Origin of the sequence: Chitinophaga filiformis (assembly GCF_900102545.1) — a bacterium.
In the GTDB taxonomy this organism is placed as follows: Bacteria; Bacteroidota; Bacteroidia; order Chitinophagales; family Chitinophagaceae; genus Chitinophaga; species Chitinophaga filiformis.
Genome location: NZ_FNBN01000001.1, coordinates 841,491 through 898,801 on the forward strand (window position 1 = coordinate 841,491; position 57,311 = coordinate 898,801).

Annotated in this window: 57 protein-coding genes and 1 tRNA gene (2 of these 58 cut by a window edge); 29 read left to right on the forward strand and 29 right to left on the reverse strand. The window is 44.1% G+C overall.

The annotated features are described in order from the left end of the window. From serS to BLR32_RS03465, 3 genes are all read right to left on the reverse strand, one after another. Positions 1–942, reverse strand: the 5' portion of a protein-coding gene (gene serS / locus BLR32_RS03455; RefSeq protein WP_089828836.1) for a serine--tRNA ligase. The gene continues 333 nt to the left of window position 1, outside the view; the window shows 942 of its 1,275 coding nt (coding positions 1–942); the start codon lies at positions 940–942; its stop codon lies beyond the left edge, outside the window. 121 nt (positions 943–1,063) lie between these two features. Beyond that, positions 1,064–2,728 (reverse strand): NAD+ synthase, encoded by a 1,665-nt coding sequence (locus BLR32_RS03460; RefSeq protein ID WP_089828837.1) that lies wholly within the window; start codon positions 2,726–2,728, stop codon positions 1,064–1,066. Between the two features lie 13 nt (positions 2,729–2,741). Beyond that, positions 2,742–3,422: a porin family protein gene (locus BLR32_RS03465; protein WP_089828838.1), complete on the reverse strand. Its 681-nt coding sequence runs from the start codon at positions 3,420–3,422 to the stop codon at positions 2,742–2,744. Between the two features lie 67 nt (positions 3,423–3,489). On the opposite strand from BLR32_RS03465, the gene gldB reads away from it, so the two are divergent. Next, a complete protein-coding gene (gene gldB, locus BLR32_RS03470; protein ID WP_449384797.1) occupies positions 3,490–4,539 on the forward strand; it encodes a gliding motility lipoprotein GldB in 1,050 nt (349 codons plus the stop codon). A 3-nt stretch (positions 4,540–4,542) separates the two neighbouring features. Here gldB and BLR32_RS03475 read toward each other — a convergent pair whose 3' ends face one another. The 8 genes from BLR32_RS03475 to BLR32_RS03510 form a co-directional block, all read right to left on the reverse strand. Continuing rightward, positions 4,543–5,001, reverse strand: coding sequence for a hypothetical protein (locus BLR32_RS03475; RefSeq protein WP_218124146.1), 459 nt, complete (start codon positions 4,999–5,001; stop codon positions 4,543–4,545). Positions 5,002–5,015: 14 nt separating this feature from the next. Then, positions 5,016–5,798, reverse strand: a complete 783-nt coding sequence (locus tag BLR32_RS03480) for a hypothetical protein (RefSeq protein ID WP_089828840.1) — start codon at positions 5,796–5,798, stop codon at positions 5,016–5,018. 42 nt (positions 5,799–5,840) lie between these two features. After that, positions 5,841–6,719: an MBL fold metallo-hydrolase gene (locus BLR32_RS03485; protein WP_089828841.1), complete on the reverse strand. Its 879-nt coding sequence runs from the start codon at positions 6,717–6,719 to the stop codon at positions 5,841–5,843. A gap of 166 nt (positions 6,720–6,885) precedes the next feature. After that, on the reverse strand, positions 6,886–7,272 hold the full coding sequence (gene apaG / locus BLR32_RS03490) for a Co2+/Mg2+ efflux protein ApaG (RefSeq protein WP_089828842.1): 387 nt from the start codon (positions 7,270–7,272) through the stop codon (positions 6,886–6,888). Between the two features lie 142 nt (positions 7,273–7,414). Next, positions 7,415–7,741 (reverse strand): DUF4157 domain-containing protein, encoded by a 327-nt coding sequence (locus BLR32_RS03495; protein ID WP_089828843.1) that lies wholly within the window; start codon positions 7,739–7,741, stop codon positions 7,415–7,417. 85 nt (positions 7,742–7,826) lie between these two features. After that, the gene (locus BLR32_RS03500; RefSeq protein WP_089828844.1) at positions 7,827–8,750 is read right to left on the reverse strand and encodes a DUF5777 family beta-barrel protein; all 924 of its coding nucleotides are present in this window, start codon (positions 8,748–8,750) and stop codon (positions 7,827–7,829) included. A 24-nt stretch (positions 8,751–8,774) separates the two neighbouring features. Continuing rightward, positions 8,775–9,320 (reverse strand): YceI family protein, encoded by a 546-nt coding sequence (locus tag BLR32_RS03505; RefSeq protein WP_089828845.1) that lies wholly within the window; start codon positions 9,318–9,320, stop codon positions 8,775–8,777. A 27-nt stretch (positions 9,321–9,347) separates the two neighbouring features. Further along, the gene (locus BLR32_RS03510; RefSeq protein WP_089828846.1) at positions 9,348–9,725 is read right to left on the reverse strand and encodes a hypothetical protein; all 378 of its coding nucleotides are present in this window, start codon (positions 9,723–9,725) and stop codon (positions 9,348–9,350) included. Positions 9,726–9,931: 206 nt separating this feature from the next. Between BLR32_RS03510 and BLR32_RS03515 the strand changes: the two genes are divergently transcribed. Beyond that, positions 9,932–11,212 carry a UDP-N-acetylmuramoyl-tripeptide--D-alanyl-D-alanine ligase gene (locus BLR32_RS03515; RefSeq protein WP_245705343.1) on the forward strand — a complete coding sequence of 427 codons (1,281 nt, stop codon included), beginning with the start codon at positions 9,932–9,934 and terminating at the stop codon, positions 11,210–11,212. 443 nt (positions 11,213–11,655) lie between these two features. On the opposite strand, the gene mce is transcribed toward BLR32_RS03515, so the two are convergent. After that, positions 11,656–12,054: a methylmalonyl-CoA epimerase gene (gene mce, locus BLR32_RS03520; RefSeq protein ID WP_089828847.1), complete on the reverse strand. Its 399-nt coding sequence runs from the start codon at positions 12,052–12,054 to the stop codon at positions 11,656–11,658. A 144-nt stretch (positions 12,055–12,198) separates the two neighbouring features. Between mce and BLR32_RS03525 the strand changes: the two genes are divergently transcribed. The 8 genes from BLR32_RS03525 to BLR32_RS03560 all read left to right on the forward strand — a co-directional run bounded on the left by BLR32_RS03525 (position 12,199) and on the right by BLR32_RS03560 (position 24,466). Next, the gene (locus BLR32_RS03525) at positions 12,199–13,416 is read left to right on the forward strand and encodes an IscS subfamily cysteine desulfurase (RefSeq protein WP_089828848.1); all 1,218 of its coding nucleotides are present in this window, start codon (positions 12,199–12,201) and stop codon (positions 13,414–13,416) included. 49 nt (positions 13,417–13,465) lie between these two features. Beyond that, positions 13,466–13,927, forward strand: a complete 462-nt coding sequence (locus BLR32_RS03530) for an iron-sulfur cluster assembly scaffold protein (protein ID WP_089829915.1) — start codon at positions 13,466–13,468, stop codon at positions 13,925–13,927. 113 nt (positions 13,928–14,040) lie between these two features. Then, entirely contained in the window at positions 14,041–14,775 is a 735-nt protein-coding gene (gene gldF / locus BLR32_RS03535) for a gliding motility-associated ABC transporter permease subunit GldF (RefSeq protein WP_089828849.1), read from the forward strand. Positions 14,776–14,791: 16 nt separating this feature from the next. Then, positions 14,792–16,492, forward strand: a complete 1,701-nt coding sequence (gene gldG, locus BLR32_RS03540) for a gliding motility-associated ABC transporter substrate-binding protein GldG (RefSeq protein ID WP_176842151.1) — start codon at positions 14,792–14,794, stop codon at positions 16,490–16,492. Between the two features lie 385 nt (positions 16,493–16,877). Next, on the forward strand, positions 16,878–19,382 hold the full coding sequence (locus BLR32_RS03545) for a bifunctional UDP-N-acetylmuramoyl-tripeptide:D-alanyl-D-alanine ligase/alanine racemase (protein WP_089828851.1): 2,505 nt from the start codon (positions 16,878–16,880) through the stop codon (positions 19,380–19,382). Between the two features lie 53 nt (positions 19,383–19,435). Next, on the forward strand, positions 19,436–20,086 hold the full coding sequence (locus BLR32_RS03550; RefSeq protein ID WP_089828852.1) for a lipoprotein signal peptidase: 651 nt from the start codon (positions 19,436–19,438) through the stop codon (positions 20,084–20,086). 287 nt (positions 20,087–20,373) lie between these two features. Beyond that, positions 20,374–23,247 carry a TonB-dependent receptor gene (locus BLR32_RS03555; RefSeq protein ID WP_089828853.1) on the forward strand — a complete coding sequence of 958 codons (2,874 nt, stop codon included), beginning with the start codon at positions 20,374–20,376 and terminating at the stop codon, positions 23,245–23,247. 211 nt (positions 23,248–23,458) lie between these two features. Next, entirely contained in the window at positions 23,459–24,466 is a 1,008-nt protein-coding gene (locus tag BLR32_RS03560; protein WP_089828854.1) for a sulfite exporter TauE/SafE family protein, read from the forward strand. Between the two features lie 82 nt (positions 24,467–24,548). On the opposite strand, the gene fumC is transcribed toward BLR32_RS03560, so the two are convergent. The 4 genes from fumC to BLR32_RS03580 all read right to left on the reverse strand — a co-directional run bounded on the left by fumC (position 24,549) and on the right by BLR32_RS03580 (position 28,604). Continuing rightward, positions 24,549–25,949, reverse strand: a complete 1,401-nt coding sequence (fumC, locus tag BLR32_RS03565; protein WP_089828855.1) for a class II fumarate hydratase — start codon at positions 25,947–25,949, stop codon at positions 24,549–24,551. Between the two features lie 159 nt (positions 25,950–26,108). Then, positions 26,109–26,885, reverse strand: coding sequence for an enoyl-CoA hydratase/isomerase family protein (locus BLR32_RS03570; RefSeq protein ID WP_089828856.1), 777 nt, complete (start codon positions 26,883–26,885; stop codon positions 26,109–26,111). Between the two features lie 412 nt (positions 26,886–27,297). Further along, complete coding sequence (locus BLR32_RS03575; RefSeq protein WP_089828857.1) at positions 27,298–28,098, reverse strand: outer membrane beta-barrel protein; 801 nt, start codon at positions 28,096–28,098, stop codon at positions 27,298–27,300. A gap of 86 nt (positions 28,099–28,184) precedes the next feature. Then, positions 28,185–28,604: a cobalamin B12-binding domain-containing protein gene (locus BLR32_RS03580; RefSeq protein ID WP_089828858.1), complete on the reverse strand. Its 420-nt coding sequence runs from the start codon at positions 28,602–28,604 to the stop codon at positions 28,185–28,187. Positions 28,605–28,732: 128 nt separating this feature from the next. Here BLR32_RS03580 and BLR32_RS03585 point away from each other — a divergent pair, with 128 nt between their 5' ends. Further along, entirely contained in the window at positions 28,733–30,400 is a 1,668-nt protein-coding gene (locus BLR32_RS03585; protein ID WP_089828859.1) for a glutamine--tRNA ligase/YqeY domain fusion protein, read from the forward strand. 76 nt (positions 30,401–30,476) lie between these two features. Here the strand turns inward: BLR32_RS03585 and gltX are convergent, their stop codons facing one another. Beyond that, complete coding sequence (gltX, locus tag BLR32_RS03590; RefSeq protein ID WP_089828860.1) at positions 30,477–32,009, reverse strand: glutamate--tRNA ligase; 1,533 nt, start codon at positions 32,007–32,009, stop codon at positions 30,477–30,479. Positions 32,010–32,063: 54 nt separating this feature from the next. Here gltX and BLR32_RS03595 point away from each other — a divergent pair, with 54 nt between their 5' ends. Beyond that, positions 32,064–32,690 carry a polysaccharide deacetylase family protein gene (locus BLR32_RS03595; RefSeq protein ID WP_089828861.1) on the forward strand — a complete coding sequence of 209 codons (627 nt, stop codon included), beginning with the start codon at positions 32,064–32,066 and terminating at the stop codon, positions 32,688–32,690. Between the two features lie 64 nt (positions 32,691–32,754). Here the strand turns inward: BLR32_RS03595 and BLR32_RS03600 are convergent, their stop codons facing one another. Then, complete coding sequence (locus BLR32_RS03600) at positions 32,755–33,645, reverse strand: hypothetical protein (protein WP_143011349.1); 891 nt, start codon at positions 33,643–33,645, stop codon at positions 32,755–32,757. A 122-nt stretch (positions 33,646–33,767) separates the two neighbouring features. On the opposite strand from BLR32_RS03600, the gene BLR32_RS03605 reads away from it, so the two are divergent. From BLR32_RS03605 to BLR32_RS03615, 3 genes are all read left to right on the forward strand, one after another. After that, positions 33,768–34,538 carry a TatD family hydrolase gene (locus BLR32_RS03605; protein ID WP_089828863.1) on the forward strand — a complete coding sequence of 257 codons (771 nt, stop codon included), beginning with the start codon at positions 33,768–33,770 and terminating at the stop codon, positions 34,536–34,538. 45 nt (positions 34,539–34,583) lie between these two features. Further along, positions 34,584–35,627: an asparaginase gene (locus tag BLR32_RS03610; protein WP_089828864.1), complete on the forward strand. Its 1,044-nt coding sequence runs from the start codon at positions 34,584–34,586 to the stop codon at positions 35,625–35,627. A gap of 66 nt (positions 35,628–35,693) precedes the next feature. After that, positions 35,694–35,780 (forward strand) — tRNA-Ser (locus BLR32_RS03615). 103 nt (positions 35,781–35,883) lie between these two features. On the opposite strand, the gene BLR32_RS03620 is transcribed toward BLR32_RS03615, so the two are convergent. Beyond that, positions 35,884–36,306, reverse strand: coding sequence for a winged helix-turn-helix transcriptional regulator (locus tag BLR32_RS03620; RefSeq protein ID WP_089828865.1), 423 nt, complete (start codon positions 36,304–36,306; stop codon positions 35,884–35,886). A gap of 130 nt (positions 36,307–36,436) precedes the next feature. On the opposite strand from BLR32_RS03620, the gene BLR32_RS03625 reads away from it, so the two are divergent. Beyond that, positions 36,437–37,567, forward strand: coding sequence for an alkene reductase (locus BLR32_RS03625; RefSeq protein WP_089828866.1), 1,131 nt, complete (start codon positions 36,437–36,439; stop codon positions 37,565–37,567). A gap of 195 nt (positions 37,568–37,762) precedes the next feature. Here BLR32_RS03625 and BLR32_RS03630 read toward each other — a convergent pair whose 3' ends face one another. Together BLR32_RS03630 and BLR32_RS03635 are read right to left on the reverse strand one after the other, a co-directional pair. After that, the gene (locus tag BLR32_RS03630; protein WP_245705345.1) at positions 37,763–38,464 is read right to left on the reverse strand and encodes a response regulator transcription factor; all 702 of its coding nucleotides are present in this window, start codon (positions 38,462–38,464) and stop codon (positions 37,763–37,765) included. Beyond that, positions 38,448–39,800, reverse strand: a complete 1,353-nt coding sequence (locus BLR32_RS03635) for a sensor histidine kinase (RefSeq protein WP_176842152.1) — start codon at positions 39,798–39,800, stop codon at positions 38,448–38,450. Before BLR32_RS03635 ends, BLR32_RS03630 begins: the two co-directional genes overlap by 17 nt. Positions 39,801–39,896: 96 nt before the next feature. Between BLR32_RS03635 and BLR32_RS03640 the strand changes: the two genes are divergently transcribed. Continuing rightward, positions 39,897–40,448: a TlpA family protein disulfide reductase gene (locus tag BLR32_RS03640; RefSeq protein WP_089828868.1), complete on the forward strand. Its 552-nt coding sequence runs from the start codon at positions 39,897–39,899 to the stop codon at positions 40,446–40,448. A gap of 111 nt (positions 40,449–40,559) precedes the next feature. Here the strand turns inward: BLR32_RS03640 and BLR32_RS03645 are convergent, their stop codons facing one another. The 6 genes from BLR32_RS03645 to BLR32_RS03670 all read right to left on the reverse strand — a co-directional run bounded on the left by BLR32_RS03645 (position 40,560) and on the right by BLR32_RS03670 (position 44,096). Then, a complete protein-coding gene (locus BLR32_RS03645; RefSeq protein WP_089828869.1) occupies positions 40,560–41,432 on the reverse strand; it encodes an alpha/beta fold hydrolase in 873 nt (290 codons plus the stop codon). A gap of 11 nt (positions 41,433–41,443) precedes the next feature. Further along, positions 41,444–41,584: a hypothetical protein gene (locus BLR32_RS33930; RefSeq protein ID WP_176842153.1), complete on the reverse strand. Its 141-nt coding sequence runs from the start codon at positions 41,582–41,584 to the stop codon at positions 41,444–41,446. Between the two features lie 283 nt (positions 41,585–41,867). After that, a complete protein-coding gene (locus BLR32_RS03655) occupies positions 41,868–42,311 on the reverse strand; it encodes a DMT family transporter (protein WP_089828870.1) in 444 nt (147 codons plus the stop codon). A 34-nt stretch (positions 42,312–42,345) separates the two neighbouring features. Beyond that, positions 42,346–43,215, reverse strand: a complete 870-nt coding sequence (locus tag BLR32_RS03660) for an AraC family transcriptional regulator (RefSeq protein WP_089828871.1) — start codon at positions 43,213–43,215, stop codon at positions 42,346–42,348. A gap of 18 nt (positions 43,216–43,233) precedes the next feature. Next, on the reverse strand, positions 43,234–43,851 hold the full coding sequence (locus tag BLR32_RS03665; protein WP_089828872.1) for a pyridoxamine 5'-phosphate oxidase family protein: 618 nt from the start codon (positions 43,849–43,851) through the stop codon (positions 43,234–43,236). Between the two features lie 2 nt (positions 43,852–43,853). Then, positions 43,854–44,096 (reverse strand): hypothetical protein, encoded by a 243-nt coding sequence (locus BLR32_RS03670; protein WP_089828873.1) that lies wholly within the window; start codon positions 44,094–44,096, stop codon positions 43,854–43,856. A gap of 407 nt (positions 44,097–44,503) precedes the next feature. Here BLR32_RS03670 and BLR32_RS03675 point away from each other — a divergent pair, with 407 nt between their 5' ends. After that, a complete protein-coding gene (locus tag BLR32_RS03675; RefSeq protein ID WP_089828874.1) occupies positions 44,504–45,400 on the forward strand; it encodes a LysR family transcriptional regulator in 897 nt (298 codons plus the stop codon). Positions 45,401–45,545: 145 nt separating this feature from the next. Here BLR32_RS03675 and BLR32_RS03680 read toward each other — a convergent pair whose 3' ends face one another. After that, entirely contained in the window at positions 45,546–46,628 is a 1,083-nt protein-coding gene (locus tag BLR32_RS03680) for a hypothetical protein (protein ID WP_143011350.1), read from the reverse strand. 706 nt (positions 46,629–47,334) lie between these two features. On the opposite strand from BLR32_RS03680, the gene BLR32_RS03685 reads away from it, so the two are divergent. The 11 genes from BLR32_RS03685 to BLR32_RS03735 all read left to right on the forward strand — a co-directional run bounded on the left by BLR32_RS03685 (position 47,335) and on the right by BLR32_RS03735 (position 56,914). Continuing rightward, positions 47,335–48,087: an RNA polymerase sigma factor gene (locus BLR32_RS03685; RefSeq protein WP_089828876.1), complete on the forward strand. Its 753-nt coding sequence runs from the start codon at positions 47,335–47,337 to the stop codon at positions 48,085–48,087. Continuing rightward, positions 48,026–48,874, forward strand: coding sequence for a zf-HC2 domain-containing protein (locus tag BLR32_RS03690; protein WP_089828877.1), 849 nt, complete (start codon positions 48,026–48,028; stop codon positions 48,872–48,874). Before BLR32_RS03685 ends, BLR32_RS03690 begins: the two co-directional genes overlap by 62 nt. Before the next feature lie 245 nt (positions 48,875–49,119). Beyond that, on the forward strand, positions 49,120–49,671 hold the full coding sequence (locus BLR32_RS03695; RefSeq protein ID WP_176842154.1) for a Crp/Fnr family transcriptional regulator: 552 nt from the start codon (positions 49,120–49,122) through the stop codon (positions 49,669–49,671). A gap of 62 nt (positions 49,672–49,733) precedes the next feature. After that, a complete protein-coding gene (locus BLR32_RS03700; protein WP_089828879.1) occupies positions 49,734–50,309 on the forward strand; it encodes a hypothetical protein in 576 nt (191 codons plus the stop codon). A gap of 308 nt (positions 50,310–50,617) precedes the next feature. Continuing rightward, positions 50,618–51,109, forward strand: coding sequence for a c-type cytochrome (locus tag BLR32_RS03705; protein WP_089828880.1), 492 nt, complete (start codon positions 50,618–50,620; stop codon positions 51,107–51,109). 96 nt (positions 51,110–51,205) lie between these two features. Beyond that, on the forward strand, positions 51,206–53,122 hold the full coding sequence (gene nosZ, locus BLR32_RS03710) for a Sec-dependent nitrous-oxide reductase (RefSeq protein ID WP_245705346.1): 1,917 nt from the start codon (positions 51,206–51,208) through the stop codon (positions 53,120–53,122). 58 nt (positions 53,123–53,180) lie between these two features. Next, a complete protein-coding gene (locus BLR32_RS03715; RefSeq protein ID WP_089828882.1) occupies positions 53,181–53,753 on the forward strand; it encodes a hypothetical protein in 573 nt (190 codons plus the stop codon). A 2-nt stretch (positions 53,754–53,755) separates the two neighbouring features. Next, entirely contained in the window at positions 53,756–54,184 is a 429-nt protein-coding gene (locus BLR32_RS03720; protein ID WP_176842155.1) for a nitrous oxide reductase accessory protein NosL, read from the forward strand. Between the two features lie 5 nt (positions 54,185–54,189). Continuing rightward, entirely contained in the window at positions 54,190–55,422 is a 1,233-nt protein-coding gene (gene nosD / locus BLR32_RS03725) for a nitrous oxide reductase family maturation protein NosD (RefSeq protein ID WP_089828884.1), read from the forward strand. Next, on the forward strand, positions 55,419–56,147 hold the full coding sequence (locus BLR32_RS03730; protein WP_089828885.1) for an ABC transporter ATP-binding protein: 729 nt from the start codon (positions 55,419–55,421) through the stop codon (positions 56,145–56,147). The genes nosD and BLR32_RS03730 overlap by 4 nt, the downstream gene beginning before the upstream one ends. Further along, positions 56,147–56,914: an ABC transporter permease subunit gene (locus BLR32_RS03735; protein ID WP_089828886.1), complete on the forward strand. Its 768-nt coding sequence runs from the start codon at positions 56,147–56,149 to the stop codon at positions 56,912–56,914. Before BLR32_RS03730 ends, BLR32_RS03735 begins: the two co-directional genes overlap by 1 nt. Here BLR32_RS03735 and BLR32_RS03740 read toward each other — a convergent pair. Continuing rightward, a protein-coding gene (locus tag BLR32_RS03740) for a hypothetical protein (RefSeq protein ID WP_143011351.1) crosses the window boundary here: on the reverse strand, positions 56,882–57,311 show its 3' end. It continues 944 nt past the right edge of the window; only the last 430 of its 1,374 coding nucleotides appear in the window; its start codon lies beyond the right edge, outside the window — the gene reads right to left on this strand; it ends in the stop codon at positions 56,882–56,884. The genes BLR32_RS03735 and BLR32_RS03740 overlap by 33 nt on opposite strands.

Here is a 57,311-nt window from a genome sequence, read left to right on the forward strand (position 1 = left end):
CGCCTTTACCAGTTCTTCTACATGTGCTACCATTTCATCCAGCACTTCATAAGATTTTTCCGGATGCACTACCTGTACTATTTCTACCTTATCGAACTGGTGTAAACGGTTCAGACCACGTACGTCCTTACCATAAGAACCCGCCTCGCGACGGAAACAAGGTGTATAACCGGTTAGTTTTACAGGCAGTTCGCTATCTTTCAGGATCTCGTCTCTGAATAAGTTGGTCAGCGGTACTTCTGCAGTAGGGATGAGGTATAACTCATCTTCACCTACAAAATACATCTGGCCTTCCTTATCCGGCAGCTGTCCGGTACCATAACCGGAAGCCTCATTTACCAGGTGTGGCACCTGAAATTCCGTGTATCCTTTGCTGGTATTATAGTTCAGGAAATACTGGATCATAGCGCGCTGTAAACGCGCACCACGGTTCTTATACACCGGGAAACCGGCGCCTGAGATCTTATTTCCCAGTTCAAAATCGATCAGATCATATTTCTTTGCCAGGTCCCAGTGAGGCACTGCTCCTTCATATAATGCAGGGATCTCACCACCCTTGCGCACTTCCACATTATCCTCAGGTGTTTTACCCGGAGGTACCAGTGGAGATGGCAGGTTAGGCAGTTTTACAAGTGTATCGTGTAAAAGCTTTTCAGCTGCTGCCAGTTCTTCATTGATGGGATGCAGCTTTTCATTCAGCGATGTTACTTCCGATTTACGTGATTCCGCTTCTTCTTTCTGTCCCTGGGCCATCAGCTTACCTATCTCCTTTGACAGCGAATTTGCTTTGGCCTTTGTCTCATCATACTCAAGGGTTAATTTCTTGCGCTTGTCGTCCAGCTCCAATACCTGATCCACCAGTTCCAGCTCCCTGAAATTTTTCAAAGTGAGCCGTTCCAGCACCAGGTCTTTGTTTTGACGAATGAACGGAACTTGTAACATTTTAAGATTTATTAAATTTCAGCAAATATAACAGTCAATCAGGAATTGTGAATTAAGAATTAGGGAATGAGGCGCTCCCATCCCGATCCTTCATTCACGATTCCTGATTGGTAAGTACGATTTATGAAAGGTATTTTCCTACGATCGGCACTCTTCTTCCTACGCCGAAAGCCTTGGACGAGACGCGGATAATAGGGCAGAACTGGTTGCGCTTGTACTCATTGGTGTTTACCATTTTGAGCGTACGGGCCACCAGGGCGGCATCAAATCCCTGGGCGATGATCTCTTTAGGGCTCTGCCGGCGTTCGATGTATTGGTACAGTATTCTGTCCAGCACAGCATAATCGGGCAGGCTGTCGCTGTCTTTCTGGTTAGGGCGCAGCTCAGCAGATGGTGCTTTATCTATGATATTCACCGGGATGATCTCTTTATTCCTGTTGATATACCGGGCCAGGGCGTAGACCTGCATTTTATATACATCTCCCAGTACTGCCAGTCCTCCGGCCATATCACCATAGAGCGTACCATAACCGGTAGACAATTCACTCTTGTTGGAAGTATTCAGCAGGATATACCCGAACTTGTTGGCTAAGCCCATCAGCAGGTTCCCACGGATGCGGGATTGTGTGTTTTCTTCTGCTACATTAAAAGGCCTGCCCTCAAAATAGGGATTGAGGGTTTCCAGGAAACTCTCATAAATATCATTGATGCGAATAACGTCGTAAGGATTATCGAGGTTCTTTGACAAGGCCACGGCATCGTCCACAGAATGTTCAGTGGAGTAGGGAGATGGCATCAGGATAGCCCTGACATTTTCCTTTCCAAGCGCTTCTACTGCCAATGCCAGTGTTACTGCGCTGTCAATACCACCGGAAGATCCCAGGATGGCTTTTGTGAAGCCCATTTTCTGGAAATAATCCTTTATACCCAGTATAATAGCCTGGTAAATACGGTCGATGTTATATTCAGGCAGCAATTCCATCACCGGTGTATACTCGGTATTTACCACCGGCTGTTTGGACTGCAGCAGTACATCCAGGTCATATCCGTCTATCGCCTCTTCAAAGTAAGGCAGTTCCTTTACGACATTGCCCTGTGCATCAAAGATGACTGAGCCGCCGTCAAAGACGATCTCTGTCTGAGAACCAACAGCATTGCAATAGTACATGGGGATACCGTACTTACGCACATTGGAACGGACAATTTCCTTGCGGTTCTGTGCATGGTCATAGTCGAACGGAGAGGCTGACAGGTTGATCATGACATCCGGCTGCTGGTCTATCATTTGGTCCATCGGGCAGACCCTGTATAAGGGATTATCACCCAGGTTCCAGATATCTTCACAGATGGTCACTGCCAGTTTCTTTCCTTTGAAAGGCACTACATTCCAGGCATAGCTGGGTTCGAAGTAGCGGTATTCATCAAATACATCGTAGGTAGGCAGTAATGTTTTATGAATAACTTGTTTTACTTCTCCTTCGTGCAGGAACCAGGCTGCGTTAAAGAGATCCTTTCCTTCCGGCTGTGGATTCCGGCAGGGACCACCTACGAGCACTGCGATATTAGCGGTGTGGGCCTTGATCTTGTCAATGGCAGCATATGATTGCTGGATAAAATCTTCAAACTCCAGGAAGTCCCTGGGTGGGTAACCACATACACACAGCTCAGAGAATACTACCAGGTCAGCTCCTTGGGCCTCGGCTGCTTTAATTCCTTCCAGGATCTTCTGTGTATTTAATTCGAAATTGCCGATATGATAGTTCTGTTGAGCAAGTATAATTTTCATCTACAAACGTCTTTTAAAAGAATAATCCCAGATTTAATGCAAAGCTATTCATATTTACTTTGCCATCCTCCCATTTTCCATTGCGGGTCACATCAATGAACCCATTACGGTAGCTCAGCCCCGCCATACCCGTCAGCCTGTCGCCCAATGGATATTCAATACCGGCACCGATCAGCAGGCCCATATTGATGGGGGTAATGGTACGCAGCACATTCACTTTGTCGTCATTTGCCTGCAGACTAACAACATCTGCCCTGCCACGTACCGGAAAGCCCAGATATGTACCGAACTGTCCCCAGAGGCCCAGCCCATTGTCTGTATCCGTCTTTAGTTTCAGCGCAAACGGGATCTCTACATAAGTGAGTTTCAGTTTATATTCTGCCGGGATCTGTTTATAGTCATCCAGTCCCTTATTGGCTTCATACTTCAATGTACTTCCTGTAGTAGAGACCTGTAACCCGGAAGCGATGGCATAACGCCCCGTTTCGTCCAGCAGAAAGTCTGCCATAATGCCAAAGCTGACGCCGGCGCGGGAGGCATTACGGTCAACACCCGATTCCTGGGGTTGCAGCCAGAAAACTGTGGGGTCCAGTTTAAAGCCCAGGCGCACCCTGTTCTCCTGTATAAAGTTGCGCTGAGCCTTCGTTGCGGCTGCATTTAATAACAAAAACATGATGAATATTCCTTTCCTCATATAATTTTATCTTTTTTTTAATACAAGCTATATAATATTTTTACCTATTCGTAGTTAGATATTAAGTATGCGAAATTACATTAATAAATTAGCTGGTAACACTCAGGGCCTATTGTCCGCACTCATCCTTATTTGCTGTGTCTCTGCCTGTAAGCACAAAAACGTGCCAGATGTGAGCCATATTGCTGTCAATGTACAAATTGACCGTTTTGATCAGGCCTTGTTCAAGCTGGATACTAATAATATTCAGCCGGGATTGCAGCAGCTGGCAAAAACGTATCCTGCCTTTTTGCCTGCCTACATTGAGCATATCATGAATTTCGGCCCTTATGCTGACACCAGCAAAATGATACTGTTGCAGACCCGTATGCTTGTCGGTAACAGCGATTACCGGATGTTACAGGATTCCATCAATGCACACTTCCCTAAAATGGATGCACTGGAAAAAGACCTGGCGCAGAGTTTCCGCTATATCAAATACTACATCCCTTCATTCCCTCTTCCACAGAGAATAGTCACCTTCAGTTCTGTAATCAGTAATTACGGCGCTGTTACTGTTGACTCTGTGCTGGGTATAGGGCTGGATATGTACCTGGGAAAGGATTTCCCGATATATCCCATGCTGCCTGACTACCCGATGTACATGACCCGTAAATTCTCTCCTGAATATATTACGACCAACTGTATCCAGGTACTGGCACAACAGAAATACCCGGGTGCTGATGCAGGCGAACAACTGGTTAATCAACTGGTAAGCGCCGGCAAACAGCAGTATTTCCTGGAACAGGTATTACCGGAAACCGAAGATAGCATCCGGCTGGGATATACGAAGGCACAGATGGAGTGGTGTAATGACAACGAAATAATGATCTGGCAGTTTTTTGTGCAACAGAACCTCTTGTATAAATCTGACTGGCAGAGCAATATGCATTTCATGAATGATGGGCCATCTACGCAGGGTATGCCGGAAGGGGCGCCAGGCAGGATCGGATCATTTGTAGGTTGGAAGATTGTGCAGGAGTATATGAAGAATCATCCAGAGGTAACGCTGCAGCAGTTGATGGAGAACAGGAATGCGATGCAGATATTTTCGCAGTCGAAGTATAGGCCGAAGTAAGCCTCAAAAATCCAACAATCCAAATACGCTGTTATGTTTGTCATACAGGTTGATTAGCTGGAATTTCGGCATATCTTTTTCCTTTAAAAGCTTAAATATTTTGATACTCTCGACGTCCGAGGTCAAATAATAAACAATAGCTGATTCTGCGTCAGCTTGAGCGAATAATTTAGTGTCGTTAGGAATTATTTTCCTATCCGGCAAACTAAGGATGCCTTTATTTTCGAAGATAACCTTCGCAAATTCACCTGCTTTTTTTGCGTGTTGTATATTAAAGGGGACTATCTGCAAATGCCTCATTGGCAACTCTTCTATAGTGCCTTTAACACAATATTCTGCAATGGATATTGTGGAAATGAGCATTGGCATTCCCTGCTCAAGAAAGTATTTAAAATACCCTGTCGCATTCGCTGATAAGGAATCGTCAGTCTTCAACAAGCGAAGGAAGAAGCTGGTGTCCAATAAATAAAACAGATTTATGCATCGTGCCCTCCTCTTATTTCTCTCAACCAATCATCTGCATTGATATCTTTAAGCCAGTTACTTTGTGCTTTTGCCCTTAATGTATTCAGATAGTCTTCATCATACTTAGCCTGATAGTCGATCAATTCTACAAACTGAAGAGTCGACCTGTCCAGTTCACCAGTTTCTACGTGTTGTTTCCCAATCGCCCTAATTCCATATGTGCGATAGAGTATATTATTCTCGAGAGTTGTTAGATAGTCTCTATTTGTATGAATATTTAGAATACCGAAATCATCTGTCACTAAATGAATACTGGACTTCTCTTTTCCTCCTATGCTAGTCACCTTACCATAGAAATAAAATTCCGCTTCAGCCCAGATGGCTTCTGTCCTGAAGAACTTAGTACCCTGATCAATTTTGACTATATTGGAATTTTCAATTGATGTCCTGATCTCGAATGTATAATGCTTTCTTATGGCAATGTGCTGGAAAGCTTCGAAAGCTTTTGCTGTAGGCAGATCAAGAAAATCTACAGATTGCCCATTACTTACCTGCCCTACTATCGCGTTAAAACCAATAACATACTGCATGGATGTTTTGAAAATGTGCCTTACAGAGCCTTCTTCCAACTGATAGCTGATTGGCAACCTTTCTTTCTTATCACCCGGCACAATCAAACTTTCGGCCTGTTCCAACACTTCCCTTACTTCCCGGATATCATAATTATCCCGAGCCAGGTCATCGTTCCCCTTTGTGCCTGTAATTCTGATTTCTATGTATCCTATCTTCTCCATAAAACAAATTTAACGAAGCCTTTTAAAATCCATTCGTTCATTTTATCCATTCACCGGCGTCCCAGCCAACACATCCACCACTGTCTCTCCCGGCAATATCCTGAACACAGGAATATTCAACGTATATCTTTCACACAACTGCCTGATCGCACTATCAATCTGCTCCGCATTATACCGTGAAGAAAAATGCCCCAATATCAGTTTCTCTATATTGCTTCCACTTACCATTTCTATCACCTCATCCAGCCTGCTATGCTTATTCTTGTGCGCATATACCTTGATCTCCTCTTCCTTTTCAAGGAAGGTGGCCTCATGTATCAGTATCTGTGAGTCATTCCACTGCGTAAGATCTTCTACCGGCGTATCACCGGAATAGCTGAGTATATTTGTCCGGACCTCCATAGTAGTGCTTTCTTTCCCTTTTTCAATTCCTATTTGACGGATCTCTTCTCCTGATAAACCAACCAGCTCGGGTCTAAGCTTACGCTTCGTTTGAAAAACCTTAAAACTCAGGCTCCTGATGATCTCTGGCGCTACAGGCACATGCCCGTTACGTAGAGGTATCACTAAAATATCATCCTTCACACGAATCTCATCGCCTGGTGATACAGGTTGCCATACCGTCCCCACGGAATAAGGATCAAACTGCTGAAAGAAGGCCTCCATATATGGGAAAGAACGGGAGTCTTTCGGATAGTGAATAACAGGATATCCTTCCCTGGCATTTAGTTGATTGAACTGCAGCAGGCCTGTAAGATGGTCTCTGTCTGCATGTGAGATAAACGCATGGTTGATCTTCCTGCTTTTCTGCAACAAGGCAGACATCATGCCATCTCCTGCATCCAGCAAAAGCCCCAGCTCTTCAATGAAATACCAGGTTGAAAATAAAGCGGTAGAATAACCTGTTATCGTTAGCTTCATTAAAACATGCTTCAAAATCAATAGAAAACCTTGCTCACCTGCTATTTATCAAGGCCGATGAATCTGTTACAGCAGACAATGCGAGCATAGTTATTTCATCTTCCAAAACAGCTTTCCTGCACCCCGAAAGGCGCTCTGCTTCAAAAATAAATTGGTAAACCCTAAATCAATTTAGCTTAAAAGGGACAATCATCTGAAATTCGGGGATTTTGACCTCAAACAGCTTTTTGTTGAGCTGGTTTTCCATCTGGTAGGTACCGTACATTTTGCCGATCTCCGTACGCAGATTGGAACCTGAGACATATTGATAACTTTCAGATGGAGCGAGCAGTGGTTGTACACCGACTACGCCTTCTCCTTCCACTTCACGGTGAGTACCGTTGGAGTCTATAATGTACCAGTGACGGCGGAGGAGTTTAATAGGGAAAGTGTTGTTATTCTCAATGGTGATACGGTAGGCGAACATAAACTCACTACCAATCGGATTTGAATAGTCCGGTTGATAGAATGTCTCCACACTGATGGTAATTCCGTCTGTTACTTTTTTTACCATAAAACACCTCCGTTTAACGTAAAAATAAGCAAAATATATCCAGTAGTACTAAAAATTATATGACGGAGTAGACTTTAACTTTTCGTTTAGAAGTAGCATAGACGGGCATCGGGGCAAACCTAACCTACTGATTGAAAGCTATTTAAACTATCCTGACATGCTCCATAATGGCAGCATCCCGCTCTGCTGCCCTGGCCGCTACTTCAAAACGGTTGGCATAATACCCCACTCTGACACATTCCCAGAAGTACTTCCATAGAAAAGGCACCAGCCCCAGTTCCCGGTATTGCATTACATGACATATTTCATGCCGGACCCACCATGTATGCCGCAGGAAGTTCTCCCTGCTGGTGCCATGCAGATGAATCGTCCTTCCTATGACCATTGCGATCTGATTTCCACCCATATAACGTGCCGCCAGACGTGCCAGAAAGGATCTTTCTTTTATGTAACAGGTTACAGGTTCCATGACGTATGTAAAAATACAATTTAGGAATTAGTATTAAGAATTAAGAACGCACAACGTAATAATTCTTAATACTAATTCCTAATTATCACAGGGAGAATCTCCTGGAGATATTGAATCCCCACCTGAACTGTCCCTGTAACCAGGAAGTAGTGGTTTCAGGAATAAACTGGTTTTCCAGGATGGCTGTTGAATTGGTAAAGTTCACATGAAATACGTGTCCTCCTGTTTCAATTTCCAGTCCTACCGCCAGTGGATTATACAGCTTCCGGCCCTGCTCTTTAAAATAGTCCTTGCTTTCCTGGCTGCGGAAAGGATAGAAATACTCTACCAGCAACCCGATACGCCTGGAAAACTTAAGCCGGCCACCAGCTCCCAGTGCGAAAATGTCATTTTCATCCAGGTATCCTACCCTGTTGCGATGTACGAGCGTTGGTAGCAAGGTCAGGGAAAGATTACGGTTAAATTTCCGGGCGATGATCACCTGGCCGGTATAAGAAAGACGATCAGTGAATTTACCGAAGTAACTGGCATCGGAAACAGTTTCACTGGAAGTCATAGCACTCACTACCGAATTACCAAACAGGGTGATGGTCAAAGGCATATGATCGTCTGTAGTCTGTTGCAGCAGTTTATATTTTGCCAGCCCTTCGTACAGCTGGGTAAGGCTTCCGGAACCTTTGGTACGGCCAATGCCCACCATCAGACGGTCGGTAATACCATACTCGAATGCAATACGGACATCGGCAGAGTTGTCCATTCCGAAGAAGGTCTTACTGCCGCCAAATTCGCCACCCAGATCCCCGAAGTGGTGCGCCACCCTGAAGTCCAGCTCGCGCTTTTTCAATGTTTCAGGAGAATGCCCCTGTATAATACGGGTAGACTTGTAAGTTGCAATCACTGGCTCATGCGTCTTCACTTCGTCTTTCGCTACCAGGGCTTCGAGGCTTTCCTGGGCAAAGGTGTTCAATCCCAGGCAACAGCCCAGGAATAGCAGAGAGATATGTTTCATAGGTTCTGACAGATTTAAAGGATTTTAGGTTGCGGCAGTATAAGCAGCTTTCACAGTTACTTCCACTACTTCCGCGATGTTTTTGATAACCAGGGTAGGTATTTTAATGTGATGGTCGGCCAGCTTCACATTGAATTTGGCATTGGCCGATGGTTTCCCGTCTTTGACTGTAATAGTCGCCTTTTCATGGTAAGGTTTATCCACCCCATGAAGCGACAGAGTGCCATCTACTACCACCTCGTAGGTACCATCTTTATGCAGGTCAGGAGGTGATACGAGTTTACCTTTAAAAACAGCATGAGGATATTTATCACTCTCCAGGTAATTCTCATTGAAATGCTCTTCCATGAGCTGTTTCTTAAACTTAAATGAGTTAACAGCCACTTTAAAATATACATCGCCCGTTTTCAGGTTGATAGCAGAGACGCCCTTATCTGAAGTAGCGTCAATATCTTCTACGGGGGTGGCTGAAAAAAAGGATAGTGCAGTGTTCCGGCAGGTAAAAACATCCTGTGCAAAGCCGGCGTGGGCAAGGAACAATCCTGCCAGCATGGTAATGATCTGTTTCATTGTAAACTGTTTAAGGTTAATGGGTCATCAATCTGGCATACCATGGGAAAGCCAGCAATTAATAGAGTCACGTGTTCCCTCGCTTAGCTTCCCACGGGGAGGCATATCGGCATTAGCGCTTGTAACCCGCTCACGGAATATCGATTCATTCGCATTGAGATAGGTTTTCAATTTTTCCAGCGTTGAGAAATCCGACACAACAAAATTTCCCGTTCCCTTATGGCAAGCACCATTGGTGCATTTACTGGAAATGGTTGTCATAATGTAGGCGGATGTGATCACTGCGGTGTCACAGGCAGTGGGCTCAATTCCTGGATCTGGTGCGGGAGCCTGTTCGGCGGTACAACTGTACACAAGCAGCATAAGCACTAATGGAAACAGTGCGGGTTTCATAGGTTTTTTCATTTCACTTTGAGTTTATGGCGGGCAGGCCCGGGTCTTTTATGGTTATTGCGTTATAACGCGTAAGGCAAAAATATATTATATAATTGATAGTCTATAGCGGTCAGATAACTCATCTTTATAATTTTTGAAAATTTCAAACCAGAAGTTTATTACCATCTATGGTGATGCATATGGACTATCAAATGAATTTTAATACATTTGTTTCTATGAACATTGATCAGCTTTACGATATATACAGGCAATATCCATCTATACAGACAGATACCAGACAGCTCAAGGCAGGAGATATATTCTTTGCATTGAAAGGTCCAAACTTCAATGGCAACACTTATGCTGCAGCAGCACTTGAAAAAGGGGCTGCATTTGCTGTAATAGATGAGGAAGCTTATTATACCCAGCCGGAAAAAATGATGCTGACATCAGATGTGCTGGAAACATTGCAACAACTGGCCCTACGTCACAGGCAGAGCTTTAACATTCCTTTCCTGGCCATCACGGGTACTAACGGTAAAACAACTACGAAAGAGCTGGTCAGTACGGTATTGTCATCTGCATTGAAAACCACCGCAACCATTGGTAATCTGAATAATCACATAGGCGTACCGTTAACCATACTCCGCATCCCATCTGATGCAGCCATTGCCGTTATTGAAATGGGTGCTAATCATGAGCATGAGATTGAAAGCTATTGTAAGATAGCCAGGCCAACACATGGTATTATTACCAACATCGGAAAAGCACACCTGGAAGGCTTTGGCAGTGAAGAAGGCGTACGCAGGGCGAAGGGAGAGCTGTATGATTTCCTGCGTAAGAATAACGGGACAGTGTTTGTGTGCAATGAATATTCATATCTCATGGAAATGAGTAAAGGTATTCCGACAGTTATTACTTACGGACAACAGTCTGCTGATTATACCGGCCTGCCGCTGGCAGACAGTGCATTATTGAGCGTAAAGGTTACCAGTCATGAAGGCATCGGACAGATCGATAGTCAGCTGGTAGGTGCGTACAATTTCCCGAATGTGATGGCCGCTGTGGCAGTTGGACTGCACTTCAACGTGCCCGCTGAAAAGATCAAATCGGCTATTGCTGCCTATAGTCCTTCGAACAACCGTTCCCAGGTAATCAAACAGGGCAGCAACACCATCATCATGGATGCTTATAATGCGAACCCTTCCAGTATGAAAGCAGCGATTGAAAACTTCGCCGGTATTACTGCTGAGAAGAAAGTATTGTTGCTGGGCGCGATGATGGAAATGGGTGCAGACAGTGTAAAAGAACACCAGGCATTGGTTGATCTGCTGCAACGCACGCACTGGCATGCTGTAGTGCTGGTAGGAGGCGATTTCATTAAAACCAATCATCCGTATATATTCCTTGAAAATGCAGCAGCGGCAGCTTCCTGGCTGCAGCAACAACAATTTACAGATACGTACCTGCTGATTAAAGGCTCCAGAAGTATAGGCATGGAAAAAGTAATTCTATAAAAAAAAGAGACCTGCAAGCTGGAAAGCCCGCAGGTGTTCATAACCTATGCCAACTTTAGAGTAATATATAATGAGTTTATTATTTACGTTGTATATGTAAAAATGTAATGCTGGAATTTGAATTAAGTGATGAATTAGTTTTTATAAGGCATATGAGACCATTAGCTGCAATTTGTTTCTTATGAGGCATAACTATTATGAGGTTACGGGCAATTGTTCAGGGTCAAAGTGCTAAGTAATAAGATAACGTAGATTATACATATTCGCTGCTAATGCACCTATGAACACTTCCGCGCTCTCCAAAACAACAATTTGTGCGTCTGATTGTTTAAATCCTTAAATTTTTCCTGATTGAATGTCTTTCTTTTAACGTGTCTGCTACATGTGTCTGGATATATCTACGAACATTTTAATTTCCCGGATTTCATTATTTAAAAAAAATCTCAAATTTCCTGGCAAAGCTCGATCAGTACGCCATTTGTGTCTTTTGGATGCAGGAAACAAACTAGCTTATTATCCGCTCCCTTTTTAGGCTCAGTCTGCAATAAAGTGAAACCTTCACCTTTCAGCCGTTCCATCTCCGCATAAATATCTGTTACCTCAAAAGCGATATGATGCATCCCCTCACCCTTTTTGTCCACAAATTTTGCAATAGTACTGCCGGGGTTGGTCGCTTCAAGGAGCTCTATTTTAGTCTCTCCCTTACGGAAAAAAGCTGTTTGCACAGCTTCGCTTTCCACTGTTTCCTTTTTGTAGCATTCACTGTTCAGCAGCCGCTGAAACAGGGGGATCGAAGTCTCTAATGACCTGACGGCTATTCCTATATGTTCTACTTTCAGCATGCGGCAATTTAACATTTTAAAGTAGAAATAGGCGCGCTCTATAACTGCATCAGTTCTTACAATGATCGTGGGAGGTTAGGAGACATAATTAAGCATTAAATTTGTAGTAGAGGAATCAATACAGACAATTAAAGACCGACAGATATGCTTAAGTTGCCAATTTACCTGGATAACAATGCTACCACACCCTGCGACCCGCGGGTAGTTGAAGCGATGCTTCCTTATTTTTCGGAAACATTCGGTAATGCATCCAGCCGTAATCACTCTTTTGGGTGGGCAGCAGAAGCAGCAGTCGATCTCGCCCGTGAACAGGTAGCTGCCCTGATAGGTGCAGATCCCAAAGAGATCATCTTCACTTCCGGCGCTACCGAGGCAGACAACCTGGCCCTGAAAGGGGTATTTGAGATGTATGCCGACAAGGGGAACCACATCATTACTACTGAAATAGAACACAAAGCGGTACTGGACGCATGTAAACACCTGGAAAAGCTGGGTGCTGAGATTACCTACCTGAAGGTGAACAATGAAGGACTACCTGATCTAAAAGAACTGGAAGCGGCTATTACGGCCAAAACTATCCTGGTGTCCGTCATGTATGCCAACAATGAGATAGGCGTGATCAACCCTATCAAAGAGATCAGCGCCATTGCTAAAAAACATGGCGTATTGATGATGAGTGATATTTCCCAGGCGGCCGGTAAGGTACCTGTGGATGTGAATCGCGATGGCATTGACCTGGCGGCATTCAGTGCTCATAAGCTTTACGGTCCGAAAGGAGTAGGAGCCCTCTATGTACGTCGTAAATCCCCCAGGGTAAAAGTTACTGCCCAGATGGATGGTGGCGGACATGAAAGAGGAATGCGTTCAGGCACACTAAATGTGCCCGGTATCGTGGCCTTCGGAAAAGCCTGTGAACTATGCCAGCAGGAAATGGAAGCAGAAAGCAAAAGACTGGCAGCACTGCGTGATAAACTGGAGAATGCACTGCTGCAACTGGAGCAAACCTTCGTTAACGGATCAAAAACCAACCGTTTACCGCATGCCACCAACATTTCCTTCCGTTATGTGGAAGGAGAAGCCCTGATGATGGGTTTCAACAAAAATCTTGCGCTATCATCCGGTTCTGCCTGTACCTCAGCCTCACCGGAACCCAGTTACGTACTGAAGGGCCTTGGTCTTGGAGACGACCTCGCTCATTCCTCTATCCGATTTGGACTGGGACGCTTCACTACTGAAGAAGAGATTGACTATGCCATTCAAACCGTTACAGAAACGGTGAATAAATTGAGAGAAATAAGTCCGCTGTGGGAAATGTTTAAAGAAGGTGCGGACATGAACACGATAGAGTGGTCCCGTCTTTGAGGACAATTGAACATGGGGGACAATTACTGACAGCTTTATACTTATGCTTATGTCTTACGCTGAAAGAGTTCTTGATTATTATGACAACCCCAGGAATGTGGGAACGCTGGATAAAACCAGCGAGAGAGTGGGAACAGGGTTGATACACGTGCCGGAGTACATTGAAGTGATAAGAATACAGATTGAAGTGAGCCCGGCCAGACATGTTATTACGGATGCCTGCTTTAAAACCTTCGGGTGTGGAGCCGCTATCGCAGCCACTTCTATCACTACCGAATGGCTCAAGGGTAAAACTATCGAAGAAGCCGCCCAACTCGATCATATGGACATCGTGGAAGTACTGAACCTTCCTCCTGCCAAAATTCATTGCACTATCCTCATAGAAGATGCCGTAAAAGCAGCTATTAACGATTACCGCCACAAGAATGGAATGGAACCGCTAAAAGAGGAGGCAGAAGAAGAGGAAGAAGAGGCTGAGCGCGACTACGAACTGGAAGAAGAACATAACTAAAATATAATTAAGTGATCAATTGAGCGTTAAGAGTTGAATGACTGCACAGTATTCAACTTCTAATTGCTAATTGATCATTTTTAATTATATATATTTGTGCTTTCAGTATCACTATGCTAGCAATCTTTAAAAAGGAAATACATCAGTTTTTCAGCAGCATTACCGGATATGTGGCCATCATCCTGTTCTTACTGGCCAATGGCCTGTTGCTGTTCGTTTTTCCCGATACCAGCCTGCTGGACTACGGATATGCCAATCTTGATCCGCTCTTTGAACTGGCTCCCCTGATCTACCTGCTGCTTATTCCGGCCATTACTATGCGTAGCTTCGCAGACGAGTTCAAAACCGGCACTATGGAACTGCTGAGCACCAAACCCTTAGGCTGGTGGCAGATCGTTACCGGAAAATTCCTTGCCGGCCTGCTGGTAGTACTGATCTCTCTCATTCCAACCCTTGTTTATTATATTGCTGTCAGGCAGCTGAGTGCTGATCCGTCCAACCTTGACAACGGTGGCATGACCGGATCATATACCGGTTTGTTCCTGCTGGGAGCAGTATTCACCGCTATTGGCGTCTGGTCTTCTTCCCTGACCACCAACTCCGTAGTAGCCTTCCTTATCGCTATTTTTACCTGTTACATATTTTACAATGGCTTTGACGCGTTAAGCAAAGTGCCTGCCTTTACCGGCGGCGCCGATTATTATCTGCAGATGGCTGGTATCAAGTTCCACTATACCTCTATCAGCCGTGGTGTGATAGACAGCCGGGATATTGTATACTTCCTGAGCGTGATCGGTCTGATGCTTTACCTGACAAGATTATCATTACAACGCAGGATCTGGGATTAATTTAAAACACTCATTTGTGGCTATCAACAGAAGGAAAAAATACTTGCAGAGGGCTATTGTCGTAGTGGGTGTACTTGTGGGGGTTAATATACTGGCAGCTTATTTTCATACCCGCTGGGATCTTACAGCGGAAAAAAGATATACACTTACTCCGGGTACTAAAAACCTGCTCCGCGGGCTGGATAGTACCGTTACCATAGAGATCTTTTTGAAAGGCGATTATCCCGCCAGTTTCCGTCAGCTGGCGCAGTCCAGTCAGGAGTTGCTGGAAGAGTTCCGGGAATATGCCGGCCAGCGTATACAATTCTCTTTTCAGAGTCCCGGCCAGGGCTTATCGGATTCTGCCCGTCTGGCCTTCCAGCAAACGCTTGTAGAAAAAGGTATCGTTCCCTTTAATATGCAGGTACAGGAAGACGCTAACCAGGGATATTCTGAAAAGCTGATCTTTCCTGGCGCCCTGCTGCACTATGGTTCCAAAACCGTTGGTATCAATCTTCTGAAAAACCAGGGAGGACTCAATCCAGAAGCTACCATGAACAGCTCAGAGTCCCTGCTGGAATACCAGTTCGCCAATGCTATCTATCAGTTGCAGCAGAAACAGCCACCATTGGTGGGTTATATGCTGGGCAACGGAGAACTGCTGGGCGCTGAAGTATATGATGCACTCACCTCCATGCAAAGCAGCTACCTGCTGGATACCATCACGCTGCAATATATTTCCCACATCCCGCAGGAGTTTAACGCGATTGTGTTTGCGAAACCACAGACAAAGTTTACCGATGAGGATAAACTGAAGATAGACCAGTACGTGATGAATGGAGGCAAAGTGCTCTGGTTCATTGACGAGCTGAATGCTTCCATAGACAGTCTGCAACAGCAGGAAAGTTTTGTTGCATTTGACAAAGGACTGAACCTGGAAGATATCCTGTTCCGCTATGGAGTGCGTATTAACCAGGACCTGGTGCAGGACATGCAGTGTGATTTTGTTCCACAGGTAGTAGACCGCACCGGCCAGATGCAGCCACTAGGTTTCCCTTATTTCCCCTTGCTGACACCTACCGGCGCCCATCCTATTGTAAAGAACCTGGACCTGGTACTGAGTCATTTCGCCAGCTCAATAGATACCGTTAAAGGCGGTAATATTAAGAAAACAGTACTGCTCACCACTTCCGCCAACAGCCGTAGCGTAAGTGCACCGGTAGAAATCAGCTGGAACAGTCTGCGTGTAAGGCCTAACCGCCGGGAGTTTACCAAACAGCACCTGCCTGTGGCGGTATTGCTGGAAGGACAGTTTACTTCCCTCTTCCGCAACCGCCTGGACGAGAATGCCCACCAGGCCATACAACGAGCTTCGGGCCGACCTTTTAAGAACAACAGCGACTCTATCAATAAAATGATCGTAGCAAGTGACGCAGACCTCATCACTAATGCCTTCTCTCAGAAAAGCGGTCCTCTGCAAATGGGCGTGAACCTGTACGATCAATCTATGGTATACGCCAACCGTGATTTTCTCCTTAATTCCCTGGGATACCTGACCCACAACACCGGTATCATGGATGCCCGCAACAAGGAATTAACATTAAGACTGCTGAATCCGGAGAAAGTCAAACAGGAGAAAAGCAAATGGCAGGCTATTTGTTTCATCGTCCCCATCGGTCTGGTGCTGCTGTTCGCCGCCATTTTCCAATTTATCAGGCAGAGAAAATTTGAAGTATAACTGACAGCAACAACTGAAGTTTTGTTATGAGAGGTATGCCTGAAACGTGCCGGCCGACTTTTAATTGTCTGTAAATAATTGATTTACAAACAATAGACCAGCAATTCCCGGCGTTGAAGGAGGATGATACTATCTTATAACGATCACGGCTTTAGGCTATCACAAATAGTCAGCAGATGTGCCTTCAACGGACACAACTCTGGATTCAGGACAATGACTATGGAGTATTCCCCATATATTTGCCCAGCGATAAATTTAAAAGCGGCTACTTGAACCCCTGAAACGAAAGAGTCAACTTTTAAAAAATTTAATACCCGGCCTACCGGGAACTATTAAGGGAAGTCGTGAAATGCAGGACGCTTTTCACATCAAAAATTAACCACACGTGTACAACGCAGAAAGCATCAGCAAAGTGCTGAAAGGTGAACTATTGCAGCAGACGGGTAACCCGGAGATTGAACACATTTTGCTGGACAGCCGGAAACTCAGCTTTCCTGAAACATCTCTTTTCATACCATTGGTCAGCAATAGACGTAATGCGCACCAATACATTCAGGAACTATATGACAAAGGAGTTTCCAATTTCGTTGTAAGTGAACCTTTGCCTCCTGGTAAATATCCTAACGCCAACATTATTCTTGTAAAAGACACCATGCATGCACTGCATACACTGGTGGCCTATCATCGTCAACAGTTCCATATTCCGGTTATTGGTATTACCGGCAGCAATGGTAAGACCATTGTAAAAGAATGGTTGTATCAGCTGCTGGAGAAAGATTACAATATCGTTCGCAGCCCTAAAAGCTACAACTCACAGATAGGTGTTCCTTTGTCTGTATGGCAGATGAAACCCGAACACCAACTGGCTATTTTCGAGGCTGGCATTTCCCAGCCCGGAGAGATGGAACACCTGGAAAAGATCATCCGCCCTACCATTGGCATCTTCACCAATATTGGTGAAGCCCACAATGAAGGGTTCCTGAATATCAGGCAAAAGATCAATGAGAAGCTGGTATTATTCTCTAAAAGCGAACTGCTGATCTATTGCAAAGACTATCTCGCCCTCAACGAATGTGTGCTCAACTTTCATAACCTGGTGGGCAAGAAAGACAGCCATGAGGGCGGTTTACAGCTATTCTCCTGGTCGCGCAAAACAGAAGCCGACCTGCGTATCACAAGCGTAACTAAAAGCGAGAACAGTTCCCGTATAGATGCGCTGCATCATAATGAGGCCCTGTACATTACCATCCCTTTTGTGGATGAAGGTTCCGTAGAGAACGCCATTCACTGCTGGGCACTGATGATGCATCTGGGCATGAGCCAGGAGGTTATTCAACAGCGGATGGATCAACTGGGCAATATTGCTATGCGCCTGGAACTCAAACAGGGCATCAACAACTGCTCTGTCATCAATGACAGCTATAACTCCGACCTCGGCTCATTAGCGATTGCACTGGAGTTCCTGCAGCAACAGCAACAACATCCCACCCGTACCGTCATCCTTAGTGATATACTGCAGAGCGGTAAAAGCGATGCATCCCTTTATGAAGAAGTAGCCAATCTGCTGCAGCAGAAGGGTATCAATAAGGTGATAGGTATCGGTAAAAATATTTGCAGAGAGAAAAAGAGTTTTCAGCAGATCCCCGGTCTGAAAAGCAGTTTCTTTCTGACAACGGAAGAATTTATCCAGCAGTTCAATCAGCAGGATTTCCAGCATGAGACCATTCTGCTGAAAGGCGCCCGTGTGTTTGAATTTGAAAGGATCGGTAAGCTGCTTGAACAGAAGGTGCATCAGACCATCCTGGAAATTAATTTAAGCGCGGTAGTACACAATGTTAAACAATATCAATCCCGCCTGAAACCCAGCACCAAACTGATGGCGATGGTGAAGGCCTTCTCTTATGGCAGCGGAAGTTTTGAGATTGCAAATCTATTGCAGTTCCATGGCGTAGATTACCTCGCCGTTGCTTATGCTGACGAAGGTGTTGAATTAAGAAGGACCGGTATTACCATGCCGATCATGGTAATGAACCCAGAACCCGCCTCTTTCGACGCCATCCTTCAATGGAACCTGGAACCCGAAATATATTCCCTCCACCTGTTAAAACAGTTTGAAGAAGAAGTACAGCTGGCCGGTAAAAATGGCTTCCCTGTGCATATTAAGCTGGACACAGGCATGCACAGGCTCGGTTTTGAGAAGAAAGACATTCCCGAACTGGCAAGATTGCTTAATGACAATATATACCTCAAAGTAAGTTCTGTATTCAGTCATCTGGCAGCCAGCGAAGATCCGGCAATGGACGAATTCACCAAACAGCAGGGCCGCTTATTCTTTGAAATGAGCCACGAACTGCAAAAAGCCCTGGGATATGCCGTAATCAGGCATATATCCAACAGTGCCGCCATTGAAAGGCATCCTGATCTGCAGCTGGATATGGTGAGACTTGGTATCGGGATGTACGGGATCGACAGTGCAACGGCTATCCAGGAGCAGCTACGCCCGGTTAGTACATTAAAAACGACGGTGGCGCAGGTAAAACACCTGGCGGCCGGAGATTCGGTAGGATATGGCGCTAAATGGGTGGCGAAAGGCCCTTCGGTGACTGCCACGGTACGCATCGGTTATGCGGATGGCTATCCCCGCCGCCTGAGCAATGGTAAGGGGAAAATGCTGGTACGCGGCCAATTGGCCCCGGTAGCAGGCATTGTGGCCATGGATATGCTGATGCTGGATGTTACCCACATTCCGGAGGTAACGGAAGGCGACGAAGTGATTGTATTCGGCAGCGAATTGCCCGTTCAGCAGGTAGCAGCATGGGCAGAAACCATTCCTTACGAAATATTAACAGGAATTTCGCAGCGAGTGAAGCGTGTATATTTCGAGGAATGACCGGAAATTCCGATTTTGCACATTATTATTATTTTTGATAAAATTTTTACCCTTTGAAATATCGTCACGTAATTTGGATTGTTGTCTTAGTGCTGGTGGTGGATCAGGCGCTGAAGTTCTGGATAAAGACACACATGAACTTTAGCCAGGAGTTTATCATTTTCCCCAACTGGTTCCGCATTCACTTCACTGAGAACCCTGGTATGGCCTATGGGCTGGAACTGGGAGGAGAGTGGGGTAAAGTGTTACTGACGCTTTTCCGCCTGGCAGCCGTAGTAATAGGTTTTAAATATATGAAGACGCTGGTAAAACAGCAGCATCATACCGGTTTATTGATCTGTGGCGCCCTCATTCTCGCTGGCGCTGCCGGCAACCTGATAGACAGTATGTTCTATGGATTGATCTTCTCAGAGACCAATTTCTACGATGTGGCCACCTTCCTGCCAAAAGGCGGTGGTTATGCCAGCTTCCTCCATGGAAAAGTGGTAGATATGCTTTATTTCCCGGTTTACCGTGGCTATCTTCCTACCTGGATCCCATTCAAGGGAGGCGACTATTTCGTGTTCTTCAACCCGATTTTCAATATTGCAGATGCTGCGATCTCTGTAGGCGTGATTACAATCCTGGTATTCCAGAAACGTTTTTTTCACAAGCACAACGAGAAGCAATCGACTGAAAAAGAACCAGTTGCAGTAACAAAATAAGCTTTACAGATACTTTTTAGAGCGGTTTCGTCCAGGACGAGACCGCTTTTTTTTGCCTATTCCTTTGAAAAGTTGAATTGCCGTATTACATTTGTCCACAAATCCGATAGACTAATAGATATAATGAAGGAGGAAACTAATATTCACCACCAATTTAATACGCAATGAACACTTCTTTACGATGTTGCTGAGCACTGAAAACAGCTTTTCCCCGACAAACCTGTAATGGCTTCTGCCAAAATCAATTTCATTAATACGACCAATTTATTTATCAATAAACTATAGTTATGTCCGCAAAAAGACACACTATTTATACAGCATCTTTTTGGCTGCTGGCTTTATTACTGCCTGTACTGGCCCAGGCTCAGCTGAACGGCTCTTATATTCTCAGCGGCAGGATCACCGGCGATAAAGGTGAAGCGCTGGTTGGTGCCACTGTCCAGATCAAAGGAACTTCTTTCGGCGCAACGACAGACACTACCGGCCGGTTTGAGATCACCACAAATACCAAATTCCCTTTAAAACTGCAGGTACGCCTGCTGGGATATCAAACGCAGGAATTTGACGTCAGGAACAGCAACAGCCGCTTACAATTCCAACTGGTGACACAGTCACTGCTGGTAAATGAAGTGGTGGTATCAGCCTCCCGTCAGCAGGAAAAGCTGATGAAATCACCGGTAGCCATCGAAAAACTGGACGTAAAAGCGCTGAAAGAAACACCAGCGGCTTCCTTTTATGATGCCATCGGTAACCTGAAAGGTGTTCAGATGACCACTGCGGGGCTGACCTTCAAAGTTTTCAATACACGTGGTTTCAACGTGCCTAATAACTTCCGCTTCATGCAGCTGATAGACGGTGTGGACAACCAGGCCGCTACACTGGGTGTGCCACTGGGAAATGCCATCGGGCCCACTGAGCTGGATATCCTGAGTATTGAGGTAACACCCGGCGCTTCTTCCGCGCTGTATGGTATGAACGCCCTGAACGGGATGTCCAACCTCATTACCAAAAACCCTTTCCAATACCAGGGCATCAGTGTATACCAGAAAGTTGCCTTCAACCACTTTGATGGTAATGGCAGCTCTCCAAAACCAATCTCTGAAACATCCGTACGTTATGCACAGGCACTCAGTAAAAAGCTGGCGTTCAAAGTGAACTTCTCCTATATGCAGGGTACTGACTGGTATGCAGACAGCCACAATGACTTCAATCCTGGCAGCAAGGCGAATCCTGACTTCCCGCAGCTGACCGGGGCCAACAACCCGGCGTATGATGCCTGGAATAAATATGCAGATCAGAGTACATTCCCTATTACTGACAAATTCGGTAAATCTTACAACGTGTCCCGTACCGGCTATTGGGAGAAAGACCTGGTAGGTGACTACACTGTTAAGAACCTGAAATTTGATGGAGCCCTGCACTATAAAATCAGTCCCAAAGTAGAAGCCTCTTATACTTACCGTGTAGGTAAAATGGATGGCTTCTTCCAGCGTGGTAACCGTATCGGGCTGAAAAATGTAGTCGTGCAGAATCATAAGATAGAAGTAGTAGGACAGGACTTTACCCTGCGCTCTTATGTTTCCCTGGAAAACACGGGCGACTCTTACAATATGAACCCGCTGGCAGATAACCTGGAAAAGTCTTTCAAAACAGATAAACAGTGGCAGGCAGATTATACTGCGGCGCTGAATAACGCCCTGGATGCTTCCGGCAGCAATATAGCAGAAGCTCACAAGGCTGCACGTGCAGCCGCTGATAAAGGTCGCTGGACACCCGGTACTGCTGCTTTTGATGCACAGGTAGCCAAGATCAAAAGCATTAACGACTGGGATATTTACCCTGTTTCCAAAGACAGCACCAACAAAAGTGGTGGCGCTGCGCTGCTCCAGATGAGCCATTTCTATCATGCAGAAGGTACCTGGAACCTGCGTAAATACATTCACTTCATGGATGTACTGGTAGGCGCTGATTACCGCACTTACGAGATCATTCCCGATGGTAACAACTTCGTGGATCTGACCAAACCACTGGACAAGCGTAATACTCCTGGTGGCAAGAACATCTGGTATGGCAAAGTCGGTGGTTTCGTACAGGGCAGCAAATTATTCCTGCATGATCAGCTGAAAGTGACGGCTTCCCTGCGTTTTGATAAAAGCCAGGAGTTTTCAGGCAAATTCAATCCCCGTGTAGCTGCAGTATATACTACACCAAATCAACGTCACAACTTCAGAGCTTCCTGGCAGAACGGTTTCCGTTTCCCATCTCTGTTTGAGGCTTATTCCTTTGTGAACAACGGTGGCGTAAGACGTGTAGGTGGTTTGGCATTTATAGAAGAAGGATTAGGCTACTTTAAGAACTCTTACCTGACTTCCAGCGCTACTGCATTTACTACTGCGGTAAACAAGGCTACCAATGCCGACCCTACCCTGAGCAGGAACGACGCGGAACAACAGAATGCAAACGTGCTGAAAGTGGCTAACCTGGACGCTATCAAACCTGAGCAGATCCAGTCATTTGAAGCAGGTTACAAGAGCGTACTGTTTGACAATAAAGTATTCATCGACGTCGACGGTTATTACAACACTTACAAAAACTTCATTGGTCAGGTGGAAGTAGCAGTACCAAAAACCGGTAATGTGAATAACCCTACCCAGGAAGTGCTGAACCAGATGTATGATAAACAGTACCAGAACCGTTACCGGGTATGGACCAACAGTAAATCCACGGTACAGAACTACGGTTTTGCATTAGGTGTTACATATAATTTCCTGAAAACATTCACCATCAGTGGTAATGCCAACTACAATGCCCTGGCGCAGGATAAGACCAAAGATGACGCTCTGATCCCTGGTTTTAATACGCCTAAATGGTTTACCAATGTAAGCTTTGGTAACAGAAGGGTATTGCCTAACCTGGGCTTCAATGTGGTATGGCACTGGCAGGAAACCTTCTACTGGCAGAACCTCTTCGGTAATGGAGATGTACCTGCTTACAGCACGGTAGATGCACAGGTAACTTATAGCTTGCCTAAACTGCATACTTCTGTAAAAGTGGGTGGATCAAATATCCTCAATACCTCCTACTTTCAGTATGTAGGTGGTCCGACCATCAAGGGCTTGTATTACGTTGCATTCACATATGACCTGCCTTTCAAGAAGTAAGGCATCAACATAATTAAGCAACCCGCCGGCAGCAGATCATTTGCCCGGCGGGTTTTCTTTTTTATCCCCCAGGGATGATTTATCCCGGTTACATCGGTTTCCCCTCTTTAACAGAATATTCAGCACATTTTAATCTTCCGTATTTGGATATCCCATGATTTCACCCTACCTTAGTCTATAACATCTATAGACTATATAACTGAAGTAATACATGCCGCACAACGAGGAGATAGACCAACTTGAAAAAAAGTACGCCACAGTAGAACGTCAGGAGATTCTGATTGACCTGGTCAATGAGGAGAACCAGCGTAAACCTGCTTTGTGGCTGCTGATCGGCATTATTGCCGCATTAGTACTGGCAGGGATAGGGATCTTATCCTACTACAATACATCCGAGGCCACCCATACACGGGTTTTCGAGTTCACACAGACTCTTTTTACAAAAGAGCTGTTATTCTATATACTGGTAGGTCTGGCGGCACAAACTGTAGATGGAGCGCTGGGCATGGCCTATGGTGCTACTTCTTCTTCTCTCTTACTAGGATTAGGCATTCCCCCTTCTATTGCCAGCGCCAGTGTGCATGTTGCAGAAGTGTTCACCACCGGTGCATCTGGTATTTCCCACTTCCGTTTTGGCAATGTGAATAAGAAATTGTTCCTGTATCTGTTGGTACCAGGTATGATAGGTGCTGTCAGTGGTTCGTTCCTACTTTCGAAAATGAACGCTATCTCCGAAGCAATTCCGTGGTTATCTTACTTTAAGGAAGACAATATCAAACCTTTCATCAGCGCTTATCTGCTGATACTGGGCGCCATTGTGCTGCGTAAAGCATTCCTTCCTAAGAAAGCAAAAAGTAAAACCAAACGTCTGGGTTCCCTGGCGTTCTTTGGTGGTTTTATGGATTCTTTTGGTGGTGGAGGCTGGGGACCGATCGTAACGTCTACCTTGCTGAGTAAAGGCCGTACGGCACATTATACTATCGGTTCTGTAAATGCTGCAGAATTCTTCATTTCTCTTTCCAGTGCAGGAACCTTCCTCATTTTCGGCGCTATTGCCGGCTGGCCTGTTATCATAGGACTGATCATCGGTGGAGTGATCGCTTCTCCTTTTGCTGCGATCCTTGTGAGAAGACTTAAACGTAAGCCGCTAATGATCATGGTAGGCTCGCTCATCATACTATTAAGCCTGCGCACAATTATCCTGACGCTTCTTCATTAATATAAACCGGCTTCCGGTTAAATATAAACGGGTATCTGTGTTGAACAGATACCCGTTTTTTATTTAAGGCTTTAGCTATTCCTTATTTGATCTCACCCACCATATCCAGCGGATTTACCCAGGCGTCAAATTCTTCTGGTTTCACATAACCCAGTTTCACCGCCATTTCTTTCAGGGTAGTACCTTCTTTATGAGCTGTCTGTGCTATCTCCGCAGCTTTATAGTAACCGATCTTTGTATTCAGTGCAGTTACCAGCATCAGAGAGTTATCTACGTGCTTTTTAATGTTTGCTTCTATCGGTTCAATACCTACAGCACATTTATCATTAAAGCTTACACAACCATCGCCGATCAGACGTGCAGAGTGCAGGAAGTTATAGATCATTACAGGTTTGAACACGTTTAGTTCGAAATGACCAGTTGCTCCACCGATGTTGATAGCCACATCATTACCTAATACCTGTGCAGCGATCATCGTCAGCGCTTCACACTGGGTAGGATTTACTTTACCTGGCATGATAGAAGAACCTGGCTCATTGTCCGGAATATGGATCTCACCGATACCGGAACGTGGGCCGGAGCTCAGCATACGGATATCATTTGCGATCTTCATCAGGCTTACTGCTACAGTTTTCAGTGCGCCGTGAGCTTCCACGATAGCATCATGTGCAGCCAGTGCTTCAAATTTATTCTCAGCAGTGATGAATGGCAAACCTGTCAGTGTAGCAATATGTTTTGCTACATTTTCAGAATAGCCTTTGGGCGTGTTGATACCTGTACCTACAGCAGTACCGCCCAGGGCCAGTTCACTCAGGTGAGCGAGTGTATTTTTAATAGCTTTCAGACCATGATTCAGCTGGGAAACATATCCGCTGATCTCCTGGCCCAGTGTGAGCGGCGTGGCATCCATGAAGTGGGTACGGCCGATCTTCACAACATTTTTGAAAGCTTCCGCTTTAGCAGCAAGCGTATCCCTCAGTTTTTCGATACCAGGAATAGTGGTTTCGATCAATATTTTGTATGCAGCAATATGCATCGCTGTAGGGAAAGTATCGTTGGATGACTGTGATTTATTCACATCGTCATTCGGGTGTATCGCTTTATCTTTATCGGTGAGTTTGCCTCCATTGATCACGTGTGCACGGTAGGCAACCACTTCATTTACGTTCATGTTTGACTGGGTACCTGAACCTGTCTGCCAAACTACCAGCGGAAACTGGTCATCCAGTTTACCAGCCAGTATTTCATCACAAGCCTGTGCAATCAGGTTTGCCTTTTCCTGGGGCAGTACGCCGGCATCCAGGTTGGTCAGCGCTGCTGCTTTCTTCAGGTAAGCAAAGGCCTTAATGATTTCCTTCGGCATTCTGTTAATATCCTGAGCAATCCTGAAATTGTCGATAGAACGTTGAGTTTGAGCACCATAGTAAGCATCTACAGGTACTTTCACTTCGCCCATCGTGTCTTTCTCTATTCTATATTCCATATGCTTGATTTTTTGCGGTACAAACGTACATATGAATTGTGAATTATCAATTACGAATTACTAATTCAATGCCGTTATTGAAAAGATAAGCCCGGGCTCTGTAACTGAGTCCTGTATTCCCTGCCCGGGCCGTCATATTGCGATCTGTAAACAGTTCCTTTATTCTCCTGTAAACCTGGCCGCTCTTTTCTGTATAAATGCCTCAGCGCCCTCCTGCATGTCTTTTGTGGCGAAACAGGCGCCGAACTCATTCAGTTCCATTTCATAGCCATCTACGTTATTTTCCAGTGCAGCATTGGCACATTTAATCACGCGGGCTATTGCCAGTGGCGCTTTCGCATGTATTTTCTGCAACAGTTCCGTTGATTTCAGCAGCAGGTCGCCCGGTGCTACCACATAGTTGACCAGCCCCCATTGTAATGCATCCTCAGCATTGATCATGTCGCCTGTCATCATCATTTCCAGCGCTTTTCCTTTGCCTACCAGGGCCGTCAGGCGTTGTGTACCGCCATAACCCGGTATCAGCCCCAGGTTAACTTCAGGTTGCCCGAACCGCGCGTTGGTCGCAGCGACCCTGAAGTGACAGGCCATGGCCAGCTCACACCCGCCACCCAGCGCAAAACCATTCACCGCTGCAATGATCGGCTTGGGACTATCTTCAATACGTTTGAAGATCACCTGCCCTTTCTTAGCCAGCTCAGCTCCCTGCTGATCAGACAATGCCAGGAATTCTGAAATATCAGCACCTGCGACAAATGCTTTCTCTCCTTTACCAGTGATTACTGCACTCTTTATCTCTTTATTCGTATATACTTCATCTATCGCCAATGCCAGCTCTTTCATGACTTCTACGTTCAGTGCATTCATTTTGTCGGGGCGATTGATGTAAATAAAGAAGATATTATCAGTGAGTTCTGTCTTAATAGTATTGTACATGAGATCCGGGTTTGTTAGAGGACTAATTTATTTTATTTTCCGACACAAACTGTGATGTTATTTTAACATAGTGACAAAATATCATACATCTGACAGTACAGCTGTTAACTTCCAGCTCCTGCATTTACACATCCGCCAGCAGTAAGGGTTTCAGGGCAACAACCGGACTTAAGAGAACAAGCAGAGAAGAAGCAGAGAAGAAGCGTCGAACTAGCATCGAACTAGCGTCGAACAAGCAAGGTCGAAAAAGAGGGAGAAAAAGGATTATTACGGGATGTTAAAATAATACAGCAACACAGGAAAAACGATGAAAAACAGGAATGACGAATAACTGCTTATACATCCATCAGCATTATTCGTCATTCCTAATATATGCCTTTTCAGGTATTCAATCAATATTATCGCTTATATCTCAGGAGTTTCTCTTCCAGTGTTTTTTATGTCTTTCATGCATTTCTTTCCAGTGTTTATGATCAGGGAACCTACCGAAATCGTAGCTGAGCGTTACGAAGAACAGTTTGGCGTCCAGGTCTTTATAGGGCGTAGCAGTACCACCCACCAGCACTTCCTTGTACTCCTTATTAAAGAAATTCTTAGGATAATACTGCACTTTCAATCCAAAACCAGGACTCATCCTTAAACCGGCGAACAGAGAAGGCATCAGCAGTGGCGTGCGGTCGCTGAACCACTCGTTGAACTTGTCTTTTTTATCGCCGTTGATGAACTTCTTTTCCTTGTAATTGAAAGCCAGATCATAAGAGCCGCCGGCAAAGAAGAAAAACGAACCTCTTCTCAGATCGCCGATTTTAAAGCCCAGGGGAATACCCAAGGTGTATACGCGGCGTTTCAGTTTTACCGAATCCCTGTCATCCTTTGTGATGAGGCCTATATTCTTGAGATTCAGTCCGGTAAAAATCCCGAAATGCCTGTCGAAATCATAGTTCAGGTTATGACCAACGTTGAAAAAGAAGGTAAAGCGGGGAATGTTATGCACATGCTTACCGGCATCTTTGATCTCGTCGCTGAAAGATAACAGGGGACCGTCTCCGCCCCAGGTGACATAAGGCCGTTTACTGGGATCAGCACCGGCATACCTGCCAAATACCATTTCTTTCCATGCGTGTTTGCTGGTATCGGATTTATTGTCCTGGGAAAACGCGGTTAACTGCAGCAGACAAAGCAGCAGTGCAATGAGGTAGAGTTTCCGTTTCATAAATCTTCTTCTGTTTTAATTGGGTTGTCCTGTATATGCATGTAAGACGCCCGGGACGGAAAAAAGTTTCAAAACAGGCATCTTTTTTAAAAATTCCGGTGAGTGGCGACCCAGTCTGTGATATACGTGGCGATATCTTCGGTACGGGTACCGGGTGGGAATAGTTTTCCGACACCGATCTCATTCAGTGCTGACATATCTGTTTCTGGTATGATACCGCCGCCGGTAAGCAATACATCATCCATCCCTTTTTCTTTCATAAGGGTCATAATACGTGGAAAAACCGTCATGTGTGCGCCTGACAGGATGCTGACGCCAATAGCGTCCACATCTTCCTGAAGAGCAGCACTAACCACCATTTCAGGGGTCTGGCGCAGGCCGGTATAAATCACTTCCATACCGGCATCTCTCAGGGCTGCCGCAATCACCTTGGCGCCCCGGTCATGACCATCCAGTCCGACCTTAGCCACCAGCACACGTACAGGACGTTGTAGGGGGTTGACCATAATTCAAACGTAGTTATTAAGGTTGCAATATAAGTTTTTTGAGCAGTCTACCGCCGGTAGCCTCCCTACTTCGTACTCCGGTCTGTGGACTTTTCACTACCTTTGCCGTCCGAAATATATTAAACTTTATGAGCGAAGAAAGGACCCTCAATTTTCTGGAACAGATCGTAGAAGAGGACATTGCCAACGGAGTAAATGGCGGTAGGGTGCTTACACGCTTCCCACCGGAACCAAATGGCTACCTGCACATCGGGCATGCCAAATCCATCTGCCTCAACTTTGGCCTTGCACAGAAGTACAATGGTAAAACCAACCTCCGTTTTGACGATACAAATCCCGTTACGGAGGATACTGAATATGTGGATTCCATTAAGGCCGATATACAATGGCTGGGTTTCAACTGGGCCCAGGAACTGTATGCGTCCGATTATTTCGAACAGATATACAACTTCGCTGTACAACTGATAAAAAAAGGACTGGCGTATGTAGATGATTCTACAGCAGAGGAGATCGCCATCTCTAAAGGTACGCCTACCGAACCCGGTAAAGGTACTCCCTACCGCAACCGCAGTGTAGCCGAAAACCTCGACCTGTTTGAGCGCATGCGTAAAGGGGAATTTAAGGACGGTGAGAAGGTGCTACGTGCCAAGGTAGACCTGGCGTCTTCCAACATGCACATGCGAGATCCTATCATGTATCGTATCAAACATGCACATCACCACCGTACCGGCGATAACTGGTGCATCTACCCGATGTATGACTTTGCCCACGGACAGAGCGACAGCATCGAAAATATCACCCATTCCGTATGTACACTGGAGTTTATTCCGCACCGCCCGCTGTACAACTGGTTCATCGAGCAACTGGAGATATTCCCATCTCGTCAGTATGAGTTTGCACGTTTAAACCTTACCTATACGGTGATGAGCAAACGTAAACTTCTGCAGCTGGTTAACGAAAAACATGTTACCGGCTGGGATGATCCTCGTATGCCAACTATCAGCGGTCTGCGCCGCCGTGGTTATACACCTGCCAGCATCCGTGCTTTCTGCGAACGCATCGGTGTACAGAAACGCGATAACATGATCGATGTGAGCCTGTTGGAATTCTGCATCCGAGAGGAACTGAATAAAACAGCTAACCGCGTAATGGCAGTATTGGATCCGGTGAAACTGGTGATCACTAACTACCCTGCTGACCAGGTTGAAGAAATGACTGCTGAGAACAATCCGGAAGATCCAAACGGCGGTACACGTACCCTGCCTTTCAGCAATACACTGTACATCGAGCGTGAAGACTTCATGGAAGAGCCACCGAAGAAATTCTTCCGTCTGGGTCCCGGGCTGGTAGTACGTCTGAAGAATGCTTACATCATCAAAGGCGAAAGCTTTGAGAAAGATGCAGACGGCAACATCACGACTATCTATGCTACTTATTTCCCTGAAAGCAAGAGCGGTGGAGACACCACCGGGCTGAATGTAAAAGGCACCATCCACTGGGTAAGCGCTGCACATGCTGCGACTGCGGAAGTAAGGTTGTATGATCGTCTGTTCAAAGTGGAAGATCCGGGTAATGAAGAAGGTGATTTCAAATCATATATCAACCCTGATTCTTTACAGGTTATTGCTAATGCGTATATCGAGCCGAGCTTGTTGAAAGCGAAGCCAGGAGAACGTTTCCAGTTCCTGCGTAAAGGTTATTTCTGTGTAGATGCGGATAGTACTGCTGAGAAAGTGGTGTTTAACCGTACTGTAACGCTGAAGGATACCTGGGCGAAGGAGGCGAAGAAAGGATAATCAACAGATTAAATACATAAATGAAGAAGGCGTATCAACAAACTGATACGCCTTCTTTTATATTACTCATTACTGATTACGCATTGATCGCATCCAGCCCCTTCACTATCCTTGCAATCGTTTCATGTTTCCCTAACACTTCCGCAATATTAAACACCGGAGGACCGAACTTACCACCGCACAACATAATACGGAAAGGCAGCTGTAATTCCCCTGGTTTGATATTCATGGAAGCCGCCAGTGTTTTGAAACTTTCTTCCAGAGATGCAGCAGTGAACACTGCGTGATCTTCCACTACAGCCGCCCAGTTACGGAAGAACTGCGTTTTATCGTCATTCCACTTAGGCTTTACAGCTGCAATGTCATAACTCTCAGGTTGCTGGAAGAAGAAGAAAGCATGTTCCCAGATATCGTTCACAAAGTTGCAACGTTCTTTTACCAGACCGGCTATTTTCGCAACAAATTCAGGAGATGCATTGATGTTCTTTTCTTTCAGTACAGGCTCAAATAAGGTCGCTAAACGATCATTATCTGCATGCAGCAGGTACTGGTGATTGAACCATTTCGCCTTTTCAAAATCAAATTTGGCGCCTGCTTTATGTACACGGTCAAGGGAGAACCGCTGGATCAGTTCTTCGATAGTGAAGATCTCCTGACCAGAGCCGTCATTCCAACCTATCATTGCCAGCATATTCACGAATGCCTCGGGCAGGAATCCCAACTCACGGAAGCCTTTTGTCAATTCATTGCTCTTGGGATCTGCCCAGTTCATGGCATACACCGGGAAACCAAGCCTGTCGCCATCACGTTTGCTCAGCTTACCATTACCATCAGGCTTGAGGATCAATGGCAGGTGTGCCCAATTAGGCATCTGCGCTTCCCAACCCAGGTATTTCCACAACAGCAGGTGTACCGGTGCTGAAGGCAGCCATTCTTCGCCGCGGAAGGCGTGGGTGATCTTCATCAGGTAGTCATCTACTACCACTGCGAGGTGGTAAGTAGGCATACCGTCTGCTTTCAGCAGCACTTTATCATCAACAGTACTGGTATTGAACTGTACATGTCCGCGGATCATGTCTGTAAAGCCAACTTCTTCATTCTGTGGCATTTTGATACGGATCACATGGGGCGTACCTTTCTCCAGCAGGCTGGCTGTTTCTTCTGCAGACAGGCTGATGGAATTGCGCATCTGCTGACGGGCAGCAGCGTTGTACTGCGGAGATGGGTTCTCAGCAGTTTTCAGTTTATTACGCATTTCCTCCAGTTCTTCTGGCGTATCGAAAGCATAATAAGCATAACCTTCTTTTACCAGCTGTTCTGCGTATTGGCGGTATTGTGCTTTACGCTCGCTCTGGCGGTAAGGGGCATAAGGGCCTCCTACGTGCGGACCTTCATCAGGATTCAATCCGCACCAACGGAGACATTCTATGATATATTCTTCCGCACCCGGTACGTAGCGGGTCTGATCCGTATCTTCTATCCTCAGCACAAATTCACCATTGTGCTGCTTTGCAAATAAATAATTGAATAAAACCGTGCGTACACCTCCGAGGTGCAGGCCACCTGTTGGACTGGGCGCAAAGCGTACCCGTACTTTCTGTTGTTGCATGCCGCAAAGGTAAAGAAAGATTTTAGCTACCTTTATTTTTCAATCGTAACATCCATGTTTTATCTTACGAAAACACCTGCACTGCTGAAAGCACTGTATAAAAGCTGTACCTGGAACTTCTCCCCGGCCAGGCCATCTGTATACCTGACATTTGATGACGGCCCCCATCCTACAGCAACGCCCTTTATACTGGACCTTCTCCGCAAGTATGAGGCAAAGGCCACTTTCTTTTGTATAGGTAAAAACGTTATCGATCACCCTGAGATCTACCAGCGGATACTGGAAGAAGGACATCATACCGGCAACCACTCCCATAACCACCTGAATGGCTGGAAAACGGGTACGGATAAATACATAGAGAACATCCTGGAAGCCCGCAAATACATCGATTCGCCCCTGTTCAGGCCTCCTTACGGCAGGATCACTCCTTTCCAGATCAGGCACCTGAAAAAGGTGATCCCTAATGTACAGGTTATCATGTGGGACGTATTAAGTGCTGACTTTGATACGGAGATAAGCGGAGAAGACTGTGTGCAGAATGTGGTATTTAAAGCAAAACCGGGGTCTATTATCGTGTTTCATGATAGCACCAAGGCCTGGGACCGGCTGGAATATGCCTTACCGCGGGTGATGGAGTATTTCAAAAAGCAACAACTGAACATGGAAGCAATTCCATACTGAACGATATCCTGAAATGAAAAAGCCCGGGCACATTACCCGGGCTTTTCTTATGAATTATTATTGCTTATTTAGGCAATACAATGCTTTTCACTTTGTCGCCCAGGTCCACGGTTGCAGAATCATCACAGATACCATTACCATAATTCACAGTAGCAGTAACGCCATTCACAGTCACCAGTGCTTTACCTTTACCAATCCACGGACACTCCAGTTTTCTTTCCAGCGCGTCTGCATCATTTACAGTGATAGAAGCAGATATACCCAGCGGATATACCAGTGAATCTGTACCTGTAATGCTGAAAATATCATCAGTTACATCGCCCAGTGTGGCAGTTCCGGAAGTCTGGGTGATGATAGTATTACTATTGAAGCTAACCATTACGGTATCCAGTTTCACAGTACCACCGGTTACTACAGACTTATATTTGTATACGTTGGCGGTGCTCATATTGGTGATAGTTTTGGTACCGGTAACAACCACACCATTTACGGTATAGGTCAGCGGTTTAATAACGATCACGGAACCAGGGTAGTAGAAGTAACCACTATAAGTTACCTGGATATTACCTGCACGCACGCGGCCGGTATTGTCTGCACAACCTGCACCAAACTTGATCAGCATGGTTTTAGGCCATTGGTCTACCGTTACGTCATCAACATCATAGGAGAAGCAGCTACCCAGTTTAGCAGCCAGCTCAGCGCGGTGGGCTTTACGGCCGGTTTCATTCAGGCTGGCATCAGCACCTACTTCCAGCGCAATGCCGAAGAGGTCGTCATATATTCCGCTTACGATTGCCTGATCAGCAGCAGCAGTGATTGTTTGATTGTCACTTTTATTCGTGTCCGGCTTAGCAGTATCGGTAGCCGATTTAGAACACGCAAAAAAGATGGTGGCCATCAATAACAGGACGATAACTCCTGCGAAGATACGGTTAAAGCAAAAGTAGCCTTTCATAGAATAGTATAGTTTTAAATGAGGTTTTCCGGCCGTACTTTTGTACGGGCTATCTAAAATATAAATATTATACAAATGTAATATTTTTACAAATCCCATAAAAAAAATTTAATATCTGAGTAATGAACTGGATTGATACACATGCCCATTTGTATGGGGAGGAGTTTTCGGCAGACAGGACAGTAATGGTAGAGCGTGCATTGGCAGCGGGCGTATCCCGGTTATACCTTCCGAATATCGACAGCAGTTCTATCGAGGGTATGCTGGCATTGGAGGCTCAGTTTCCCGACAATTGTTTTGCTATGATGGGTGTACACCCTTGTTATATCAACGAGAATGTGGAACAGGAGCTTTCTGTGGTGAGGGAATGGCTGGCCAAAAGACCGTTTAAGGCTATTGGCGAGATAGGACTTGACTTCTATTGGGACACTACTTACCGGGAACAGCAGTACCACGCTTTCCGTAGTCAGCTGGAACTGGCCAGGGAGTACAATCTGCCAGTCGCCATTCATAGCCGCGAAAGTACCCGGGAATGTATTGACGAAGTGAAAGCCTTACAGGACGGTCGCTTGTCAGGAGTATTCCATTGCTTCTCCGGTACACTGGAAGAAGCGAAAGAGATCATTGACCTGGGCTTTTATCTGGGCATAGGCGGTGTGGTAACATTCAAGAAATCGGGACTGGATAAGATCCTGGAAGATATCGACCTGCAATACGTTGTATTGGAAACAGATGCCCCTTATCTGGCGCCGGTTCCTTATCGGGGTAAAAGGAATGAAAGTGCCTACATTCCACTGATCGGAGAAAAGATAGCAGATGTAAAAAATCTAAAAATAGCGGACGTCGCTGCAATGACTACAAACAACGCGCTTAAATTATTCAAAACCCACTAACCTTTTAGGCGGTACCTTTGCAGGCAATTTGGAACAGCAGCATCAATGAGTAAAATCCTGATTATTTATACAGGGGGCACAGTTGGGATGATCTACGACGAGAAAACCAAAGCCTTGCGTCCTATCGGGTTTAATGAGATACGTAACAATCTTCCGGAACTATACCGCATGGGGATTGACTTTTACGTATACGCCTTCAATCCTCCTATCGATTCTTCCGACATGCAACCGGAGATCTGGGTAGAAATAGCTTCTATCATAGAAGACCGGTATGACCGGTATGATGGATTTGTCATCTTACATGGTTCCGATACCATGTCTTTCACTGCTTCAGCACTAAGTTTTATGCTGGAGAATCTTTCAAAACCGGTTATTCTGACCGGGTCACAGCTACCTATTGGCAAGATCCGTACAGATGCCAAAGAGAATATTATTACCGCCATGGAAATCGCTGCTACCCGTCATAACGGGCAGGTAGTAGTACCGGAGGTATGTATCTATTTCGACTTTGCGCTCTTCCGTGGTAACCGTTCCAAGAAGTATAACGCAGAGAAATTTGAAGCGTTCTATTCCATGAACTACCCTCCGCTGGCAGAAGCGGGCATTGACATCAAGTACAAGACACAGTTTGTGTTACCTTGTCCGGAAAAGCCACTGAAGGTACATAAGCACCTGGACGATAATGTGACCGTCCTGAAATTGTTCCCGGGTATTACCCGTAAGACAGTGGAAGCGACACTCAACGTAAGTGGCCTTCGCGGCGTGATATTGGAGACTTTCGGGAGCGGGAATACCAATACCCAGCCCTGGTTCATCGAGAGTCTTAAAAAGGCTATTGATAAGGGTGTTGTGATCGTGGATATCACTCAGTGTGACGGTGGTTCCGTGGAGTTGGGTAAATATGAGACCAGCCAGCCCCTGCAGCAGATAGGGGTGATCAGCGGACATGATATGACCTTTGAAGCCGCCATTACGAAACTGATGTTCGTGCTCGGACAAAACCTGGATCTCGAAGCTACCAAGGCTATGATCGAGGCGCCGTTGAGGGGAGAACTGACTACCAACACCCATGATTGGGAAGCGATATAAATTATTTTTGGTAATCCGGGGGAAAGAGATATCTTTGCAACCCTGAATAAAAAATCCAATTCAACCGGAGAAGTGCAGGAGTGGTTGAACTGGCACGCCTGGAAAGTGTGTAAACTCGAAAGGGTTTCAAGGGTTCGAATCCCTTCTTCTCCGCTAAAGGGGACAAGTCATCATCAGTATGATTTGTCCCTTTTTCGTTTTCGGGTGGATTGCCCGACAGGTGAGCAATCCGGAAAAAATAGATCAGGTTTAAATCTCATCCGATTTTAGGCACTACAACTATACGCCGGTACATCTGGCATACAGATTTTGAAGTTTCACCGATCTTCGGGCTCTGCGTAATAACAGTCTCCAAAAAGCTGCGATTAGCATCGCCCCATTGGTTCATGGCATCAATAATTGGCATCAACGACCAGCCGATCTCCGTAAGCGAATACTCTACTTTAGGTGGCAGTTGTGGGTAAGTTTTCTTCTCTACTATGCCATGCCCCTCCAATTCTTTGAGTTGTACGTTCAATACCCTGCGCGTAGCACCAGGAAATAAGCGAAGCATCTCGCTTGGACGCTTTACATCCATTGAAATAGCATTTAGCAAAGCAGGCTTCCATTTACCGTTCAGTACTTCCTTCGTTAGGTGAAGGCCGCAATCTATAGTTAAGGGAGTCTTTCTTTCGTACATATACTATTCACTTTACTCAAAAATAAGCATTGCATCTCAATTCATATAGGGGATAAATTTATCCCTACACCATTACTTTCTCCCATATTGCACTGCTGCGGCGTATGCCCGAGGTTTGCATAAAAAAGTAATGAAAAATACAGCACAGCCACTATTAGAGGAATACCAGATAGGCAATTTGAAATTGAAAAACCGTGTGGTTATGGCATCGCTTACACGTGGACGTGCCACTAACGTAGGTCTGGTACCTACGCCATTGATGGCCAGATATTATGCACAACGCGCCTCAGCAGGCTTAATTCTGAGTGAAGGCACCTGGGTGAGTTCGAAGGCTATTGGCTTTATTAATGTGCCAGGCATCTTCACTCAGGAACAGGTAGATGGATGGAAACTTGTGACCAAAGCCGTTCACGACAAAGGCGGTTTGATCTTCTCCCAATTAGGGCATATTGGCTCCGCGTCCCACCCGGATTTCTTTGATGGTGAACTGCCTGCCGGCCCTTCCGCCATCAATCCGCAAAGCCATTCCTTTACTCCTGATGGCTTTAAAGATACCCTAACGCCACGCGAGTTCACTGTCGCTGAGATTAAACAAACTATACAGGATTACAAGCAGGCTGCTCAAAATGCAAAGGAAGCAGGTTTCGATGGCGTTGAGGTACATGCAATAGCAGGTATGTTAATTCCTCAATTTCTAAGTCCGGCCACTAATCAGCGCAACGATGAGTATGGTGGCAGTATTGAAAAACGCGCCCGCATTGTGTTCGAGATACTGGATGCCATCATAGATGTTTGGGACAGCACACGTGTAGCCATCAAGTTTTCGCCGGTCACATTCAGTCATGTTGGTATCGTAATTCCGGATAAAGAAACTATTCCCATGTTCCAGTACATTCTAAAAAAATTGAATGATTATAATCTCGCTTACCTGCACATTGTCGGGCCCGCAGAAGATTTAACTGGTACGGCGGTAGAGGTATTACAGGACAATTATTTCAGCCATTTTCGACGCCACTATAACGGCAGGCTGATGGCCAACCTGGGCTTTACGCAGGAAAGCGGCAATGCAATCCTGCAAGAAGGGATTGCCGATCTGGTATCTTTTGGCGCACCATTCATTGCCAACCCTGATTTGCCGAAGCGCTTTAAGTATAATCTGCCATTGTCAGAAGGTAACCGGGATACATATTATAGCGGGGGCGAAAATGGGTACACGGATTATCCTGAAGCCATATATGATAGCGCTGTTAGAAAAGACTGAATTGCAGATAGACTTTCTGCAAACTGGTTCGAACTTCGTCGCCCGGTAGGCCGCAAACAGAAAGCCTTCAGATCGAAAGATCCGGAGGCTTTTGATTTTGAAGAAACCCTGTGTCTGGTCTTAAGATCCACGGTACTTTTTATGAATTAAGATTCCATTCGCTATCAACAACATAGCCTCTTATTCACGGGCGAGCTATAAATATTCAATCAAACTGTACCCCTTTCCCCTGACGTTAATGATTTCAATGGAAGTATCTTCACGAAAATATTTCCGGATGCGGGTAATATAAACATCCATACTTCGGGCGGCGAATGGATCATCATCTCCCCAAAGTTTGAGTAGTGTAGTTCTTCTGTCCAGCAATTCATTTTTCACTTCCACCAGTAATCTCAACAAATCGGCTTCACGCTGTGATAACTGGATGACGTTACTCCCATTCGTTAATTCCTTTTTTTGAATATTAAATATAAAACTGCCAACTTTTATTATTCCGGATGAATTACTCCCCGAGGCTAAAAATTGGTTCTTCCGGCGTACCATAGCCCTTATGCGCAATACCAGCTCTTCCATTGAAAAAGGCTTTTTCATATAGTCATCAGCGCCTATTTCAAGGCCATGTATAACATCTTCAGGTTGCTTTCTTGCGGTAAGAAAAATAATTGGGACTTTATCATCCGTTGCACGAATGTCTGAAACTAATGAAAAGCCATCCTTCCCCGGCAACATTACATCTATGATACAAATATCCGGGTTCAGCTTTTTGAACATGGACCATCCATTGTTGCCATTAACAGCAATATCGACAATGAAATCACGCGTTTCAAGCGATTCCTTTATAATAGCAGCCAGTGTCGGCTCATCTTCCACAAGCAATATGCTAATCTTTTTTATCATGAAATTGAATAGTAAAAATAGTTCCTTTATTAATTTCACTCCTTACCGAGATGTTCCCATTTAATGCCGTGACCAGTAGTTTAACATAGCTCAGTCCAAGCCCATATCCTTTAACTTCATGTACATTTTTCGACTGTACACGGTAAAACTTATCGAATATAAAAGGTAAATGAAACTGTTCAATCCCTTTACCATTATCCTGCACCTGCAATTGCCAGCCATTAGCAATATGAAGAAACGTAACATCTATGCGAATGGTTCCATGTGAGTATTTAATTGCGTTATCCATGAGGCTACTCAAAATTGTATCTATAATAAAAGGGTCCGTATATGCAACTTCATTATTTAAAGAATTATGAATGGAAATTATATTTGGCGCATGCAGGTCAAACCGATCACATATTTCTACAGACAGATCGGTTAAATTAACAATCGTCCGCTGTGCATGCATGATACCATGTTCATATTTACTGACTTCTAATAAACGGTCTATGTCTTTATCCAGCTTGTCAAGTATGCTCAAATTGATATTTAAATACCTGTCAAGTCTCCCCGGATCTGATGAAGCTCCGAAACTCTTTAACGAATCTAATGATGATTTCAAAATTGTTAACGGGGTCCTTAATTCATGCGTAATATTGTTAATGAAATCATCCTTAAAATTGTTGAGCCGCATTTGACGGATAATCATCCTTCCCATAACAAAAAGACTTCCCGCAGATAACAGTATCAGCATAAAGGAAATGCCAGCCGGAAGGATATGTTGCCTCCAAAGCATAAGCGATGAATTTTCAGGTATAGCCCGAACAACAACAACCGGAGATCTGTGAAACTTTATGGGTACTGCAATTTCATTTTCTGAAAGACTGTCTGAAATTATGAGTCTAAATGTTACATCAATATTCTCCTTGCGTAGTTCCTGTTTATATATCAGACTTAGCGAATCAAGATTTAACGGCCGGCGAAATTGCTGTGATATCAACCGTCCCATGAGAACACTCGCCTCATCTATATTATATTCATCAATTTTTACGGTTAAAAATTCAGCATGAAATGGTTTGACAACTGCAGGTGTATCAAAGGCAATAGAATCCCGGTTAGGTATTGTTCTCAGGAAAAAAGTAAGGGACGGATCTTTGTACTTTAATGACGTAGGAAGTTCACTTTGCTGCAGCTGGTACAGACTGATACTTCTCTGCAAGATATACTTTGATGATGTGATAAAATTACGCTCACTGACTTTAAAGTTATTATATACCCAATAGACCTGGAACAACATGATCAGCAATACGGTTACTATAGCCATAAAGAATGTAAGCTTCAATCTTTTCCTCATAATTTTCATTTAACACTAGTTAACAGAAAAGTGGATTTTGTTAACACTCAACCACATTCTGTCTGATATTTTTGACATCGAAACAAAAAATCAATTATGAGAACATTCTTTTTCTACCTGCTGTGTTTTTTCATTTTTACAACCATCGGATATGGCAAAACTCCTGTCGATACTACACTGAATATACCAGCTCCTCAGTTCAGGATGGTAGATATAAACGGCAAAGTTGTCAGTCTCTCTGATTTTAAAAACAAAACCCTGATCGTGTATTTCTGGGCAACATGGTGTCATTATTGTCATAAAGATCTCCCGATGGTGAATAAAGTAGCAAAACAATATGCAAAGGATACCACTGTTGCCTTCCTTTTTGTGGACACTCGTGAGAAATCAGCTGATTATAAAACCCTTGTGCAAAAAGGCATGGAAAAGCACAATTTTGACTTTCACGTCGTGTTTGATGAAAAAGGGAAAGACAGCATTCAAAATAAATATTATACTGAGTTCGGAACAATAGGTATCCCTACACGATTTGTGATTGACCGGAATTCGATCATTCGTTATAAGTATATAGGATATGATGAAAGGCTTACTGAAGAAGAGGCTGCGGCGCTGTTTATTCGTTCAATAGAAGATACCAAAAAATTATAAAACTTATTAAACAGGAGACTAAAAAAGGGACAAACCATCAGAAGTATGTTTTGTCCCTTTTTCGTTCCCTTATAGATTGCTGTGGCACTCCATATACCTTCGCTTTCTCTTCTAACGGCTAACCTTTCTATCTAAAAAATCTCTTATGATAGCGGCGATCTCGTCTCCGTTACTTTCGAGTGCGAAATGTCCAGCATTAAACAGATGATACTCCAGATTCTTGACATCCCTTTTATATGCCTCAGCGCCGATTACCGGAAATATGTAATCGTTTTTACCATACACGATCAGCATCTCAGGATTGTGGTCACGAAAATATTGCTGCCATTCAGGGTATTTTGGAGGATTTGTCCTGTAATCATAAAAGAGATCCAGTTGGATCTGTCCGTTTTCAGGCCTCTCCAAATGGCGTAAATCGACCTCCCAGTTATCCGGACTGATTACGGAAGTGTCCGAAACGCCATGCGTATATTGCCACCTTAAACCTTCAGGATTGTGAAAGGTGCGTAGTGTATCTTCGGCAACTTTGTCATTCCTGTCTTTCCAATAAGCCTTGATAGGATCCCAGAAAGTCTCCAATCCTTCTTCGTAAGCACATCCATTTTGAACAATTATCGTCTCAACATTTTCGGGATGTTTCGAGGCTAACCTCCAACAAACAGGTGCACCATAATCCATTGCATAAAGACTATACCTTGAAATGTCTAACTTCTCCAGCAGTGTTTCGATAATTATTGCATAGTTGTCAAACGTATAGGAGAAGTTAGCTATGGGAGGTTGTTCACTCCTGCCATAGCCGGGATAATCAGGAGCGATCAGATGATACTTGTCTGACAGATCATTGATCAGATTCCTGAACATGTGCGATGATGCAGGATAACCATGCAAGAGAATGACGGTCGGTGCATCTTTAGGCCCCGCTTCGCGGTAGAAGATATTGACACCATTAATGTCAATAAAATTATAGGTAGTCTTACTTTTCATTGTGGGATTTTTTATCCTTGAATAAAATGTTTTATTAAATCAGCTACGAATTCGTGATGCTCCTCAAGCAAAAAATGCCCGCCATCAATTTGAATTATTTTCGCGTCGGGCAGATCCCTTCCATAAGCATCCCCTCCAGGTGCGATGAACATAGCATCGTTTTTCCCCCATAATACCAGTGTATCAGGTTGGTGCTCCTTAAAATACTTATGCCATTCCCCGTACAGCGCAAGATTACTTCCATAATCCCTGAAAAGAGCAAGCTGTATTTCATCATTTCCGGCCCGGTCAAGATAGTATTAAAGTGATAATCGGGGATGACCGGATTGATAATTCAAATTTGAAAAGAAGTATGCGATCGGACAAATAACTTGAGTAATAGGAACGCTTATAATTTTAATTGTTCCTTTCTTTTCAGTCATATTCATTTGTATCTCAAAATTTTTCTACAACAGCAACTCCCGCAATGATCAGCAGCATGCCAAGACCACGCCAGATGTTCATAGAATGCTGCTCTGCAACCAGGATATTAAAATGATCAAGCAATACTGAAATGATAACCTGTCCGGCTACCACGAGCCCAAACGTAAGTGCCATACCCAGTCTTGGAAGCGCAAGCATACTTATCGTAATGAATGCGGCACCAATCACACCGCCTCCTAACACAGAGGTAGCGGCGCTGCCCTTAAGCAGTTGCCAGGAGAACGTTTCTTTGGTAAAGGGAACATAAATGGCCATGGTGAGTGCCCCAACAATAAAACAGATCATAGCGGCATAAATCGGGCTGACCATTGATTTTGCTAATTTTGCATTAAGGCCTCCCTGTAAAGGCAATAAAGCACCACATAAAAAGACCACAAAAAGCCAGGCTATTTTCATAATTATATTTTTAAAGAGATAATCGATAATTCATCTACATTGAAAAACCTTTTTTGAAGTCGGTAAAGTTTATGCCACAGCAGTTCTTAAAATACTTGCTGAAATGGGCAGGATTCCAAAATCCCAGGTCATAAGCTGTCTCCTTCAAACTATAACCTTCATGAAGGACCCTCCGTTTCGCTTCAAGAACAACGCGCTGCTGTATGTGATGGCTAGCCGTGCGGCCCGACAATTCTTTCACCACACCGTTCAGGTGGTTGGGGGATACCGCTAAGATCTCTGCATACTCTTTAACCATTTTTTTAGAAGCGTAGTGCTTTTCCAGTTGTGTAAAAAATAGCTTAACCAGGTCAGATTTCCGGGACCTGTAAATATCCTGACCGTCCTGCTTTAATTGCCGGCATAAATAAATCATGAATATCTTCAGGTATCCCCTCAGAATGTCTGAACGCAAATGCAGCATATTATTATACTCCTGTATCATTTTGTCCGCGAAGAATACCATTAAGGCTATTTCATCACCCGATATATGGACGATTGGTATGGAGTTAAACCGGTTAAAAAACGAATTGTGAAATAATCCCGCCAATCTGATATCAGTTAATTCAATGTACTCTTTAACGAAAGAGATCGCATACCCCTTTGCTTCCTCATCTATTTCCATTGTAAAAACCTGGCCAGGTCTCGCATAAAAAAATACGTTGTCATTTATAAGGAAAACATTTGTATCAAGACTTATTTTTACAACACCTTTCAGTATCCAAATAATCAGGTGCGTACCTTGGCAAAAAACCGGCGTTTCTCCTTCTCTATTCTTCTCAAGAAGCGATTGGATGGAATAAATTTGGAACGGCGCCTGCTCAGAAACCCGGCCCTCTTTTTTTAATATGCGGCTAATTTTCATTTCAATAAATTTTTTCTATTACTCGTCAGCCACTGATTTATCTTTCAATTTTTTTATTTCGGCTTCCAATTGCAAAATGTATTTGCTTTGTGAAGCAAATGCTTTATTGATTTCCTCAATGGAATACCGGGGCGTAATATGTTGCTGACAATTCCAATCGTAGGCATCTACGTCAAATACCATCATTCTTTCAGGACGAAATTCATATCCTTCCAGGTCAAGTTGTGCATACAGCACAGGATCGTCCTCCAGTTCGACAATCCTGGTTTTGGCATACAATTTCAATCTTGTTCTGGTTGGATAATCCACCATGATCATTGCTACGTTATTGTTGGTGGTAATATTACCTACAGTGATATATTGGGCATTGCCTTTATAATCGATAATCCCCAGTTGTTTTGCATTCAGCACTTTAATAAATCCCGGGGAGCCACCCCGATGTTGTATATAGGGATATCCATTCTCTCCAATGGTAGCCATATAAAAACTATCCCGGTCAGAGATGAAACCTATTTCATTCTCTGTGAGACCATCCACATAGCTTCTATTCTCCAGACGGGCATAGCTTTTACGGCTACCCAATTTTTCCTGCATATCTCTGACAGCATCTGCAAATGCTAATGATGCATAATTCATTGTTATTTTATGATTTGGTTGTTCTCGATTTCATCGGAAGAGGCCTGATCAGATTTCGTAACTGTCGGTTTACCGACGATTGTTGTCAGATCCGGATATTGTGCCAATACTTCATCCCACATTGAATCGCCACATTCATCGGGTATAACTATTTTGTCCGGTATTTGCTCATTCGAATCTTGCGACTCACCTGCATTAGGTTGTGGTTTTATTTCGACAGACCCGGTATTGTGCGAAAAACTCATAAAAACAGATTTGAGCTAGAATGATGGAGGTATGTGTGTCTATTTCACATCAAAGCTCAGTTCTATAATCTGATTTCTAAAATCACTGTATTAATCGGTGCTATCAAAAAATTAATATGCACACTGGAATCAAAAATGGTCAAGTTGAAAATCAGACGGGAGGATTTATGATGTGGGAAAAGCAATAGTACAACTCCGAAAATATCGTGGTCATCGATTTTTACCTCCGATATTTTTGGAGCTTAGCGCCAGAATATTTCTCCACTCACCTCAAGATTTCCCGTGAGATAATTGCTTTTCAATACATTGTGTATTTAAATTTCATTTTTATACTATTTATCGGCAAATGGCATTTAAATGGCTTATGTAACGCCTCAGTGCATAGTCAATTAAAAAAACCTAACGCCATGTTGAATTTAGAATGGTTTAGAACATTTAAAGCAATTTACGAGACGGGTAACCTATCTACTGCAGCGCAGGCACTATTTATTTCCCAGCCCGGCGTAAGCGTTCATCTAAACTCTCTGGAAGCTTATACCGGGTACCGCTTGTTTGAACGGCTAACAAAAAAGATGATACCTACGGAACGGGGCATTATGCTGTATAATTGTATAATAGATCCTATCACCAAACTGCAGGAGGCAGAGGAATCGTTCCACAGGAATTCCAAAGTGGAAAAGCCAACGATCAGTGTAGGCATGGGATTCGAAATCTTTAAATATACCCTGGAAGAGCACCTTGCGCAATTACCTTTCAATCTCGTCTTACGGTTTGGCGATTATCGTCAGATTCTGCAAGAACTTGACACCGGGAAGCTGGATCTGATATTGACTCCGATAAAGGGTAGTCAAACAAACCTGGAATATATACCGTTTACAAAAGAGCGTATCATTTTAATTTGTGGCAATGAAACAGATACCGAACAGTTTGATCACCTGGTATTGACCAATGAAAGAACAGCAATCAGACAATGGCTGAAAGAGCAGATATGGTATACCACTGCAGCCGACATGGAGTATCTTCAGCATTTCTGGATGGCGAATTTCGATTGCCTGCCAGATCTTAAGCCGAATTATGTAGTTCCTTATTTCTCTTCTATACTGCGTTGCCTCAGTAAAGGGAAAGGCTTCGCCGTGATACCGGATTTTCTTGCTAAAAAAGAACTTGCGCTTCAATCGGTCAAACTCGCCTGGGAGGGAAGTCCGCACGTTGAAAATACGCTGCATTTCGGCAAACGGAAAAAAACGGCATACCCTCATGAGATCAGGCAACTGGAACAAATACTGACTATGAACTGGTTTTGAGAAGAGTCCCAAAGGAAGATTGATTTATATATCATATTAATCGGGCACACGTATAAATCTTTATGTTATTGCTCTGGCGTATTCCTATGGCATTCTGTAACAAACCTTAAAACAGAAAAGCCGGAGCTAATTCCGGTTTTTCTGATTACTCTTTTGTTAAAACAATTGTCTCCTTATAAGGAAAAGCCTCAGTGGTTCCTCTCTGGATCCTGATCTTCAATCGGTTTTCTGTAAGCTCCAAAACAGTATATACCTCAAGATCGACCCCGTATCTTCCTCCTCCTGCTTTTCCATAAACAATATTCAATTGATTGGACTCTGCATTATAATAGTAGCGCCCTGTAACTAAACGGTCTATTCCTGGAGAAATGCTGTTTGCGTCAACATAAACAAGGCTATCGCATGTCGAGAGGTCTAAGTTCAAACGCCTAACAGTTGTAAGAAAGCGGTCATTAAAATTGTTATCGCCGCCAAAATTATAGCTCGCTTCATGTACAGTGATATACCTGTCCGGATAATATACATCACCCTCATGACTTATACCAACGCCCATCAATTTACCATCCATACATCTGTAATGGCCAATAACTGAATCAAGCGGTTTGACATATGTGGTTGTTTCTCTGTCAGGATATGTAATAGTGGAACTCTGAATGTTCCACTTTCCCACCAGTAACTGCCTGTAGTTATTGCTGCCTTTGGGCACTACTTTCAGATAAGTGGTCGCCTTATTACTCACCCACCTGCTACCAACATCACGATAAACACTATATTTTACAGTAAAGATGCGGGGCAGAATATCTGCAGGTAATGTGGGCAATTGAATGACAATAGAACTATCATCCGCCTCCTTCGCGTTTGCGCCATCCGTAACTGGCGCCTTTCTACCCGACAGAGGGCTATTAAAGTCAATCTCAAAGTAATGGTTGGCTTCTTCTATTTGTACATAAAAGCCATCAGCCTCTTTTCCTAAAACAAACGTCGGAGTGATAGCAACAAGACTGCCATTCTCTGCAATGATTGTATCCTGTTTATCTGCTATGATAGGCTGGCCAATATTATCCTCAGGTATTACTCCTTTAATACGTGATTTGTAATGAAGTATTTTCAGGGAGTCAGAGAATGATTGAATGGTATCATTGTAAATGATATCAGGTTCTACAACGTCATTTTTACATGAATAAAACATCATTAGGATGACAATCAATGTGGATGTGAGAAACTTCATAGTTGGGTTTTTAAACGTAAAAACTATTTATGCATATAGGAAATACAATGATAATACTGGACTATCACTTGCATAATTAACAATATATTTATCAGAACACGTCCGTAATACGGCCCTCCAAACAATGTCAAACATGCTCATAAAGAAAAGAATGCCTGCCTGCCAAAATTTGTCCCATTTCAGGCAATTGACTTTTACAACTTGCTGTATACGTTGACGTGGGCCTACAGTAATCAGGTGCTAATGACTTCAAATGTTAAAAGACCTTGTACTCAAATTACGTTACAAATGTAAGCAGAATAATGTGAGCTCCGCAATTCTTCCTCAAATTGTAACCTCATTTTCCCCAATATGTGATAGGTTAGTGCGGAGAAACTCAAAAATGTAATCATTTGATTTTTATCCATTTGAGTCTGTCCGCTCATTCTCTATCCGTACAGACCCTACGATTAAAAAGCAACCTTCATCAATGATTTCCAAATAATTAGCAGCTAACCTACGCTCATAGTTATCACTGTGGTACGGCCATCTATCAGACAAGATATAGCAATGCCAGGACTTTCATTCCGTAAAGACTGATTATCATTTTACTAGAATAAGATAGCCCGATCTACTACTCATAGTTGGTACATGCGGCATACTTATTGGCTAAAATATCAATGCTTTTATTTCCTATATGTTTCATTTGTAAATATTAATTAAACCTATGCTACAACAACTTGCAAATTTGCCAGACAATGAGCTAATGGCCAGAGCAAGAAAACTGAGAGATGAGGAAGCAGCAGGGATTTTACTCGAAAGATATAGTCATTTGCTGGCGACAGTTTCCTTACCTTCTTTGAACAGTTACGGTAATACACCGGATGAATTTTTTCCTACACTCTTACAACGACTTTTCTACAGTCTGCAAACACAAACTATTCCCAAAATAGGAGAATGGATGCAGTTCTTCATAAAGTCGCAGGGTAGCAGAACCGCAAGAAATACATTTTATTTCCCATCCTCCGCGTCGAGCGATATAACCCGGCTTGAATATAAGGCGGAGAAAGCGAACAGTCACCCCCTACAGAAGCAACAGCTGGTTTCAACTATGAATGCGGTATTTGACCAGCTGGATACAGCTGACAGGGAGTTGTTAAATGAGTTTTACTTAGAACAGAAAACTTTTGCGGAAATAGCTGCAGAAAATGGCTACACGATTGAAGAAACCAGAATACGGATTAAACGAAGTAAACAGGAATTAGCATCCTTAATATTAGCAAATCTGGATTATACAAAACCCGCGAGACAAGAGCAGGATATTAATACAGGATATGCCGCATCTGAAAGGCAGGAACAAGCACTGAATCTGGAATATACAACATCCCAAAAACAAGAACATGATATAAATCTACACTATGCAAAGTTTGGAAAACAAGGACAAGATATTAAAGATCTTCAGCAGGGTTCATTGTTTTAACAAAGACCAGCTACCACGTTATGTAGAGGGACGTTTAACACACGTTGAAAAACATCTTCTGGAACAACACCTCGTAAATTGTGAACTCTGCAGCGACGCTGTAGAAATTCTGCAAAAGCCCAAGTTCAAAATGCAATACCAGTCGATGGGCTCGAGAGTTCAGCATTACATCCGTAATAGTACCCATATAGCGCCGGTTTATGAGGCAGAGCGTTATCAGCGAAAGGCCCAGATCAAAGAAAGCTTTCTAACATATTTCTGGGGAGCAATAGCTGCGGCGCTTGTAGTTGGCTTTTTTTATACGATCCAACAGCAGGCAGGAAATGAAAATTTACAAAACTCTTTTACTAAAGCAGGAGAAGTTACGGTACCTGCCAGCGGACTTGAGCCAGATCACAAAACATCATTTGGTACCGGTCACCCTGACTCAGTTACCGCGGCCGGTACTGCGGCTGCTCTTTTTACAAAAGACGACGGAGTTAAGGATACCAGTAAAGTAGCAGCTGATCCCAATGAGATCGTAGACGAAACGTCGGATCCGGACAAGTCACGTTATAAAGCTGCCATAGACTATTATCTCCAGGGCAATCTCGATGAAGCAATGATCCGATTTACACAGCTGACTGCAGATACAGTGAGTCGTTATAGAGAATTAGCGCACTATCAACTGGCAATGTGTTTTAAATATAAAAGACAAAAAGCTAAGGCACGTCATGTACTTAAGGAATTAGTCAATATAAACGGTCGAATGAAAAGAAGGGCGCAGCTGGCGTTGAATAAACTGTAGCTTTCCTGCCCGCTAAGGGGGCCATTCACACTACCTCATTACTCATTAATTAAGCTTGAAATAAGACAGCCGCCTCCGAATAGAGCCGGCTGTCTTATTTTACTTATTCAAAGTTTCAAATCTTTCAGCAAGGCTATAGCGAGACCCGATTTGCTATTGCGCCTCACCTCAGAATTACGTACCTTCTCCCTATTTTTATGGAAAAACAAGGCACCGAAAACCACCTCCAAAGCTTCCGCAAAACAATGGAACGAATCATCCCCATCAGTGACACTGACTGGCAGATGATCAGCCAGAAATTTGAGCCCATAGAAGTACCAAAACGTACTCTACTAACCAAAGAAGGTCAGATTGCCAGCAGCATCTACTTTATCATCAAAGGTATCCTTCGCATTTTTTATACAAAAGAAGACGTCGAGATCACCGGCTTTATTTTTTCTGAAGGATTGTTTGCAAGCTGTTATGAAAGCTTTCTACTACAAACAAAGAGCAACCAGACATTGGAGGCATTAGAAGATTGTGTCTTACTGACTATTGATTACCATACATTACAAACACTCTACAAAGAAGTCCCAGCCCTTCATATCGTAGGCAGGGTCGTAGCAGAACAACGTTTCATTAACGGTCAACGTATTCTGTCTTCGCACTTGCTGGATAGTCATGAAGAACGTTACCGCCAGTTCGCTGATCAATACCCTGACTTGTTACAGAGGGTCCCTCAACATATTATCGCTTCTTATCTCGGTATTACTCCTGTATCCCTGAGTCGCATACGCAAAAGAATCAGCAGGAAGTAATTTCTTTACAATTGTTAATGTTCTTTCCGGATTAGCAGGGATAATTTTGAGCAAAAGTTTATATGCGACAGAAATACATTATCACCCTTTTGCTAACTTTAACGATTGCTCAGGCATCAATTGCCCAGGATACCAAAAACGATAATCATTTTGAGTTCGAAACCGATCCAATCGCCTTTATTCTGAAAGGCTATTCCGCCCATTTAGGATATCAAACGGGCCATTTCAGATGGGATGTTGGCGTATACGGAGTAGAGGTGCCATCATTCTTCTCCGGCTATGACAACTTTGACATCAGGAGTAATGGAGCAGGTATCAAACTGGATTACCTCTTTCAAAAAAGGAAAGGATTGTTGGTGGGTATTGAATCTAATATTTCCCGTGAGCGAGTGTCACCTAAATCAAATGACGATAAGGATCTCACCAAAAGGTTTACCAATGTATCCCTGGGCATGCGCGTAGGATACAGATGGATGCTGGGCAGTAAAAAGAATGACTATAAAGGTCTGTATATCTTTCCCTGGGTGTCATTCTTATCTGTTAACCTGAATCCGCAATCTGCCATCATACAAGGAGAGGAATACAAGCAGAAAACGTTCTCCGTCTTTCCTACTGTCCATTTTGGGTATAGCTTTTAAAGAAACCGGGGTAGCTATATGTTTCCCGCTCGCCATGCAGTTCCAAGCTCTGTATCGCCACTGATGTTATAGGCAGCATTGAGAATAACGTCGAAGTCCAGGGCATCGGCAACCTTCGTCTCCTTTTCATATGTAGAATTTCATGAAAGCAAAAAGCAGTTAAAGAAGAAATATGATCAATATCATCCCTTCTGGCATAAAATATTGATACGTTTCACCCATTCCAATGACCCAGATCATATACCAATAAAGGAGCCGCCCCGACTTTTGTACTGTGAAGTTCTTGATTCACCAAAAATCTTTCCTTTATGAAACTAAAACTCTTCTGTATTGCTTTTTGTGCAATAGCCGTGGCCCTCTACAGCTGCGGAAACTCAGAACGAAAATCGTCCCCGAACGCGGCGTCTGAAACGGCTTCTACTGAGCCAGCAGCTACACCAACACCTGTGCCCTCCGGAGATGCGAAAGGCGTTGGAAAATTTACGAATGTTCAACTGACCCATCCTCTGGATGAAAAGATGATCGTCGCAGGACAACAGACCTACGATGTAAAGTGTGCATCCTGTCATAAAATGACAGATGAGAAACTGGTAGGTCCCGGCTGGAAAGGAGTAACAGATCGCAGAACACCTGAGTGGATTATGAATTTCATCACCAACACAGATGAGATGTTAAACAAAGATGCCGAAGCGCAGGCGATGCTGGAAATCTGTATGGTCAGAATGCCGAATCAGAACTTAAAAGATGAAGATGCACGCGCCATCCTTGAATTCATGCGTAAAAACGATGGTAAGAATTAGTTGAATGTTCTCTCAATTATATAAACAAACTTTATGAAAAGGCTTTCTTTTCTTTTGATCAGCTGCGCCGTTTTAGGTAGCATGCAAAGTTGTAAAATGAAGAATACTGAATCAGCCGTAAGTGGTGATGCCGCATCCAAAGTATATGTGGCACCCGGCAAGTACGATGAGTTTTACAATTTCGTCTCCGGCGGTTTTAACGGCCAGGTGACGGTGTATGGCCTTCCCTCCGGCAGGTTATTAAAAATGATCCCGGTGTTTTCACTGAACCCCGAGAATGGATATGGATATAGCGAGGAAACCAAAGATATGTTGAAAACAACAGCCGGTTATGTTCCATGGGATGATCAGCATCACCTGGAGCTGTCCCAGACAAATGGAGAACATGACGGTCGCTGGCTGTTTGCGAATGCCAACAATACGCCACGCATTGCCCGTATCGATCTGTCGACCTTTAAGACGATGGAGATCCTGGAAATCCCTAACAGTGCAGGTAACCACTCTTCTCCCTTCATTACAGAGAATACAGAATATGTGATAGCAGGTACCCGTTTTGCCGTACCTATGGGCAACGAAGATGTTCCTATTAATTCCTTTAAACAAAATTTCAAAAGTACTGCCACCTTCGTAAGTGTAGATAAAAATACCGGCAATATGGATATCGCCTTCCAGATCATGCTGCCAGGTATGAACCTTGACCTGAGTCATGCCGGCAAAGGTCCTTCACACGACTGGTTCTTCTTCTCCACCTATAACACCGAACAGGCAAACACACTGCTGGAAGTAAATGCTTCTCAAAAAGACAAAGACTTCATTGTAGCGGTGAACTGGAAAAAGGCTGAAGAGTATGCCCATGCAGGCAAAGGAAAGAGATTGCCTGCCGGATACATACACAATACTTTCGATGAGCACACACAAAACACCACTTCTACATTACAGAAAGAGGTGCTGGTGCTTGACCCGAAAGATTGTCCTGACATGCTGTATATGATCCCATGCCCTAAATCTCCACATGGATGCGATATAGATCCTACCGGCGAATATATAGTAGGTAGCGGGAAACTGGCCGCATTGATCCCAGTGTTTTCCTTCAGCAAACTGCAGACCGCCATTCAGAACAAAAAATTTGAGGGCGTCTACTACGGTATCCCTGTAGTTAAATACGAGGAAGCTTTATACGGCGAAGTGAAAAAACCCGGCTTAGGCCCATTACATACAGAGTTTGACGCAGAAGGCAATGCATATACCTCCTTCTTTATTTCATCAGAAGTAGTGAAATGGAATATTAAAGACCTTAAAGTAATTGACAGATCACCTACCTTTTACTCTGTAGGTCACCTGATGGTACCAGGGGGCGACACAAGAAAACCTTACGGCAAATATCTCGTCGCGTATAATAAGATCACTAAAGACCGCTTCCTTCCAACCGGACCGGAACTGGCACAATCTGCGCAGCTCTACTCCATAGAAGGTGATAAGCTAAAACTGTTGCTGGACTTCCCCACCTTCGGTGAACCACACTATGCACAGGCACTGCCGGCCCAGAAAATCAAGGATAAGAGTACGAAGTTCTACGACATCATGCAGAACAAACATCCATTTATATCGCTCGGTGAAAAGAATGCGAAAGTGGTCCGTCAGGGCAACAGGGTAGATATCTATATGACCGCTATCCGGTCTCACTTAACACCAGACAATATTGAAGGTGTATTCGTTGGCGATGAGATCTATTTCCATGTCACCAACCTCGAACAGGACTGGGATGTTCCACACGGCTTTGCCATCAAGAACAATCCTAATGCCGAGTTACTGATCATGCCGGGTGAGACATCTACACTGAAATTTGTTCCGGATAAGCAGGGCATCTATCCATTCTATTGTACTGACTTCTGTTCTGCACTGCATCAGGAAATGCAGGGTTACTTAAGAGTCTCTGCCGAAGGCAGCAACGTACCACTGAAATATGGAACGAATGCCACAGATACAGCAAGTGTACTAACTGCACAGAAATAAACCTGTTCCTTAACTAATGGCAGTACCTGGGTACTGCCATTGTTTATCTTTTTGACGCATGAATAAATTAACCGCATTCGGGAAAGCAAGTATCATCCTGGTCATGCTCTTTCTCGCCTTCTTGTGGATATTTCCGATGTGGCAGATCGACCTGCGGGCGCCCCAGTATCCCGGAGGCCTTTCCATGAAAATCTGGATCAATGATATTACAGGAGATGTGGACATCATTAATGGTCTGAATCATTACATCGGGATGAAGACCATTCACAAACAGGATTTCCGCGAATTCATCTATCTGCCGGTAGCCATACTTTCTTTTATAGGACTGGGGCTACTTGTATTACTCCTCAACCGGAAGATCAGCTATTACCTGTGGACTGTTCTTTTCCTTGTACTCGGACTCGTCTCTTTCTATGACTTTTATAAATGGGAATATGACTATGGCCACAACCTTGATCCTAATGCCCCGATAAAGGTACCCGGCATGGCATATCAACCGCCGCTGTTAGGGTATAAGAAGATGTTGAACTTCGAAGCCCTGTCTCAGCCACATATTGGCGGATGGTGTTTCATCCTTGCGGGTGTATTGCTCGTGCTGGGCTGTTATTATGAACGTAGAAAATCTATATGACTATGAACAGATTATTGTTTTTAGCTGCCGTCCTTTCCGTGCTGCTCCTTACTTCCTGCAAGCGCAGCTTCCAGCCGATCGACTACGGAAAAGAGTCCTGCGCACATTGCAGGATGGCAATCATGGACAAGAAATTCGCCTGCGAAATAGTAGATAAAAATGGGAAGGCCTACAAATTTGATGACCTGATCTGTATGAGAAAATATGCCAGCGAACATTCTTTGCAGGAGAATGACTTGTTACTTTTTGTTGCTGCCTTTAATGAACCGGACAAATTCATTGATGCCAAAACAGCGATCCTGTTAAAAGCGGATGCATTCAGAAGTCCGATGAGCGGAGGGCTTATCGCCGTTGAAACCGCGGCAGCAGCAACACACATTCAACATACAGTAGAGCATGCCGAAAAGACGACATGGTTCAATCTAAAATAACAATCATGACGCCCTATAAGCTGATCATATTACTACTTTTATTCCTGCCCGGCTTATCCCGGGCAAAGTCTGTAAAGGTATATCCCGGCCGGAATAGCTTTCAGAAGGCTATTAACGCAGCAAAGCGGAATGATACACTTTTACTGCAACCAGGCTTATATAAAGAACATGACATTCTTATCAATAAAAAGCTCGTGGTCATTGGTGTGCAGTATCCTGTGATTGACGGAGAACATACATCGCAGGTCATCTTCATTACGGCAGACTCTGTCATACTCCAGGGACTTCAGGTACAGAACACCGGCCGCTCCAGCATGACAGACATGGCGGCTATAAGGGTGCAGGATGCTAACCACGTCACTGTTCGTAACAACAAAGCCTTCAACAACACCTATGGTATCTATCTGCAAAATGCCGGCTTCACTGTTGTACAAAACAATACTATCCAGTCCAGTTCAGCAGATGAACTGAACAGCGGCAACGGCATTCATGCCTGGAAATGCTATGATCTTTTAATTGCAGGCAATGACATTTCCGGGCATCGCGACGGCATCTACTTTGAGTTCGTCACCACTTCTTCTATAACCAGAAATATATCGCACAACAACGTCCGTTATGGTTTACACTTCATGTTTTCCCATAACGACACCTATACCAACAACCGTTTCTCTGACAATGGCTCAGGAGTAGCTGTCATGTACTCTAAAGGAGTAACAATGACCAGCAATATCTTCCAACGCAACTGGGGTGATGCAGCCTATGGGATCTTATTAAAGGAAATTGCCGACAGTAAGATCCATCATAACCAGTTTCTAAAGAATACAGTTGGCCTTTACATGGAGAGCACTACCAAAATTGCAGTAAACGACAACCAGTTCACTGAAAATGGCTGGGGTATTAAAGTAATGGCAAGTTGCTCAGGAAGTGATTTTACAAGAAATAATTTCACTGGTAATTCCTTTGATGTGGCTACAAATGGCACTACCATGTTAAACCACTTTAGTGAAAACTTTTGGGATAAATATGATGGTTATGACCTGGACAAAGATGGCAAAGGCGATGTACCGTATTATCCGGTAAGTGTCTATTCTGTTGTTTCCGAACGTGTACCAACAGCGATGATCCTGTACAGAAGTTTTCTTACGGGCATCATGGACCAGGTGGAAAAAGTAATGCCGAGCATTATACCAGATCAACTAAAAGACGATACTCCAAGAATGAAAAAGTGGAAATTATGATTAAGATCGAACATCTCTGCAAGTCTTTCGGCAAGTTTGCTGCATTGAAAGATATCAATGTCCATATGCGGCAGGGACAGGCTATCTCATTGCTCGGTCCAAACGGATCAGGCAAAACAACCCTGATAAAATCTATCCTCGGCCTTGTGATCCCTGAGAAAGGTAATATCACTATTGATGGTCAGTCAGTAAAACGTGACTGGTCTTACCGCTCGCTGATCGGATATATGCCACAAATCGGACACTATCCTGACAATATGACCATAGACCAGGTATTTGCCCTGATAAAAGAAATGAGAAAAGAGACACAGGACTATGACGAGGAACTGATCCGTGGATTTCAGTTAAATAAGCTCGGTAACAAAACGATGCGTAGCCTGTCGGGAGGAACAAGACAGAAGGTAAGTGCATCACTAGCATTCCTGTTTTCTCCCAGTGTGTACATTCTCGACGAACCCACTGCTGGTCTCGATCCTGTTTCAAGCGAACTGCTAAAGGAGAAGATCCTGAAAGAACGGGAAGCAGGTAAGCTCATATTAATCACTTCTCATGTGCTGAGTGATCTCGAAGGAATAGCAAGTCACATTATTTATCTGCAGGATGGTGAGCTTCTTTTTTACAGATCTGTTGAAGAGCTACAGGCAGCTACAGGAGAAGAAAAATTAAACAGAGTAATTGCGCACATCATGAAGAATGAGTCACGCATTGCTAAAACCATACAATAATGAAGACAATTATTAAATATGTTTTGCTTGATCTGATGCGGAACAAGGTCATACTATTTTATACCATTATCTTAGCTATACTCGCAGTGAGCGTCTTAGGCATTGACGATAACCCAACAAAGGGTTTATTGAGCTTACTGAATATTACCCTGCTGTTCGTACCGCTTATTACAATTCTGTTCTCCACTATTTATTTTTTTAATGCGATAGAATTTACAGAACTGCTGCTATCTCAACCTATCAAACGGAACAAGGTGATCCTCGCAGAGTATTCAGCGCTCACAGTTTCTCTCTCTGCTGCTTATGCTGTAGGAATTGGCATGCCACTGTTACTGCTTGTATCTGGTATTGCATCATTTATTCTGACGCTGATAGGCATACTACTTACTTTTGTATTCTCCTCACTTGCATTACTGATCTTTGTAAAATGCAGGGATAAAACGAAAGGGATAGGTATCGCCATTGCCACTGCATTATTTTTCACACTGTTATTCGACGGCTTTCTGCTTGCATTTATATACTCTTTCAGTGATTACCCGATAGACCAGGCAGTAGTAGGCATTATTGCTTTTAATCCTATTGATCTCGCCAGAGTATTGATGCTACTTCACCTGGATGTAGCTGTACTGATGGGATATTCCGGTGCACTCTTTAAAAAGTTTCTGGGCTCAGCTACAGGGAGTATTTTTTCTATTGCCTGTATTCTACTGTGGATTATAGTTCCATTGTTACTTTCAGTCAGGATATTTAACAGGAAGGATCTTTAAGCGACCCTCTGTGTCAATGACCGGAACGCGCCGGTATATGTTATGCCTGTTTTGAATGGCCATCAGCAAGGCTCCGAAGAACAGGCAAACTGTAGCAGTCAGTAAGAGCCAGTCCAGTACCGGACTGCTTATCATAAAGACATAGCCAAGTCCCTGGGAAAAGAGTGCTAATTCGTTCAGAACAATACCTCCTACAAATGTCCATAATGCTATTGCACTCACCCTGTTGTATCTGAACAGTCTGTTCTCAATACAATAAGCAAGTATGAACAGTGAAACGAATCCCAGCAACACCAGATGCAGAAAGCCTATTATGATTGGTCGGTTTGAAAAGGCAAGTACACCAAGTGAAGGCATGATGGTCAACGCCTGAAATATCATTTTACATGTGAAAGCG

What these genes read in the sequence shown, in the direction of transcription:
- BLR32_RS03460 (WP_089828837.1), bottom strand. Translation starts at nt 2,728, where the DNA reads ATGAAAATTATACTTGCTCAACAGAACTATCATATCGGCAATTTCGAA.
- BLR32_RS03465 (WP_089828838.1), bottom strand. Translation starts at nt 3,422, where the DNA reads ATGAGGAAAGGAATATTCATCATGTTTTTGTTATTAAATGCAGCCGCA.
- gldB (WP_449384797.1), top strand. Translation starts at nt 3,490, where the DNA reads ATGCGAAATTACATTAATAAATTAGCTGGTAACACTCAGGGCCTATTG.
- BLR32_RS03480 (WP_089828840.1), bottom strand. Translation starts at nt 5,798, where the DNA reads ATGGAGAAGATAGGATACATAGAAATCAGAATTACAGGCACAAAGGGG.
- BLR32_RS03485 (WP_089828841.1), bottom strand. Translation starts at nt 6,719, where the DNA reads ATGAAGCTAACGATAACAGGTTATTCTACCGCTTTATTTTCAACCTGG.
- apaG (WP_089828842.1), bottom strand. Translation starts at nt 7,272, where the DNA reads ATGGTAAAAAAAGTAACAGACGGAATTACCATCAGTGTGGAGACATTC.
- BLR32_RS03495 (WP_089828843.1), bottom strand. Translation starts at nt 7,741, where the DNA reads ATGGAACCTGTAACCTGTTACATAAAAGAAAGATCCTTTCTGGCACGT.
- BLR32_RS03500 (WP_089828844.1), bottom strand. Translation starts at nt 8,750, where the DNA reads ATGAAACATATCTCTCTGCTATTCCTGGGCTGTTGCCTGGGATTGAAC.
- BLR32_RS03505 (WP_089828845.1), bottom strand. Translation starts at nt 9,320, where the DNA reads ATGAAACAGATCATTACCATGCTGGCAGGATTGTTCCTTGCCCACGCC.
- BLR32_RS03510 (WP_089828846.1), bottom strand. Translation starts at nt 9,725, where the DNA reads ATGAAAAAACCTATGAAACCCGCACTGTTTCCATTAGTGCTTATGCTG.
- BLR32_RS03515 (WP_245705343.1), top strand. Translation starts at nt 9,932, where the DNA reads ATGAACATTGATCAGCTTTACGATATATACAGGCAATATCCATCTATA.
- mce (WP_089828847.1), bottom strand. Translation starts at nt 12,054, where the DNA reads ATGCTGAAAGTAGAACATATAGGAATAGCCGTCAGGTCATTAGAGACT.
- BLR32_RS03525 (WP_089828848.1), top strand. Translation starts at nt 12,199, where the DNA reads ATGCTTAAGTTGCCAATTTACCTGGATAACAATGCTACCACACCCTGC.
- BLR32_RS03530 (WP_089829915.1), top strand. Translation starts at nt 13,466, where the DNA reads ATGTCTTACGCTGAAAGAGTTCTTGATTATTATGACAACCCCAGGAAT.
- gldF (WP_089828849.1), top strand. Translation starts at nt 14,041, where the DNA reads ATGCTAGCAATCTTTAAAAAGGAAATACATCAGTTTTTCAGCAGCATT.
- BLR32_RS03555 (WP_089828853.1), top strand. Translation starts at nt 20,374, where the DNA reads ATGTCCGCAAAAAGACACACTATTTATACAGCATCTTTTTGGCTGCTG.
- BLR32_RS03560 (WP_089828854.1), top strand. Translation starts at nt 23,459, where the DNA reads ATGCCGCACAACGAGGAGATAGACCAACTTGAAAAAAAGTACGCCACA.
- fumC (WP_089828855.1), bottom strand. Translation starts at nt 25,949, where the DNA reads ATGGAATATAGAATAGAGAAAGACACGATGGGCGAAGTGAAAGTACCT.
- BLR32_RS03570 (WP_089828856.1), bottom strand. Translation starts at nt 26,885, where the DNA reads ATGTACAATACTATTAAGACAGAACTCACTGATAATATCTTCTTTATT.
- BLR32_RS03575 (WP_089828857.1), bottom strand. Translation starts at nt 28,098, where the DNA reads ATGAAACGGAAACTCTACCTCATTGCACTGCTGCTTTGTCTGCTGCAG.
- BLR32_RS03580 (WP_089828858.1), bottom strand. Translation starts at nt 28,604, where the DNA reads ATGGTCAACCCCCTACAACGTCCTGTACGTGTGCTGGTGGCTAAGGTC.
- BLR32_RS03585 (WP_089828859.1), top strand. Translation starts at nt 28,733, where the DNA reads ATGAGCGAAGAAAGGACCCTCAATTTTCTGGAACAGATCGTAGAAGAG.
- gltX (WP_089828860.1), bottom strand. Translation starts at nt 32,009, where the DNA reads ATGCAACAACAGAAAGTACGGGTACGCTTTGCGCCCAGTCCAACAGGT.
- BLR32_RS03595 (WP_089828861.1), top strand. Translation starts at nt 32,064, where the DNA reads ATGTTTTATCTTACGAAAACACCTGCACTGCTGAAAGCACTGTATAAA.
- BLR32_RS03600 (WP_143011349.1), bottom strand. Translation starts at nt 33,645, where the DNA reads ATGAAAGGCTACTTTTGCTTTAACCGTATCTTCGCAGGAGTTATCGTC.
- BLR32_RS03605 (WP_089828863.1), top strand. Translation starts at nt 33,768, where the DNA reads ATGAACTGGATTGATACACATGCCCATTTGTATGGGGAGGAGTTTTCG.
- BLR32_RS03610 (WP_089828864.1), top strand. Translation starts at nt 34,584, where the DNA reads ATGAGTAAAATCCTGATTATTTATACAGGGGGCACAGTTGGGATGATC.
- BLR32_RS03620 (WP_089828865.1), bottom strand. Translation starts at nt 36,306, where the DNA reads ATGTACGAAAGAAAGACTCCCTTAACTATAGATTGCGGCCTTCACCTA.
- BLR32_RS03625 (WP_089828866.1), top strand. Translation starts at nt 36,437, where the DNA reads ATGAAAAATACAGCACAGCCACTATTAGAGGAATACCAGATAGGCAAT.
- BLR32_RS03630 (WP_245705345.1), bottom strand. Translation starts at nt 38,464, where the DNA reads ATGATAAAAAAGATTAGCATATTGCTTGTGGAAGATGAGCCGACACTG.
- BLR32_RS03635 (WP_176842152.1), bottom strand. Translation starts at nt 39,800, where the DNA reads ATGAGGAAAAGATTGAAGCTTACATTCTTTATGGCTATAGTAACCGTA.
- BLR32_RS03640 (WP_089828868.1), top strand. Translation starts at nt 39,897, where the DNA reads ATGAGAACATTCTTTTTCTACCTGCTGTGTTTTTTCATTTTTACAACC.
- BLR32_RS03645 (WP_089828869.1), bottom strand. Translation starts at nt 41,432, where the DNA reads ATGAAAAGTAAGACTACCTATAATTTTATTGACATTAATGGTGTCAAT.
- BLR32_RS33930 (WP_176842153.1), bottom strand. Translation starts at nt 41,584, where the DNA reads ATGTTCATCGCACCTGGAGGGGATGCTTATGGAAGGGATCTGCCCGAC.
- BLR32_RS03655 (WP_089828870.1), bottom strand. Translation starts at nt 42,311, where the DNA reads ATGAAAATAGCCTGGCTTTTTGTGGTCTTTTTATGTGGTGCTTTATTG.
- BLR32_RS03660 (WP_089828871.1), bottom strand. Translation starts at nt 43,215, where the DNA reads ATGAAAATTAGCCGCATATTAAAAAAAGAGGGCCGGGTTTCTGAGCAG.
- BLR32_RS03665 (WP_089828872.1), bottom strand. Translation starts at nt 43,851, where the DNA reads ATGAATTATGCATCATTAGCATTTGCAGATGCTGTCAGAGATATGCAG.
- BLR32_RS03670 (WP_089828873.1), bottom strand. Translation starts at nt 44,096, where the DNA reads ATGAGTTTTTCGCACAATACCGGGTCTGTCGAAATAAAACCACAACCT.
- BLR32_RS03675 (WP_089828874.1), top strand. Translation starts at nt 44,504, where the DNA reads ATGTTGAATTTAGAATGGTTTAGAACATTTAAAGCAATTTACGAGACG.
- BLR32_RS03680 (WP_143011350.1), bottom strand. Translation starts at nt 46,628, where the DNA reads ATGAAGTTTCTCACATCCACATTGATTGTCATCCTAATGATGTTTTAT.
- BLR32_RS03685 (WP_089828876.1), top strand. Translation starts at nt 47,335, where the DNA reads ATGCTACAACAACTTGCAAATTTGCCAGACAATGAGCTAATGGCCAGA.
- BLR32_RS03690 (WP_089828877.1), top strand. Translation starts at nt 48,026, where the DNA reads ATGCAAAGTTTGGAAAACAAGGACAAGATATTAAAGATCTTCAGCAGG.
- BLR32_RS03695 (WP_176842154.1), top strand. Translation starts at nt 49,120, where the DNA reads ATGGAACGAATCATCCCCATCAGTGACACTGACTGGCAGATGATCAGC.
- BLR32_RS03700 (WP_089828879.1), top strand. Translation starts at nt 49,734, where the DNA reads ATGCGACAGAAATACATTATCACCCTTTTGCTAACTTTAACGATTGCT.
- BLR32_RS03705 (WP_089828880.1), top strand. Translation starts at nt 50,618, where the DNA reads ATGAAACTAAAACTCTTCTGTATTGCTTTTTGTGCAATAGCCGTGGCC.
- nosZ (WP_245705346.1), top strand. Translation starts at nt 51,206, where the DNA reads ATGAAGAATACTGAATCAGCCGTAAGTGGTGATGCCGCATCCAAAGTA.
- BLR32_RS03715 (WP_089828882.1), top strand. Translation starts at nt 53,181, where the DNA reads ATGAATAAATTAACCGCATTCGGGAAAGCAAGTATCATCCTGGTCATG.
- BLR32_RS03720 (WP_176842155.1), top strand. Translation starts at nt 53,756, where the DNA reads ATGAACAGATTATTGTTTTTAGCTGCCGTCCTTTCCGTGCTGCTCCTT.
- nosD (WP_089828884.1), top strand. Translation starts at nt 54,190, where the DNA reads ATGACGCCCTATAAGCTGATCATATTACTACTTTTATTCCTGCCCGGC.
- BLR32_RS03730 (WP_089828885.1), top strand. Translation starts at nt 55,419, where the DNA reads ATGATTAAGATCGAACATCTCTGCAAGTCTTTCGGCAAGTTTGCTGCA.
- BLR32_RS03735 (WP_089828886.1), top strand. Translation starts at nt 56,147, where the DNA reads ATGAAGACAATTATTAAATATGTTTTGCTTGATCTGATGCGGAACAAG.